This window comes from Pseudomonas baetica (assembly GCF_019733355.1).
Lineage (GTDB): Bacteria > Pseudomonadota > Gammaproteobacteria > Pseudomonadales > Pseudomonadaceae > Aquipseudomonas > Aquipseudomonas baetica_A.
In genome coordinates this window covers 57672-115342 of record NZ_JAIHLQ010000013.1, presented here as the reverse complement: position 1 = coordinate 115342, position 57671 = coordinate 57672, and the positions used below count along the sequence as shown (strand labels likewise).

Annotated in this window: 41 protein-coding genes and 3 pseudogenes; 10 read left to right on the top strand and 34 right to left on the bottom strand. The window is 60.4% G+C overall.

The window, feature by feature from the left end:
- Positions 1-5: 5 nt before the first annotated feature.
- From K5E40_RS14015 to K5E40_RS13925, 19 genes and pseudogenes are all read right to left on the bottom strand, one after another.
- Positions 6-1241, bottom strand: a pseudogene (locus K5E40_RS14015) (beta-ketoacyl-ACP synthase).
- Positions 1241-1969, bottom strand: a complete 729-nt coding sequence (gene fabG / locus K5E40_RS14010) for a 3-oxoacyl-ACP reductase FabG (protein WP_221731292.1) — start codon at positions 1967-1969, stop codon at positions 1241-1243. Before fabG ends, K5E40_RS14015 begins: the two are co-directional and overlap by 1 nt.
- The gene (locus K5E40_RS14005; RefSeq protein WP_221731291.1) at positions 1962-2426 is read right to left on the bottom strand and encodes a hotdog family protein; all 465 of its coding nucleotides are present in this window, start codon (positions 2424-2426) and stop codon (positions 1962-1964) included. Before K5E40_RS14005 ends, fabG begins: the two co-directional genes overlap by 8 nt.
- Positions 2423-3619, bottom strand: a complete 1197-nt coding sequence (locus tag K5E40_RS14000; protein WP_221731290.1) for a beta-ketoacyl-[acyl-carrier-protein] synthase family protein — start codon at positions 3617-3619, stop codon at positions 2423-2425. The genes K5E40_RS14005 and K5E40_RS14000 overlap by 4 nt, the downstream gene beginning before the upstream one ends.
- Positions 3616-4206, bottom strand: a complete 591-nt coding sequence (locus K5E40_RS13995) for a hypothetical protein (protein ID WP_221731289.1) — start codon at positions 4204-4206, stop codon at positions 3616-3618. The genes K5E40_RS14000 and K5E40_RS13995 overlap by 4 nt, the downstream gene beginning before the upstream one ends.
- Entirely contained in the window at positions 4206-4931 is a 726-nt protein-coding gene (locus tag K5E40_RS13990) for a class I SAM-dependent methyltransferase (protein WP_221731288.1), read from the bottom strand. Before K5E40_RS13990 ends, K5E40_RS13995 begins: the two co-directional genes overlap by 1 nt.
- On the bottom strand, positions 4928-6175 hold the full coding sequence (locus tag K5E40_RS13985; RefSeq protein WP_221731287.1) for an NAD(P)/FAD-dependent oxidoreductase: 1248 nt from the start codon (positions 6173-6175) through the stop codon (positions 4928-4930). Before K5E40_RS13985 ends, K5E40_RS13990 begins: the two co-directional genes overlap by 4 nt.
- Positions 6162-8525: an MMPL family transporter gene (locus tag K5E40_RS13980; RefSeq protein WP_221731286.1), complete on the bottom strand. Its 2364-nt coding sequence runs from the start codon at positions 8523-8525 to the stop codon at positions 6162-6164. Before K5E40_RS13980 ends, K5E40_RS13985 begins: the two co-directional genes overlap by 14 nt.
- Complete coding sequence (locus K5E40_RS13975) at positions 8509-9111, bottom strand: outer membrane lipoprotein carrier protein LolA (protein WP_221731285.1); 603 nt, start codon at positions 9109-9111, stop codon at positions 8509-8511. Before K5E40_RS13975 ends, K5E40_RS13980 begins: the two co-directional genes overlap by 17 nt.
- Positions 9108-9533, bottom strand: coding sequence for a thioesterase family protein (locus K5E40_RS13970; protein WP_221731284.1), 426 nt, complete (start codon positions 9531-9533; stop codon positions 9108-9110). The genes K5E40_RS13975 and K5E40_RS13970 overlap by 4 nt, the downstream gene beginning before the upstream one ends.
- On the bottom strand, positions 9526-11070 hold the full coding sequence (hutH, locus tag K5E40_RS13965) for a histidine ammonia-lyase (RefSeq protein WP_221731283.1): 1545 nt from the start codon (positions 11068-11070) through the stop codon (positions 9526-9528). The genes K5E40_RS13970 and hutH overlap by 8 nt, the downstream gene beginning before the upstream one ends.
- Positions 11051-11998, bottom strand: coding sequence for a glycosyl transferase (locus K5E40_RS13960; protein WP_221731282.1), 948 nt, complete (start codon positions 11996-11998; stop codon positions 11051-11053). Before K5E40_RS13960 ends, hutH begins: the two co-directional genes overlap by 20 nt.
- On the bottom strand, positions 11995-12729 hold the full coding sequence (locus tag K5E40_RS13955; RefSeq protein ID WP_221731281.1) for a glycosyltransferase family 2 protein: 735 nt from the start codon (positions 12727-12729) through the stop codon (positions 11995-11997). Before K5E40_RS13955 ends, K5E40_RS13960 begins: the two co-directional genes overlap by 4 nt.
- The gene (locus tag K5E40_RS13950) at positions 12722-14401 is read right to left on the bottom strand and encodes an acyl-CoA synthetase family protein (RefSeq protein WP_221731280.1); all 1680 of its coding nucleotides are present in this window, start codon (positions 14399-14401) and stop codon (positions 12722-12724) included. Before K5E40_RS13950 ends, K5E40_RS13955 begins: the two co-directional genes overlap by 8 nt.
- Positions 14398-14943, bottom strand: a complete 546-nt coding sequence (locus K5E40_RS13945) for a hypothetical protein (RefSeq protein ID WP_221731279.1) — start codon at positions 14941-14943, stop codon at positions 14398-14400. The genes K5E40_RS13950 and K5E40_RS13945 overlap by 4 nt, the downstream gene beginning before the upstream one ends.
- Positions 14940-15194: an acyl carrier protein gene (locus tag K5E40_RS13940; RefSeq protein ID WP_221731278.1), complete on the bottom strand. Its 255-nt coding sequence runs from the start codon at positions 15192-15194 to the stop codon at positions 14940-14942. Before K5E40_RS13940 ends, K5E40_RS13945 begins: the two co-directional genes overlap by 4 nt.
- Positions 15195-15203: 9 nt before the next feature.
- Complete coding sequence (locus K5E40_RS13935) at positions 15204-15464, bottom strand: phosphopantetheine-binding protein (protein ID WP_221731277.1); 261 nt, start codon at positions 15462-15464, stop codon at positions 15204-15206.
- Complete coding sequence (locus tag K5E40_RS13930) at positions 15439-16254, bottom strand: 1-acyl-sn-glycerol-3-phosphate acyltransferase (RefSeq protein WP_221731276.1); 816 nt, start codon at positions 16252-16254, stop codon at positions 15439-15441. The genes K5E40_RS13935 and K5E40_RS13930 overlap by 26 nt, the downstream gene beginning before the upstream one ends.
- Complete coding sequence (locus tag K5E40_RS13925; RefSeq protein ID WP_221731275.1) at positions 16230-16949, bottom strand: beta-ketoacyl synthase chain length factor; 720 nt, start codon at positions 16947-16949, stop codon at positions 16230-16232. Before K5E40_RS13925 ends, K5E40_RS13930 begins: the two co-directional genes overlap by 25 nt.
- Before the next feature lie 384 nt (positions 16950-17333).
- On the opposite strand from K5E40_RS13925, the gene K5E40_RS13920 reads away from it, so the two are divergent.
- Positions 17334-18104, top strand: a complete 771-nt coding sequence (locus tag K5E40_RS13920; protein ID WP_221731274.1) for a ParA family protein — start codon at positions 17334-17336, stop codon at positions 18102-18104.
- A 129-nt stretch (positions 18105-18233) separates the two neighbouring features.
- On the opposite strand, the gene trxC is transcribed toward K5E40_RS13920, so the two are convergent.
- The 6 genes and pseudogenes from trxC to K5E40_RS35615 all read right to left on the bottom strand — a co-directional run.
- Positions 18234-18668 carry a thioredoxin TrxC gene (trxC, locus tag K5E40_RS13915; RefSeq protein WP_221731273.1) on the bottom strand — a complete coding sequence of 145 codons (435 nt, stop codon included), beginning with the start codon at positions 18666-18668 and terminating at the stop codon, positions 18234-18236.
- Between the two features lie 80 nt (positions 18669-18748).
- Entirely contained in the window at positions 18749-20212 is a 1464-nt protein-coding gene (selO, locus tag K5E40_RS13910) for a protein adenylyltransferase SelO (protein ID WP_221731272.1), read from the bottom strand.
- A gap of 48 nt (positions 20213-20260) precedes the next feature.
- On the bottom strand, positions 20261-23614 hold the full coding sequence (gene mscK / locus K5E40_RS13905) for a mechanosensitive channel MscK (protein WP_221731271.1): 3354 nt from the start codon (positions 23612-23614) through the stop codon (positions 20261-20263).
- Positions 23615-23648: 34 nt separating this feature from the next.
- The gene (locus tag K5E40_RS13900) at positions 23649-25391 is read right to left on the bottom strand and encodes a potassium/proton antiporter (protein WP_221731270.1); all 1743 of its coding nucleotides are present in this window, start codon (positions 25389-25391) and stop codon (positions 23649-23651) included.
- 257 nt (positions 25392-25648) lie between these two features.
- Positions 25649-26248, bottom strand: a pseudogene (locus tag K5E40_RS35620) (methyl-accepting chemotaxis protein); the annotation flags it as partial.
- A 303-nt stretch (positions 26249-26551) separates the two neighbouring features.
- Positions 26552-27208: pseudogene (locus K5E40_RS35615) on the bottom strand (MCP four helix bundle domain-containing protein); the annotation flags it as partial.
- Positions 27209-27551: 343 nt separating this feature from the next.
- Here K5E40_RS35615 and K5E40_RS13890 point away from each other — a divergent pair.
- The 3 genes from K5E40_RS13890 (at position 27552) to K5E40_RS13880 (ending at position 30118) form a co-directional block, all read left to right on the top strand.
- The gene (locus K5E40_RS13890; RefSeq protein ID WP_221731268.1) at positions 27552-27782 is read left to right on the top strand and encodes a hypothetical protein; all 231 of its coding nucleotides are present in this window, start codon (positions 27552-27554) and stop codon (positions 27780-27782) included.
- Positions 27779-28081 carry a cell division protein ZapA gene (locus K5E40_RS13885; protein ID WP_221731267.1) on the top strand — a complete coding sequence of 101 codons (303 nt, stop codon included), beginning with the start codon at positions 27779-27781 and terminating at the stop codon, positions 28079-28081. The genes K5E40_RS13890 and K5E40_RS13885 overlap by 4 nt, the downstream gene beginning before the upstream one ends.
- Before the next feature lie 99 nt (positions 28082-28180).
- A complete protein-coding gene (locus K5E40_RS13880) occupies positions 28181-30118 on the top strand; it encodes a methyl-accepting chemotaxis protein (RefSeq protein WP_221731266.1) in 1938 nt (645 codons plus the stop codon).
- Between the two features lie 69 nt (positions 30119-30187).
- Here the strand turns inward: K5E40_RS13880 and K5E40_RS13875 are convergent, their stop codons facing one another.
- From K5E40_RS13875 to putA, 3 genes are all read right to left on the bottom strand, one after another.
- A complete protein-coding gene (locus tag K5E40_RS13875; RefSeq protein ID WP_221731265.1) occupies positions 30188-30901 on the bottom strand; it encodes a hypothetical protein in 714 nt (237 codons plus the stop codon).
- A gap of 176 nt (positions 30902-31077) precedes the next feature.
- Positions 31078-32880 (bottom strand): acyl-CoA dehydrogenase, encoded by a 1803-nt coding sequence (locus K5E40_RS13870; protein ID WP_221731264.1) that lies wholly within the window; start codon positions 32878-32880, stop codon positions 31078-31080.
- Between the two features lie 247 nt (positions 32881-33127).
- Positions 33128-37081: a trifunctional transcriptional regulator/proline dehydrogenase/L-glutamate gamma-semialdehyde dehydrogenase gene (gene putA, locus K5E40_RS13865; RefSeq protein ID WP_221731263.1), complete on the bottom strand. Its 3954-nt coding sequence runs from the start codon at positions 37079-37081 to the stop codon at positions 33128-33130.
- A 455-nt stretch (positions 37082-37536) separates the two neighbouring features.
- On the opposite strand from putA, the gene putP reads away from it, so the two are divergent.
- From putP to K5E40_RS13845, 4 genes are all read left to right on the top strand, one after another.
- On the top strand, positions 37537-39021 hold the full coding sequence (gene putP, locus K5E40_RS13860) for a sodium/proline symporter PutP (RefSeq protein ID WP_221731262.1): 1485 nt from the start codon (positions 37537-37539) through the stop codon (positions 39019-39021).
- Between the two features lie 286 nt (positions 39022-39307).
- Positions 39308-41320, top strand: coding sequence for a type VI secretion system tip protein VgrG (locus K5E40_RS13855; RefSeq protein WP_221731261.1), 2013 nt, complete (start codon positions 39308-39310; stop codon positions 41318-41320).
- Complete coding sequence (locus tag K5E40_RS13850; protein ID WP_221731260.1) at positions 41310-42014, top strand: DUF4123 domain-containing protein; 705 nt, start codon at positions 41310-41312, stop codon at positions 42012-42014. The genes K5E40_RS13855 and K5E40_RS13850 overlap by 11 nt, the downstream gene beginning before the upstream one ends.
- 331 nt (positions 42015-42345) lie before the next feature.
- Entirely contained in the window at positions 42346-42666 is a 321-nt protein-coding gene (locus tag K5E40_RS13845; protein WP_221731259.1) for a hypothetical protein, read from the top strand.
- 103 nt (positions 42667-42769) lie between these two features.
- Here the strand turns inward: K5E40_RS13845 and K5E40_RS13840 are convergent, their stop codons facing one another.
- Positions 42770-43183: a type VI secretion system amidase immunity protein Tai4 gene (locus tag K5E40_RS13840; RefSeq protein ID WP_221731258.1), complete on the bottom strand. Its 414-nt coding sequence runs from the start codon at positions 43181-43183 to the stop codon at positions 42770-42772.
- Positions 43184-43346: 163 nt separating this feature from the next.
- Here K5E40_RS13840 and K5E40_RS13835 point away from each other — a divergent pair, with 163 nt between their 5' ends.
- On the top strand, positions 43347-44186 hold the full coding sequence (locus tag K5E40_RS13835) for a 23S rRNA (adenine(2030)-N(6))-methyltransferase RlmJ (RefSeq protein ID WP_221731257.1): 840 nt from the start codon (positions 43347-43349) through the stop codon (positions 44184-44186).
- Between the two features lie 51 nt (positions 44187-44237).
- Here K5E40_RS13835 and msrA read toward each other — a convergent pair whose 3' ends face one another.
- The 5 genes from msrA to aceE all read right to left on the bottom strand — a co-directional run bounded on the left by msrA (position 44238) and on the right by aceE (position 54269).
- A complete protein-coding gene (gene msrA / locus K5E40_RS13830) occupies positions 44238-44903 on the bottom strand; it encodes a peptide-methionine (S)-S-oxide reductase MsrA (RefSeq protein ID WP_221731256.1) in 666 nt (221 codons plus the stop codon).
- Positions 44904-45012: 109 nt separating this feature from the next.
- A complete protein-coding gene (locus tag K5E40_RS13825) occupies positions 45013-47709 on the bottom strand; it encodes a bifunctional diguanylate cyclase/phosphodiesterase (RefSeq protein ID WP_221731255.1) in 2697 nt (898 codons plus the stop codon).
- Positions 47710-47962: 253 nt separating this feature from the next.
- Entirely contained in the window at positions 47963-49360 is a 1398-nt protein-coding gene (locus K5E40_RS13820) for an alkaline phosphatase D family protein (RefSeq protein WP_221731254.1), read from the bottom strand.
- A 281-nt stretch (positions 49361-49641) separates the two neighbouring features.
- Positions 49642-51612 (bottom strand): dihydrolipoyllysine-residue acetyltransferase, encoded by a 1971-nt coding sequence (gene aceF / locus K5E40_RS13815; protein ID WP_221731253.1) that lies wholly within the window; start codon positions 51610-51612, stop codon positions 49642-49644.
- Positions 51613-51623: 11 nt separating this feature from the next.
- Entirely contained in the window at positions 51624-54269 is a 2646-nt protein-coding gene (aceE, locus tag K5E40_RS13810; protein WP_221731252.1) for a pyruvate dehydrogenase (acetyl-transferring), homodimeric type, read from the bottom strand.
- A 384-nt stretch (positions 54270-54653) separates the two neighbouring features.
- Between aceE and glnE the strand changes: the two genes are divergently transcribed.
- Entirely contained in the window at positions 54654-57593 is a 2940-nt protein-coding gene (gene glnE / locus K5E40_RS13805; protein ID WP_221731251.1) for a bifunctional [glutamate--ammonia ligase]-adenylyl-L-tyrosine phosphorylase/[glutamate--ammonia-ligase] adenylyltransferase, read from the top strand.
- Positions 57594-57671: the final 78 nt, after the last annotated feature.

The window sequence follows — 57671 nt, the reverse complement described above, 5'->3', positions numbered from 1 at the left end:
CTGGATTAATTCGGTTGCGGCCAGCGGCGGAAAATCAACGAGGTGTTGACGCCACCAAAAGCGAAATTGTTGTTCATCACGTAGTCGTGATGCATCGGGCGGAATTCGCCGCGCAGGTAATCGAGTTTGCCGCAGTGCGGATCGACCTCGTCGAGATTGAACGTGTGCACGTACAGATCGCGATTCATCATCTCGATGCTGAACCACGACTCCAGCGCCCCGCAGGCTCCGAGCGTGTGGCCGAGGAAACTCTTCTGCGAGCTGATCGGCATGCGTTCGCCGAACAAGCTGCTGGTCGCCAGTGTTTCGGCAATGTCGCCCTGTTCTGTCGCCGTGCCGTGACCATTGACATAACCGATGGCCTGCGGCGTCAGCCCGGCGTCTTCCAGCGCCAGTTCCATTGCGCGGCGCATGGTGGTTTGTTCCGGGCGGGTGGTGTGCTGGCCGTCGGCGTTGCTGCCGAAACCGACGATTTCGGCATGGATATGCGCGCCGCGAGCGAGGGCGCGTTCCAGCTCTTCGAGCACCAGCATGCCGCCGCCCTCACCGATCACCAGACCGTCGCGGCCCTTGTCGTAGGGGCGAGGGCTGGTTTGTGGCGCATCGTTTTTCAGGCTGGTGGCGTAGAGCGCGTCGAAGACCATGGCTTCGGTCGGGCAGAGTTCTTCGGCACCGCCAGCGAGCATCAGCGGCAAGCGACCGAACTTGATCGCCTCATAGGCGTAGCCGATGCCCTGACTGCCGCTGGTGCAGGCGCTGGACGTCGGGATCAGGCGCCCGGTGAGGCCGAAGAAGATACTGATATTGGCGGCGGTGGTGTGCGGCATCATTCGCACGTAGGAGTTGGCGTTCAGGCCTTCTGCTACCGAGTTCAGCAACATGTTGCCGAACGCTTTGATCTCGTCGGTGCTGCCGGTGGACGAGCCGCAAGCCACGCCCATGCGCCCGTCCCTGATCGATTCGTCGCCGAGCAAACCGGCATCGGCGAGGGCTTTTTCCGCCGCGCCGACGGCGAGTCGCGACACCCGGCCCATGCTGCGCAGTTGTTTGCGCGTTCAATGTGCAGGGACGACAAAATCATCGATGGGCCCGGCCAGACGCGTATTGAGTTCGCTGAAGCGATCCCACTCGTCCATCCGCCGAATGCCGCTGCGGTTGGCCGCGAAGTTGCCCGAGATGGTTTCCCAGTCGCTGCCCAGCGAGGTGATGCCGGCCATGCCGGTGACGACAACGCGCTTCATCAGCACAAGCCTCCGTTGACCGCCAGGACCTGGCGGGTGATGTACGAGGCTTCCGCCGACATCAGGAAATTCACCGCACCGGCCACCTCTTCAGGGGTGCCCATGCGTTGCGCGGGGATCATTTTCATCAGTTCTTCCACCGGCACGTTTTCGTCGAGCATCGCCGTGTCGATCAGGCCCGGCGCGACGCAGTTAACGGTGATTTTGCGCTTGCCCAGTTCAATCGCCAACGCTTTCGCCGCACCGATCACGCCAGCCTTGGAGGCGCTGTAGTTGACCTGGCCACGGTTGCCGATCAAGCCCGACACTGACGTGATGCAAACAATGCGACCGGCGGCTCGGCGGCGGATCATCGGCATCATCACCGGGTGCAGGACGTTATAGAAACCGTCGAGGTTGGTGCGCAGTACCACGTCCCAATCGTCGTCGCTCAGCGCGGGGAAAGCGCCGTCGCGGGTCAGGCCGGCGTTGAGCACGACGCCGTAATAGGCACCGTGGGTTTCGACGTCGGCTTCGAGGATGCTTTTGCAGGCTTCGCGATCGGCTACATCGAATTGCAGGATGCGCGCGTGGCGGCCCAGCGCTTCGATTTCAGCCTGTACCGCTTGCGCCTCGGCAACGCCGCTGCGGCAATGCAGGACGATGTCGTGCCCGGCTTGCGCCAGGCGCAACGCAATGGCGCGGCCGATGCCACGGCTGGAGCCGGTGACCAGTACGGATTCAGTCATCGTTCGACGCCTTTTTCTGTTCAAGATAATCAGCCGCCGCAGGTGGGCGGAATACATTCAGCCGGGCGCTGGCGTGGATGCCGTCAGCGTTGATATGGCATTCGAATACGCCCATGCCGTTGTCGTCTTCCAGCGAGCGGATGCCGTGAACGGTCAACTCGCTGCCAGCCGCGAACGCGGCGACGTTGCACTCGAACTTGCGCGTGCCGAGCAGGAAGCCCAGCTCCACCGGATTGCCTTTCAATCGTGCATGGCAACCGGCGAAGGCAGCGACGCTTTGCGCCATCAGTTCGATGCCCACCCACGCGGGCAGGCTACCGTCGGGCAGGCTGAACAGGCCGTCAGGCTTGACCGTGAGCCGGGTGTAAATCTGCTCTTCATCGAAGCTGATGATCTTGTCGATCAGGATCATGTCGCCGGCGTGCGGCAGTAATTCGGCGAGCGGCCAGTCGGTCATGGGGCGTCTCCGATAATCAGGCTGACGTTGTTGCCCCCGAAGGCAAACGAGTTGCTCATCAGGTAGCGCGGTGCAATGGACGTCAGGCGTTCGCTCGCAGTCACCCACTTGAGCGGCGGCAGCGCGGGATCGGCCTGGCCATCCCAGACGTGCGGTGGTAGTGCGTGCTCGTGATTGTCGGCGCTCAGGCTCAGCCAACAGAAAGCAGCTTCCAGCGCACCGGCAGCACCAAGGGTGTGACCGGTCATCGGTTTGGTCGATGAGCACGCCACGCCGTCGGGAAACAGCGTGGCGACGGCTAGGCTTTCCATGGCGTCGTTGTGTTGGGTCGCGGTGCCGTGCAGGTTCAGATAGTTGATCTGCGCTGCCTGCAGGTGGGCGCGACTCAAGGCTTTGTGCATCGCTTGCAGTGCACCGCGGCCGCTCGGTTCCGGGGCGGAAATGTGATGCGCGTCAGAGCTGGCACCCGCCCCGAGCAAGGCAATGGCCGGGCCGTCGCCTCGTTGCTTGCTCATCACGAACAGCACCGCCGCTTCACCGATGTTGATGCCGTTGCGGTTGGCCGAGAACGGATTGCAGCGCTCGTCGGACACGGCTTCCAGCGACGAGAAACCGTTGAGGGTCAGCTTGCACAAACTGTCGACACCGCCGCACAGCACCGCGTCGCACAGGCCCAGATCAAGCAGGCGCTGTGCGCTCATCAAGGCGCGGGCGCTGGAGGTGCAGGCGGTAGAAATCACATAAGCCGGGCCGCTCAATTGCAGCCAGTCAGCGAGGAAGTTGGCCGGCGCGCCGAGTTCCTGTTGCCGATAGTCATACTCGACCGGGAACTGCTGCTCGCGAATGAAGTGCGCCAGGCCACGACTGGCCTCGTCGATGCCCGAGGTGCTGGTGCCGAGCACCACGCCGATGCGCTCGCGGCCGTAGGTCTGGATCGCCTGATCGATGTCTTCGCGGATCTGCAGCGCGGCTTCCAGTAACAGTTGATTGTTGCGGCTGCTCTGGTCCGCGAGCGCTGGTGGAATCGGCGCCAGTTCACCGTGCACCGCCGCCACCGGCAGTTCGCGATTTGCCACCCAGCCTGATTCGTGGCACATGCCCGAGCAATCGCCAGCAAACAGCTGGCGGGCCACTTCTTGTTTGTCGCGACCCAAGGCGCAGATCACGCCGAGGGCATTCAGGTAGGCAGTCATGGCGTCGGTTCACCGAGTGGGGACACGCGATAGTGCGGGCCTTGAGGCAGGTTCACATCGAAGCTCAACGGTTGTGAATAACGAATGTTCCAGCGCGGCGCCAAGGAACGTTGCCCGTCGTGCTGCTGCGCGGCGGGGTAATTGCGTAGCAGTTCGCCGGACGGGGTCAGGGCAAACAGCAGCGCGGCGAACAGTTCCCGGGCCTGCGGGTTGGGCGGCAGCAGACCGTCGGCCTGCCAATGACCGTCGATCAATTGCTGGCGCGCTTGAGGAATGCCGAGCGGGTCCATCATCGACCAGCGAATGCCGGGGCCTTCGCGCTGGATCACCAAGAGCCAGTCCTGACGCTGATCGGCCTGGAGTCGCTCGATGTGCAGTTGCAGCGGCAGCGGCAGTGTTGGATTGCCTGCTGGCAATGGCGCCTGACTGGCGCAACCACTCAACAGGGCCGTTACCAAAAATACCAGCCACACCACAACCCCTGTGGGAGCGGGCTTGCTCGCGAAGGCGTCGGCACATCCGGCATCAATGCAAGCTGATCCACCGCTTTCGCGAGCAAGCCCGCTCTCACAGGTTAGGAGTTGCATCAGCAAGCCCCTGCTAATGGTTTTCGGGCGACAACGTTCACCAACGTTTCCTCCCGCTGGCCAAACGGCTTGGGCTTGCGCAATCCAAACCGTTCCAGCAAGCCAAAATCTTTCGAGCGGCTCCACCACAAATACGGGTACGAGACATTGCGCTCGCCAAACTCGAAACCTTGTTCACGAATCATCTGCAGATACTGCGCCGCACTCTTCTGCACATGCATCGGATGACGGAACAGCCAACGAATCACCCACGTATCAATGTAGGCCTCGGTTGACTCGGCGAACAGCAGATAGCCACCCGGTTTGAGCACGCGATAGAACTCGGCCAGGGCTTTTTCCTGTTCGACCAAGTGATGGAACGTCTGGTGACAGAACAGCAGATCAACGCTGGCATCCGGCACGTTGAGGGTTGCGCAATCACTGCCGATCAACTCGACGTCCAAACCCTGCCGCGCCGCTTCTTCACCGCTCAATTGAAGGCTGTGCGGATCGGCATCGATACCGATCAACCGTTGCGGGGCGAAGGTCTGGCGCAGGTAGCGGAACGACTTGCCCTGGCCGCAGCCGGCGTCCAGCAGCACCGGGTTCGCGGGCAGCGTTTCGCTGAACAGGCTGCGTAAATCGTTGATCGCTACACGTAACACATGGTGCTGCCAGGTATGGCTGCGCAGGAACCAGAAACCGAAGCGGGTTTCCTCGACGTAGCTGTCGCTCAGGTAACTCATGGGGCGTCCTTTGCACAAAGTTCGGAAATCATCTTCAGCCGGCGGCGCGCTTCGCTGACGAACGGGTTGCGTTCGTCCCAGGCGTAACCGGCGAGGATCGAGCAGATCATCCGGCGAATCTCCGCCTGGCTGTCTTCATAAAAAATCACGTCTTGAAAAGTGCCGGCGTACCAGCCCTCGACGTAGCAGCGGAAGGTGTCGACGCCACGTTTGAGCGGCTCGGCAAATTCGCTTTGCCAATCGACGGTTTCGCCTTGCAACTGACGGTGCAGCACGGCCGCGGCCATGCTCGCCGAACGCATGGCGATGGTCACGCCCGAGGAGAACACCGGGTCGAGAAACTCAGCGGCATTACCGAGCAAAGCGAAGCCCGGCCCGTGCAGGGTTTTGACGTTGGCCGCGTAACCGCCGAGGGTGCGCGCCGGGGTGTCCCACACGGCGTTGTTCAGCACGCTGGCGAGGCTGGGAGTCTCGGCGATGAAACCGCGCAGGCAGGCATCGAGATCAGCATCGCGACCCGCGAAATGTTCTGCGGCGGCGACCACGCCCACCGAGCAGCGGCCGTTGCTGAACGGGATCGTCCAGAACCAGATATCGCGATGTTGCGGGTGTGTGGTGACGAGAATTTTTTCGCGGTCGAAGGCCGGGTGGTCGATGTGGTCTTCGACGTGGGTGAACACCGCTTGGCGCACTGGGAAATTCGACGGCGCTTCGAGATCGAGCAAACGTGACAGCACGCGCCCGTAACCACTGGCATCGAACACGAAATCCGCCTCGACGCGGTACTCACTGCCGTTTTCGCGGCGCACATCAAGGTGTGGTTTTGCCCGGTCGAAATCGACGCCGACGATGGCATCGCCATAGCGGATTTCAGCACCTTGCAGCGCCGCTTGGTCGGCCAGCAGTTTGTCGAAATCGGCGCGTTGCACCTGGAATGTCGTCGGTTTGCCGTCGGTGAAGGTGTCACTGAAATCGAACGCGCTGTAGCGCTCGCCCCAGGCAAACGCCGCGCCGGTCTTGCGCTGGAAGCCAGCGGCGTTGACGGCGTCGAGCATGCCAGCCTCTTCGACGAAATCCAGGCAATGACTGAGCAGGCTTTCACCGATGGAAAAGCGTGGGAAGTGCTGGCGCTCGATCACCAGCACATCGTGGCCCTTGCGCTTGAGCAGCGCGGCGGCGATGGCGCCGGAGGGGCCAGCGCCGATGATGACGACCTGGCGACGCTGCGTTTCAATGATGGGCATGTGAACTCTCGGGCGCGATGGCGGTGGTATTCAGGGGCGTGTGGACATGACGCCCGGCCCAAGGGGCAAGAATGAAGCTGAAGGCCAGTCCGAGGCTCACTGACAGACCGAAGTTGCTCACCGCCGGTGTGCTCGACACCGCCAGCAGGCCGAATGACAGCCACGTCGTCACGGCGGCCAGCAACGTGCCGAGCAGGCTGACCGCCGCGCCGCCAACCTGCTCACGCATGAGGATCGCGTAATCGACGCTGATGGCCGTGACCAGCAACAAGCCGAACAGACTGAACAGAGTCAGCGGCTGGCCGAGCCAGCCAAGACTGGCCAGGCTGCACAGCGCCGCGAGTAATGGCAGGGCCACGATGCGCAACGCGCCGACTAAACCGAACGGCACGATCAGCACCAGTACGATCAACACGCAGGAGGCGAGTTTCAGTTCGGCGGCGCTGACCTGGGTCGCGGCGAAAACATCATTGAGCTTGCCGAGACGATCCACCAGGACAACGCCCGGCAGGTCTTGCGTCTGCACCCGCAACAGCGCCGGGTTGTTCAGGCCTTGCAGGCTGGTCATCGCCGCAACGCCCTGCTCGGTCGGGCCCAGCCATAGCGTGCGATAGGGTTCGCCAAGTGGGCCGGCCAGCGCGGCGTCGATGTCCTTGGCGGGTAGATTTTGTAGCTGTTGCAGTTCGTTTTGCAGCGCGGCGAGGGGCACGCCGAGGTCGAGCAGCGGTTGCCAGTGCTGCGCCAGTTTGTTCAACGCATCGCGTACGTTCTGCTGCTGACCAGGCGGGCTGACCAGTTGATCGAGCGCCAGATACCCTTGCAGCTTGTCGAGGTTGACCAGTTGTTGCAGACGCCCGCTTAGCGCGGCCTGACGTTCGAGCAATTGCTGCTGATTGGTTGCGCGAATCAGGAAGAACTGGCTGGTCGGCTGATAGCCGGTGATGCGTGCGATGGTCTGCGCTTCATCGGTCAGGCGTTGTGGCGTGCCGACCCATTGGCGGATGTCGTTTTTGCTTTGCAGTTGTACCAGGCCGCCGATGCAGAAGGCGATCAGCAGCGCCAACAGCACCGGTGTGCGGATGTGTTCGAGCAGCCTTTCTCGCAAATTCACCAGACGCTCGGCCAGATGCAGTGGCCATTGTGCCGGGCGCAGTTCGACATTCCTCAACAGCGCCGGCAGCAGGCACACCGCCGACAGGTACGCACCGAGCAACCCGGCGGCGGAGAACACGGCAATTTGGGTCAGCGCCGGGAAGGGCGTCCACGCCAGTGCCAGATAACCGATGGCGCTGGTGATCAGGCTCAAGGTCAGCCCGGGCAGGGTCAGACGCAAGGCCGGCCAACTGCGCCAGGGCTTGAAACTCCAGCTCTTGGACAGGTAGTGCAGCGGGTAATCCACCGCCACGCCAATCAGGCTGGAGCCCAGTACCAGCGTCATCACATGCATGTGGCCGAACAGCGCCACACACGTCACCGCACCAAACAACATGCCGACCAGCACCGGCATAAACGCCAGCAACACCTGCCATCGGCGAAAGGCGAGCAATAGCAGCAACAAAACACCGACGGTGGCACCGCCGCCGACCCAGGTCATCTCGCGAGTGGCTTGCTGTTGACCATTGGCCGCGTACAGCAGACCGCTGGCGGCCAGCAGTTGCACGTCTGATTTAGCCGCTTGCTCGCGGCTGTTTTGCAGCAGGGCGGCGACTTGCAGCGGCAGGTTCATGTCGAAGGCGTTGCCAGTGGTGCGCGCGCGCAGCATGACCCAGCTCTTGCCGTCGGCATCAGCGACCAATGCACCGCTGCCGATGTCCAGTTGCACTGCGCCGTGCTTGGGCTGGCTGTTCTGGATGCGCCCGGTCAGACCCAGCCAGTCATCCTGACTGGGTACCAGACTGAAGCCGGTAAAGGGGTCGTACAGCGCCTGCACCCGTTGCTGGATGAAGGCGTCGGGATGTTCACTGAGCAACTGCCGATCATTCGCCGAGAGCATCGCCAGCCGGCCGTCCAGCAGTTGCGTGCGCAGGGCCGGCAGGTCCGCTTGCAGGTTCCACTGCACTGTTTCGAACAGTCCGCTGGCTTGCCATTGCTCGCCCAGGGTCTGGGCCATGGCCACCGCTTGCTGACGATCAGTGTGGCCGACCAGCACCAGCATTTCGCGGTTGAGCGGTTCCTGCATGCGTTGTTCGGCGCGCAATTGGAGGGCGTCAGGGTTTGTGCCCGGCACCAGTTCCATCAGGTTGGCCGACAACGGCGCACCGTTGCGCCACTGCCAACCGGCCAGTGCGATCACCGCCAGCAGCAGGATCAGAAACAGCCACGGCAGCCTGCGTTCACTCGGCAAAGTCATGTTGCTCCGCGTCGCTCAGCGGTTGGTCGGCGGTGCTGTCCTGCATGCGCAGTACGGTGCTGTCGCCCTGGGTTTCCAGCAGTTCGATGGTTTGCACCAGTGCGCCGCCGTTGATGTTGATCTGGTTGAACACTTGCTTGAGCAGCAACGAGCGCGGGGTCAGGGTCAGTGTCCACTTCTGCGCATCGCCGCTCAGGGCCAGTTCGAAATCCCGTTGCAGACCGCTGCTATCACCTTGCAGCACGGCGAGGAACAAACGGTTCTGTTCAGCCCCGGCGCTCTTGTTCGGCAGCCATTGCCAGCCACTGGCGTCACGCCGGGCAATGCCTTTGGCGCTGATGCGGTAGTCTTGCTGCAGCGGGGTTTTCAGCCGCCAGAGCAGGCCAAGATTTTTGGCGAGGACGAAACGGCCCTTGCTGACCAGCGGCTGAGGCAGGGCGCGCAGGTGTTTTTCCTGAATGAACTGGCCGTGGATCACGTCCGGTTTGGCCAGTTGCTCGCTGAGCTGTTGCAGGTCGAAGGCGTTGGCCAACGTCGACACGGCCAACAGCGCCAGCGCGCCGAGACTTCTAAGAAACAGGTTCATCGCAGCATCCTTTCCACGGCATCGGTGAAGACTTTCGGCGAGGCCAGTTGCATCTCGCGACGGCTGACCTCGACCGCGACCTGCACCGAGCTGGCGCGGGTCAGGCGTTCGCCGGTTTGTAGGTCGGTGATCAGGTAGTTGATCTTAAGACGGTTTTCCCACTCGACCAGACTGGCGCGCACGTTCAGCTTCTGGCCGAACACCGCGCCACGCACATAGCGCAGTTGCAGGTCGATGATCGGCCAGGCGTAACCGGACTCGACCATGTGTGTGTAGTTGTGGCCGATCTTGTCCAGCAGCGCGCAACGCGCCACTTCGAGGTATTTGACGTAATGGCCGTGCCAGACCACGTGCATGGTATCGACGTCAAAGAACGGTACGAGGATTTCCGTATCGGCGTGAAGCACTCCGGCACTACGCATGCAACCTCCAGTGTTGCGCGGCGATGCGTTGCAGGCACAGGCGCAGTTCGCCTTCCAGTGCACGGTCTTCGATGACCGGCGGGAAGTCATGGGCGAGTTCCTCGTGCATCGCGGCCAGTGCGGGTGGCAGTGGCCGAGCGTCTGCGGCCTGACCTCGCAGCCACACGCCTTGGTTCGCGGCCAGCAGCGTGGCGGCGGCAACCTGTTCGGTCAGTTCCAGCACGCGGATCGCGTCGCGGGCAGCGATGGTGCCCATGCTCACCTTGTCCTGGTTGTGGCACTCGGTGGAGCGCGAGAAAACGCTGGCCGGCATGGTGTTTTTCAACGCTTCGGCGGTCCAGGCGCTGGTGCCGATCTGCACAGCCTTGAAGCCGTGGTTAAGCATCGCCCGATCAGCCGTAGCGCCGGACAGATTGCTCGGCAAGCCGTGGTTGTAACGCTCGTCCACCAGCAACGCCAGTTGACGGTCGAGCAGATCGGCCACGTTGGCCACGAGGTTTTTCAGGCTGTCCATGGCGAACGCGATGTGCCCGCCGTAGAAGTGCCCACCGTGCAATACGCGCTCGGCTTCGGCGTCGATGATCGGGTTGTCGTTGGCGCTGTTGAGTTCGGTCTCGATAAACGAACGCAGCCAGTTCAGGCTGTCGGCCAGTACGCCGAGCACGTGCGGGGCGCAGCGCAGCGAATAGCGATCCTGCAAACGATGCAGCGGCGCAGTCGGCGCGTCGATGGCCAGATCCTTGCGCAGCCACGCGGCGACCTGCATTTGCCCCGGATGCGGCTTGGCGGCGAACAGGCGCTCGTCGAAGTGCTCCGGATTGCCTTGCAGCGCCACCACGTTGAGCGCGGTGATGCGCGTGGCCAGTTGCAGCAGGTAATCGGCGCGGGCGTAGGCGAGGCAGGCGAGGCCGGTCATCACAGCGGTGCCGTTCATCAGTGCCAGCGCTTCTTTGGGGCGCAACACCAGCGGCGTCCAACCGAGTTCGCGATGCACATCGGCAGCCTGACGGCGTTCGCCACGGAACATCACTTCACGTTCACCGGACAGCGTTGCCGCAACGTAGGACAGCGGCGTCAGGTCGCCGCTGGCGCCGACAGAACCCTCTTCGGGGATCAGCGGCAGGATGTCGTATTCGAGGAAGGCGTGCAGACGCTCGAGCAGTTCAATCCGCACCCCGGAAACACCGTGGCACAGCGACTGCAAGCGCGCCGCCAGCACGGCGCGGGTGGCTTGGGCGTCGAGCAGTTTGCCCAATCCGCAACCGTGGAAAGTGTAGAGATGACGCGGCAGCGCTTCGACGTGATGCAGCGGCACCGCGACCACGCAGGAATCGCCGTAACCGGTGGTCACGCCGTAGATCACGCCTTCCTTGTCCAGCAGCGAATCGAGGAACCGTGCGCCTTTGGCGATGCGTTCACGGTAAACCGCGTCGCTCTGCAACTGCACGGGCGCCTGACGGTTGGCCAGGGCCAGCACGTCTTCGATGCGCAAAGGGCGTTCGCCGAAGGTTACCGGCTCATGGGTTGGCGTCGTCATCGGTCTTCCAGAAAGGGTAAAAGTTGAACCATTGTTGCGGCGCTTCGAGGCAATAGTGACTCAGGCGCTGCGCATAGCGGGTCGCCCACTGATGAATGACCTGCTCGCGCTCGCTGCGCTTCCACACCACGGCGTCAGCGAACGGTTCGAGGGTCAGGCGGTAGTGGCCATCGGGTTGCTTGAGGCACATCAGCAGGTTGACCGGGCATTTGAGCAGACCGGCCAGCAGCCATGGCCCCTGTGGGAACGGTGCCGGGTGGCCAAGAAAATCGACGGTCACGCTGCGCCCACCGTGCAAAGGCACGCGGTCGCCGGCAATCGCCAGCCACTCGCCACGCTCCAGGCGTTCGTGCAGTTGCAGCATGATCACCGGGTCGAGTTCGCTGACCTGAATCAGGCGCAGATTGGTCGCCCCGGCCTCGCCGAGCAAACGGTTGAACTGCTCGGCGTGCTTGGTGTGTACCAGCACATTCATGGTGACCTTTTCGCCGATCTCGGCCAGTGCGCGGCACACTTCGAGATTGCCCAGGTGCGCGCCGACCAGCAGTTGCCCGCGACTGCCGCGCAACTGATTGCGCAGCAGCGCCGGATCGATGATTTCGATCTGCTCGATTTTGAGTTTGCCGTTCCACACGTCGAGCTTGTCGAGCATCGAATCGGCGAAGGCCATGAACTGGCCGAACACCCGCCAATGGTTCGGCTGCAAGTCTTCACGCAGGCTCCAGTCGGCCAGGCGTTGCTGGTATTGCCAGGTACTGCGCCGCGCGACTCGCCCAAACAGGAAAAAGTACAGGACGATGCCGTACAGCAATGGGCTCAGCAGCCGACGTCCAAGGACTTTGGCGGCGAGCGCGGTGAATTTCATCAACAGGAAACTGCCGCGTTCCTCGCGGTCGGCCCAGTGTTTTTTGTCGGTCTCGGTATTCATCGGCGCCACCGCCGCCAGAGGATCAGCGGAAAGCGCAGCAACATGCCGAAGAACAACCGGGTGTGCATGCTGGAAATCAGTGCGTTGTCGTGGAACAGACGGAAGTGCGAGACGCCATCCAACGGGTAATGCACGCTGGTTTGCAGCCAGCGCATCGGTTGATTGCGCCACGACAGGCGCACCAGAATGTCCGAGTCGAAATCCATGCGTTTGCCGACTTTCGCCGAGTTGATCAACGCCAGCGTCGAGGCCAGCGGATACACCCGAAAACCGCACATCGAATCGCGGATCTGCAGCGAGAGCGTGTTGATCCACACCATCACATGGGTCAGGTAGCGGGCGTACAAACGGCCCTTGGGCACGCTCTCATCGAACAGCGGATAACCGCAAATCATCGCTTGTGGATGCGCTCGGGATTCTTCGACGAAACGAGCGACGTCGTGCAAGTCATGCTGGCCGTCGGCATCGACCTGCAGTGCATGGCTGAAACCCAGTCTTGCGGCTTCGCGCAGGCCGGTCATCACCGCGCCGCCCTTGCCCTGATTGGCAGTCAGGCGCACCAGAAAAACGTTGTCGCGTTCGGCCAGACCCTCGAGCACGCGCGCGCAGGACGGCGTGCTCGCGTCGTCCACCAGAATGCATGGCAGGCCTTGGGCGAGCAGGGCCTCGATCACGGTGGTGATCGCGGTTTCATGGTTGTAGACCGGGATCACGGCGCAGGGGTTATGCATGAGCGGTCTCCAGCAAAATCCGGCCGCTGGAGCAGGTGGCGGTGTCGTTGCGATAGGCGAAATACAGCTTGCTGCGTTCGGGATCGAAGCGCAGGTGCAGCTGAATTTCATCGCCGGGGCGCACCAGTTGCTGAAACTTCAACACTTCCATGCCAACAAACGTGCCGGGCAGGTTCAGCAGTTGACGGCCGAGGTTCAGCGCCCATTCCACTTGCACCACGCCCGGCAACACCGGGGCTTTGGGAAAGTGGCCGCTGAAATAGGCCAGGTCCGGTGGAACACTGAGTTGCAGGCTCCATTCACCGTCGATTTCGAGCTGTTCCAGCACGTCGGGGGCTTTCGGCCGGGGCGCCAGCAGTAGCGCTTCGACATCGGCCTGCGGCAGCTTGCCTTGGCTGTTCAGCGGTAATTGACGCAGCAGACGCCAGCGACGCGGCAGCGCGAGGGCTTCGCAATGCTCACTGAGGTGCTTGCGCAGGGCTTCTGTGAGGCTGCGGCGGCCATGTTCACGCAGGGCAAACAGGCCAGACTCGCTGAGCACCAGCAAGGCGCCCAGCGATGCACGGTTTTCCTGCACCACACCCAGACGCGCTTCAGCGACCCAATCGTGGGCGACCAAGGCGTGCTCCAGCATTGGCAGCGAGATGCGTTTTTCTTCGAGTTTGACGATCCGGTCCAGTCGCCCGAGCAGTTCGAAACGACCATCGGCGCTGATGCGTGCAGCGTCGGCGGTGTGTTCGACATGCCCGGCGGGCAGATAGGGTGAGGCGATCAACAGTGCGCCGTCGTTGTCCTGAGTCAGTTCGACGTCGGCGAAGGGTTGCCACAGCGCTGCGCCCTGACGCCAAGCGATGCCACCGGTTTCCGAGCTGCCGAGGATTTCCGTCGGCCACTGTTGCAGGCGTTGATGCAGGCTCTGTGCGGCTTCTGCCGGCAGCGCGCCACCGGAGGAAAATACCCGGCGCACTGCGCTCAGGGCCGGCCAGTCGAGGTTGTCACCCATGCGCTTGAGCAGCGCCGGGCTGGCGACCCAGGCAAAGGTCGAGTGCTCGCGGCTGGCGCGTTGCAAATCTTCGCAGAAGGCCAGTTGCTTGCGCACGAACGTTCGACCCGCGCACAGCGGCCAGAGCACACGGAACAGCAAACCGTAGATGTGCTGAGTCGCGACACTGCCGATGATGCAGGCTTCACCGAGATCCGCACCCCAGAGCTGCTCCAGCGCGTGGACTTCATTGGCCAGTTGGCGCAGGGATTTGTCGATGCGTTTGGGCTCGCCGCTGGAGCCGGAAGTACACAGGCTCAAGCGGCACTCATCGAGATTCAGCTCCGCGCCGGGCAATGGCGGCTGAGCGAAGTCCCCTAAATGGCTGTCACCGCTTTGATCGGTCAGCCACAGGTCGACTTCATTCGACCAGCGCTGACGGGTCTGCGCTTGCAGATCCGAGGGCAGCAACACGCTGACCCCTGCGCGCCAGGCGCCTAGCAGGGCGATGGCCAGATCGGCGGCATCCTCCAGATGCACGGCCAAACGCCGCACACCCTGAGCTTGCAGGCTGGCGGCAACGCTTAGCGCCTGCTCACACAGTTGCGCGTGATCGAGTGCCGGTGCGTGGCTGATCGCTCGCGCCGGCAGGGCCTTGAGCAATAGCTGCTCAAGTTTTATCCAGTTCATGTACGGCCTCTCACCCGTTGTCGTATCAGCCATTCAATGGCAAACATCAGGCCGATCAATCCGTAGGAGATCAGGCCGGTGTACAACATCCACCAATTCAGCGGCGCCCACAGCGTTAGGAGGGCGGCGCACAAACCGTTGCAGAAGAAAAAGATGCTCCACGCTACGGTGACCTTGCGGGTGTAGCGAATCGCGTTGGCGGGCAACTGCGGCTCACGCAGCCGCGCCAGCCGTTCGACCATCGGTGGGCCGAATTTCAGGCTCAGGCTGAACAGCACCAGCATGAAACCGCTGATCAGCACGGGGTACCAGCGCAGCAGCAATGGGCTGTCGAACACCGCCAGCAGCAGGCAGAACACAATGGCCACGCCGGCCATCCACAGGCTGCCCGGCTTGCGCTCGCCGGTCAGTGCCCGCGCCAGCCACAGGCTGCCCAGCAGCAGTCCGAACTGCCACGGGGCGAAGTGCTCCATGCCGAAATACACCGCAAAGGGGTACAGCAGGCCGGCCAGCAACAGGCCGAGGCCGATCAATCGGCTCATGCGGTCGGTTGAACCAGACGGTAGACCGCCTCGACCACGTCACCAACGGTACGCACCGATTTGAACTCTTCGGCGGCGATTTTCTTGCCGGTCTGGCGTTTGATGTGATCAATCAGATCGACCGCATCGATGCTGTCGATTTCCAGATCCTGATACAGGTTGGAGTCCAGGCTCACACGGGCCGGGTCCAGTTCGAACAGCTCGACCAGGGCATCGCGCAGGGTGTTGAAAATGTCATCACGAGTTTGCATGGTCCGGTCTCAAGCTGCCTGTTTTGCCGTGACGAATGCCGCAAGGCTCGCCACGTTGGAGAAATGGTTACGGGTGTCTTTGGCATCAGCATCGATCTTGATGCCGTATTTTTTCTGGATCGCCAGACCCAGTTCCAGTGCGTCGACGGAGTCCAGGCCCAGGCCTTCGCCGAACAGTGTCTGATCGTCGCCAATGTCTTCAACGCTGATGTCTTCGAGGCCGAGGGCGTCGATGATCAGCTCTTTAATGTCCCGATGCAGATCGCTCATCTTGGGCGAGCTCCTTAATAAAGTAAGAGTGCAAATAATCGTTGAGCTTGCGCGAGGCCTGCGGTGCAGGCCCTTGCGCTGCGAATGTCTGTGGGTCTATATCGGCGCCGACACGAAAACTGAAGTGCACACGGCGACTGGGGATCCGATACCAGGGTTCGGCTTTGGTCAAAGTGGTCGGGCTGACCGTAATGATCACCGGCGTTAGGATCTTCGCACCCCGCAGGGCAATGGCTGCGGCGCCCCGATGAAAGGCGGGTGCCTGTCCCGGTTGAGTGCGCGTGCCTTCGGGGAAAATGATCAGGGTCTGGCCGTTTTGCAGAGACTCGGCGGCGGCATCGAGCATGTCCATGCTGCCGTCGTTGCTGATGTATTCGGTGCTGCGCAGCGGACCCCGGGTGAAGGGGTTTTCCCACAGGCTTTTCTTCACCACGCAATTGGCTTGACGCACGAGGCCGATGAGAAACACCACATCGATCAGCGACGGGTGGTTGGCGATGATCATTTGCCCCGGTCGGCCCAAACGTTCGGCACCTTGAATGTCGTAGGTCAGCACGCCGGTGCGGGCCATGAACCGTACGAAAAACCAGAACAGCCGACTGACGGTCTGCCTCGCACGCTGGCGGTGGGCCAGGGCATCGCCGGGCAGGCAGGCGAGCAGCGGAAACACCAGTACGCGAAGGCACAGTCCACCGAGCCCGAACAGCGCGAAACTGGCGGCGGTGGCGAGCAGGCGCCAGTAGTAGGCGTCACGTTTTTTCTCGGTCATGGGTTGCGTTGCCAGGTCCATACACGATTTTTCCAGGCATGTTGGCAAAGGGGTTGTTGGCCGAGCAGGGTGCGCAACAGACTCAGTGCGTGGGGCCATTGTGCTTTGGACAGTGCTTGCGAGGTGCTGTTCAGGCTCAGCCGCCAGTCGGTACCGGGGGTCAGCAACAGGCCGAGTGCGTACGGAAACGGCACATCGTCGATCCACTGCGAATAAGCTTCGGGCGGCTGTTCTTCGGTGATCACCAGCAACACCGCCGGAGCGCCTTCGTTGAGCAGGGCGGCGGCTTCAAGCATGCCGTGTTCGAGGCCGTCGCCCGCGGCAGCGAGGGCAGTCATTTCGCTGGTTTCGCCGCGCATGATCGACCACAGGCCGATGATCGCGTTGTGCACCGACAGGCTGAACTGAGTCGGTGACAACGGTTCGTCCTTGGCAAGATCACTGAGAATTTCGTAAGTGCGCGGGGTTTCGCCGTGGCGGGAGACGAACACCAGCGGCAGGTGTTCCCGTCCGTCGGCCAGCGGCCAGCCGACACTGAAGGCCATTCGGGCGAGGCGACTGAGTCGGCGCCGCTGCATGGCCGGCAAAAACGATACATCGGGCGCGGCATCACTGCTCTGGAGCACGACCGGTTGTCGGCTCCAGGCCTGCCAGGCGTCCACGCTGTCGAGCCCCGGGGCCCACGCGCGCCATTGGGCGATGTTGAAGTTGATCACGGACGTTCATCCCGCCCCTGCGGGCTTCTGTTGACGCATTTTGAGTCGCCAAAGCCGCGGCGCAGATGAGCCGACTGCGCTGGAGGTGACGTGGCGCTTGGCGCCGGGTGGCGCGCATTATCCCGGTGCAAGGAGTGTGTAGCAAATGCTGGTTACATTTTGCGCAATGAAATGTACCGAGTGGTTCGCGATAAAACTGTCACTTGGCCATTATCCACACTGAATGCGGTCTGTCTGTCGGACATGTCGGCGTTTGATGGCGGTTTTTACGCTGCCTGTCGCCGGATATTGATGTATGACCTTGTAGTCCGTGTCGGTGAAGGTAGCGAAGCACGGTCGCCCGCATCTACACTCGGTCATTCTTTGATACACGGAGGTTTTGTCATGCGGCGCGTGGTGTTCAATCAGAAAGGTGGTGTAGGCAAATCCAGCATTGCCTGCAATCTGGCGGCGGTCAGCGCCAGCGAGGGTTATCGCACGCTGTTGGTGGATCTCGATGCCCAGGCCAACTCCACTCAGTATCTGACGGGGCTCACTGGCAACGACATCCCGATGGGTATTGCCGATTTCTTCAAGCAGACCCTGTCTTCTGGACCCTTCTCGAAAAAGAATCAGGCGGATATCTACGAAACGCCGTTCGACAACCTGCACATCATCACCGCTACCGCCGAACTCGCGGACTTGCAACCCAAGCTCGAAGCCAAACATAAGATCAACAAACTGCGTAAGTTGCTCGATGAGCTGTCGGAAGATTACGACCGGATCTACCTCGATACGCCGCCGGCTCTGAATTTTTATGCGGTATCGGCGCTGATTGCCGCAGATCGCGTGCTGATCCCCTTCGATTGCGACAGCTTCTCGCGTCAGGCCCTGTACGGCTTACTGGCGGAAATCGAAGAGTTGAAGGAAGACCACAACGAAGGGCTGGAAGTTGAAGGCATCGTGGTCAACCAGTTCCAGGCCCGGGCCACTTTGCCGCAGCAGATGCTGGACGAATTGATTGCCGAAGGCTTGCCGGTACTGCCGGTGTATCTGACCAGTTCAGTGCGCATGCGCGAGTCGCACCAGGCCAGCACGCCGCTGATCCACCTCGATCCGCGACACAAACTGACCCAGCAGTTTGTCGAGTTGCACAACCTGCTCGAGGACGCCTGAGGTGCTGAGACACACTTAACCCTTGTGGGGAGCGGGCTTGCTCGCGAAAGGGCCGTCACATCAATACTTTAATTGACGGATCCGACGCCTTCGCGAGCAAGCCCGCTCCCACATGGGGTTTTGGGTGTGTCAGATGCCCTGGCTATGCAGCCAGCTCATCAACTGCGGCAACGCAAACGCGCCACTCTGACGCGCCACTTCCCGGCCGTTCTTGAACAGAATCAGACTCGGTATCGAACGAATCCCCAACTGCGCCGACAACTGCTGATTCGCCTCGCTATCGAGCTTGGCCAACCGACACTTGCCCGCCAACTGCGCCGCCGCCTGCTCGAACACCGGCGCAAACGACTTGCACGGCCCGCACCAGTCGGCCCACACGTCAACCAATAGCGGCAGATCGCCCTTGATCTGGCTGGCGTAGTCGCCTTGCTTGAGTTCGAACGGTTTGCTCAACAGCACCGCGGATTTGCAGCGGCCGCACTTCGGCTGGTCGGCGAGGCGCTCGGCGGGGATGCGGTTAAGGCCGTTGCAGGAGGGGCAGGGGATCAGGAGTGGGTTGGTCATGTTCGGCTCGGAGAAGGTTAACGATGCGTACGCCTTATCTGGAGACGCACGAATCGCTTATCAAGATGGAGTCCAGCCCTTTAAGAAGAACAACTGATCTCCAAATGCTTGCCCCACTCCGGCGGCCGCTCTGCATAAGTCTCCATCCCCGGCTGCTCCTCGAACGGCTTGCTCAGCACCGCATGCAAACGGCGCACCTGCGAGTAATCTCCTTGCTCAGCCGCATCAATGGCTTTCTGCGCCAGATAATTACGCAGGATGTACAGCGGATTCACCGCGTGCATCCGCGCCCGGCGCTGTTCCTGATCAAGCGTGCCTTCGCGGGCAACCCGCGCCACATAACGCTCGCCCCAGGCATCGAAACCTTTGATATCGACGAAGTCGTCACGCAAGCGTGCGACGGCCTGCTCCGGTGAGGTTTCACCCAAATGGCGGAAGAACAGCGTGTAATCAACGCCGCTGTTCTGCATCAGTTGCAGCAGGTTTTCCAGCAGCAATTGATCGTCATCTTCAGCGGTGGTGAAACCGAGTCGACGGCGCATCAGGTCCAGGTAATGCGCTTGAAACAGCGGCAAATACAGGCCCAGGGTTTCGCGCAGGGCTTCGACGCTGATGAACGGCGTCAGCGCCTGAGCCAGTGCGCTGAGGTTCCACTGGCCGACGGGCACTTGATTGCTGAACGAGTAGCGGCCCTGATCGTCGGAGTGGTTGCAGATGAAGTTGGCGTCGAAATCATCAAGGAAGGCGAACGGGCCGAAGTCGAAGGTGATGCCAAGGATCGACATGTTGTCGGTGTTCATCACGCCGTGGCAGAAGCCGTAGGCCTGCCATTTGGCGATCAGTTCGGCGTTGCGCTCGACGATTTCGCGGAACATCGCCAGATACGGTTCCGGTTGTTCCAGGCATTCGGGGAAATGCATCGCCAGTACGTGCTCGCCGAGTTGCTTCTGCTGCTCGGGGCGCTTGGTGTAGTAGAAGTATTCGAAGTGGCCAAAGCGGATGTGGCTCGGCGCCAGGCGCAGCACCATCGCCGCGCGCTCCTGCTTTTCGCGCCAGACCGGCGTGTCGGAACCGATCACGCAGGCTGCCCGCGACGAAGGAATGTTCAATGCGTACAGCGCTTCGGACGCGAGGAACTCACGGATCGACGAACGCAGTACCGCCCGGCCATCGCCCATGCGCGAAAACGGCGTCTGCCCGGCGCCCTTGAGGTGCAGGTCCCAGTGTTCGCCCGCCGCGTTGTAGACCTCGCCCAACAGCAAACCGCGCCCATCGCCCAGTTGCGGCGTATAGCCGCCGAACTGATGCCCGGAATAGATCATCGCCCGAGGTTCAGCGTCGGCCCACAGTTTGTGGCCGCCAAACAATTGGGCGAATTCCTCGGTTTCAGCCGTTGCCGGGTCGAGGTCCAGCAATGCCATGGCCGCGGCACTGGCGACGACCAGACGCGGATTGTCGATCGGCTCAGGCAGCACGTGGGCTGAGAACGCATCGCCCAGGCGGGCGAAGCGATTGTCGAAGGTCAGTTCGTCGAGGGCTTTCAAGGGCCTGCTCCAGCAGAATGTCCGAGCATTCTGCTGGGATTAGACCGGTTAGTCGAGTTTGGCCGGCGGTGGCTCTTGTGTCGGTTTCTGGCCGTCGACCACCGCTACGTCGGTTTTCGTCTTCGGCTCGACGGGGACCAGCTTGTATTCCTCGCCTTGAAGATTCTTCAGGTAAATCTCCATCTGGCGGAACGAGATGTTGATGTGATGCGTCTTGAACTCGCGGTTGATGAAGCGGTTGACCTCGTCGATCACCGGGTTGCGGTCACCGAGATCGCGCACATGCATGCGCAGTTCATGGTCGAGGGTGCTTTCACCGAAATTGAGGAAGTACACGTGCGGCTCGGGTTCTTTGAGCACTCGCGGGTTTTCCCGGGCGGCCTTGAGGAGCAGTTCCTTGACCAGATCCAGGTCCGAACCGTAATCCACACCCAGCTTGAGTGTGACCCGGGTAATGGTGTCGGTCAGCGACCAGTTGATCAGTTGCCCGGTGATGAACGTCTTGTTCGGGACAATGATGTCCTTGCGGTCGAAGTCGGTGATGGTCGTTGCGCGGATGCGGATTTTGCTCACCGTGCCCGACAGGTTGCCGATGGTGATGGTGTCGCCGATCCGCACCGGGCGTTCGAACAGGATCATGATGCCGGAGATGAAGTTGGCGAAGATCTCCTGCATGCCGAAACCGAGGCCGACCGACAGCGCCGCCACCAGCCATTGCAACTTGTCCCAGCTCACGCCGAGTGTCGACAGGGTCGAGACGAAGCCGACACCCGCGATCACATACGACAGCAGCGTCGTCGTCGCGTAGGCACTGCCCTGGGCCAGATTGAGTTTCGACAGCACGAACACTTCAAGCAGGCCCGGCAGGTTGCGTGCCAGCGCGAAAGTGATACCGATGATGATCAGCGCGCCGAGCATGTCGCCGATGCTGATCGGCACCATGCTCATGTTCGAGCCAGTGCCGCTGGTGTATTCGTAGAGGGTGATGTTGTCCAGGTAGGAGAACACCGAGATCAGATCCGACCAGACCCAGTACAGTGCGGCGATGAAACCGCCCAGCAGCGCCAGACGGATCAGGCGCAGCGACTGTTCGTTGACCTTTTCGATGTCCAGGGTCGGTTCTTCAATCACCGCTTCGCCTTCACCGGCTTCTTTTGCGGCCTGGCGTTTGGCCAAGGCGCGCTGGTAAGCCAGACGCCTTGCTGCAACCGCCAGGCCACGGACGAAGGTGGCTTCGATCACCAGCCAGAACATCAGCAGATAGAGGGTGTTGATCAAGCGATCGCTGAGCTTCAGTGCGGTGTAGTAGTAGCCGAAGCACACGGCGGTGAACAGGGCGATCGGCAGCAGGGTGAACATCACGCCGAGGGCTTTGCGAAACAGCGAGGTGTTTTCGTGGGCCGGGCTGCTGATCAGCAGGCGACTGAGCAGCCATGCCATCAGGGCGTAGCAAATCAACACCACCGGCATGCCAAGTACGTCGTCGGCCAGTGCTGCCGGTTGCAGTTCGGCCACGGCAACCACCGCCACCAGCGCCAGGACCACCAGCCCCAGCCGCCGCACCCAGCCTTGAAGGAATTCGACCTGCGGTTTTTCCCAGCGAAAGTGCAACTCCGCCACGCCGCCCGGCGCAAGAATCCGGTAAGCGGTGTAGAACACCAGCCACGCCTGACCCATTTGTATCAACGCCGCGCCCATGTTGGTGTTCTGTCCGCGTGCATCGATCTGCAAGGCCAGGCCGCACAGGCCCAGACCGAGCGCCACCGGCATCGCCAGCAGGATATTGATCAGAATCGCCTGCGGGGTATGCCACTGGCTGTCGCGTTTGAAGTGGCCGATGTCCTGGTGAACCTTGTTCAGGCGCGCATACAGGTTTTTGCGGCGCAACAGCAGTGCGCCGATCAGCAGCGCCAGCGGCAGGAACAGCAGCGGTCGCTGGGTCAGGCCGTCGGTCAGCTCGCTCAGGCTGGAAGCCCACGGCAGGGTGTCGACCTGACGCTTGAGGCGTTCCGGCACGCCGCGCATCCATTCCAGATCCAGCGGTTTGTTGCTCGGGATCCAGAACATCTGCTCATCGAGGGTCGCGCGCAGGCTTTGCGCAGTGCTCAGCAGTTGCTTCTGATTGAGTTGCAGGGTGATCGATTCGTTGAGCACCGCGCTCAGTTCGCGGTTCAGGCGCTCCAGCAAGTCGGCGCGGGTGTTGGCCAGATCCAGCAGGCTTTTGCGCAACGGCGGGGTGACTTGTTCCGGTGGCTGGGTGGACAGCAGGTTGTCGACGTAGGTTGACGGATTGCTCAGCAGCTCACGCTGTTGGCTGACTTCGAACTGATACAGGCGAATGTCGGCAATCTGGTCCGCCAGATCGCGGTCGACCTTCAAGCGCGGCAGGGCCTGTTTTTGCTTGTAGAGAATCTTCGACAGCAACAGGCTGCCCTTGAGCACGTTGATCTGCTCGTCCAGAGCCGAATCGCTTTGGGTCAGGGTGTCGAGTTGCTGCTTGGTTTGCAGATTCTGCTGGGTGACTTCGTTGAGGCGGTCGGTGCTTTTGAGCAAGTAGTCCGAGAGCTTCAGGTTGGCCGTGCTTTCGCTGGCGAGCAGGCTGCTGCCACCGGCCTTCTGCGCTTCGATCGACTGCTGGGTGACGGTTTCCTGCGACTGCGCCAGTCGTTTCTGGTTGATCAGGGTTTGCAGTTCCTGAATCTCGTGGTCGAGGCGGTCGGATTTCTCCGAGAGCAGGTCGTGCTGGGAATTGCCCAGATCCTGCAACTGGCTGTTGCCGGCCAGTTCCTGACGGCGCAGCGGGATCAGCGCGTTCAGCGCTGCCAGTTCAGCGTTCAGTAGGTCGCGTTGCTCGCCGCTGATGGTTTTTCCGCTGTCCTTGCCGGACTTGAGGATGTTGTTGATCTGCTGAATGCGCGTCTGGCTGGCGGAGATTTCTGCCTGAGCGCGCTCGGGACGAGTCTGCGCAGTGATGATCAGGCTGTTGGCGTCGGCCAGGGCTTTTTGCAGATCGCTCTGCTGGGTGGAGCGATCGGTGAGGATCTGTTCCAGTTGCTGAATCGACTCTTTGGGGAAACGCTGCGCCACCGGCACCACACTGCTGGCCTTGAGGCGCGTCAGTTCACGGGCGTTTTCGATGGTCTGTTTTGGCGCGGTCGCGAGTTGTTGCTTGAGGTCGATCAGTTTCTGTTCGTAATCACTTTTGTTGTTGAGCTGGTTGAGCGTGTTCTGCAGAACGGTTTGCAGGGTCTTTTTATCGGCATCTGGCAGTTTGCTGTCGGCGAGTTTCTCCAGGCTGGCCTGCACGGCTTCGCTGGACGGCGGTTCGGCGGCGTAAAGCGGGCCGACGGTAAGACTCAGGCCCAGCAGGGCCGCGATAAAAAAGGAGCGCAGGGTAGGCATAGAGACCGGTCAAGCAAGTGATAGTGGAGGCAGTTTAGAGGAAGAGTCCGGGGCCCGGGCGACTTCCTTCGGGGAATCTGACGCCCACTTTGCCAATCTTGTTCCCGTCCATGACCGCGACGGTCCAGTGGGTGTTGTTCCACTCCACCTGGTCGCCCACGATCGGTGCCCCGCCGACTTTCTGGGCAATGAAGGCGCCCAGGGTCATGGCGGGATCGATGCCCTCGGCCGGCAAGCCATAAAGGGCGGCAACCGCTTTAAGCTGGGCGTCTCCTTCGAGCACGAAGTCACCGAAGAAACGCAGGTCGAGCCCGCGTTGCGGTGCCTGACTGAAGAGTTTTCCGAGGGCTGGCAAGTTGTGTTCATGGCCGATAACACAGAGCAAATCATCGACCTCCAACACCGTACTACCCGACGGATGGAGCAGTTGCTGACCACGGAAAAGGGCGGCAATACGCGTGCCTTCGGGCATTTTCAGTTCTCGCAGGGGCGAACCGATGCACCATTTCTCCGCACCGAGCTTATAAACGAACAGCTCCCACTCACTGGTGATATGCACTTCCAGCGCGGACCGAGAGATCGGCGCGGGCTCGGGCGGCACCGTGACCTTGAGCCATTTGGCGACCCACGGCAGGCTCGTGCCCTGCACCAGCAGCGAGACCAGCACGATGAAAAACGCGAGGTTGAAGTACAGCTGCGCATGGGGCAGCCCGGCCATCAGCGGGAACACCGCCAGAATGATCGGCACCGCACCGCGCAGACCAACCCAGGAAATGAACGCTTTTTCGCGGCCATGGAACGCCTTGAACGGCAGCAGGCCAACGATCACTGACAGCGGCCGCGCGAACAGAATCATCCACAGCGCCAGGCCCAAAGCGGGCAGGGCAATCGGCAGCAAATCGTGCGGCGTCACCAGCAAGCCCAGCACAAGGAACATGCCGATCTGTGCCAGCCACGCCATGCCGTCGAGCATGTGCAGGATGCCGTGGCGACTGCGCACCGGGCGGTTGCCGATCACCAGGCCACACAGGTAAACCGCGAGAAAACCACTGCCGTGCAGCGCGTTGGTCAGTGCGAACACCGCCAGACCTCCAGCAATCACCAGAATCGGATACAAGCCGGCGGCGAGGTTGATCCGGTTGACCAGTTGCAGCATCAGCCAACCACCGCCCAGACCGATCACGCCACCGATACCGAATTCGCGGATCAGGTGGGTCAGCAGGCTCCAGTGCAAGCCGGTCTGGCCGCTGGCGAGCATGTCGATCAAGGTCACGGTGAGAAACACCGCCATCGGGTCGTTGCTGCCGGATTCGATTTCCAGGCTGGCCGACACCCGTTCATTCAGGCCTTTGCCGCCGAGTAGCGAGAACACGGCGGCGGCGTCGGTTGAGCCGACGATGGCGCCGATCAGCAAGCCCTGGATCAGGTTCAGATCGAACAGCCATGCAGCCGCCATGCCGGTCAGCCCGGTGGTGATCAGCACCCCGACCGTGGCCAGTGACAGCGCCGGCCATAACGCCACGCGGAAACTTGAAACCCGTGTGCGCAAGCCGCCGTCGAGCAGGATCACCGCCAGTGCGAGGTTGCCGACCAGATAGGCCGTCGGGTAGTTATCGAAAATGATCCCGGCGCCATCGACCCCGGCAGTCATGCCGACCGCGAGAATAATGACCAGAATCGGGATGCCGAGACGCGAAGACAGTGAGCTGACAAGAATGCTCGCACCTACCAGCAACGCGCCGATCAAGAACAGGCTGTTGATGGTCGTCGCATTCAAAGGCAGTACTCCAGAAGCGTGAAGACGGGCACAAACTGACCATGCAGTCTGCGTGCCAGCGATTCTAACCTGTTGAAATGTGATGCTGTCAAAAAGGTTTTTACACTGAGGATGCCAGATCGTTCCCACGCTCCGCGTGGGGATGCCTCAATGGCCGCTCTGCGTGCGCGTTGGGGCGCGGAGCGTCCCGGGCTGCGTTCCCGCGCAGAGCGTGGGAACGATCAGTGCAGTAACTGCCATGGGCTCCGATCTTGCTGTTAAAGGCTGAACCGCCCAACCATGTTGTTCAGGTCCAGCGCCAATCGCGACAGCTCGTTGCTCGCCGCACTGGTCTGATTCGCCCCGGTGGCCGATTGCACCGACAGATCGCGGATGTTCACCAGGTTGCGATCCACTTCTCGCGCCACTTGTGCCTGTTCTTCGGCGGCGCTGGCGATCACCAGGTTGCGCTCGTTGATCTCGACGATGGCGGTGTTGATGGTGTCCAGCGACATCCCGGCACCACGGGCAATATTCAGCGTCGATTCGGCGCGCTCGGTGCTGTTGCGCATCGAGTCCACGGCGTGTTCGGTACCGCTTTGAATGCTGCCGATCATGCGCTCGATTTCGCTGGTCGACTGCTGAGTACGATGGGCCAGGGCGCGAACTTCATCAGCCACTACCGCAAAACCACGCCCCGCCTCACCGGCACGCGCCGCTTCAATCGCCGCGTTCAGAGCCAGCAGGTTGGTCTGGTCAGCCAGACCACGGATCACGTCGAGCACCTTGCCGATGTCACGGGATTCGTTGGCCAGGTCGCCGATCAACGTCGCGGTGCTCTGCACGTCGGCGCTCATGCGTTCGATGGCGCTGACGGTTTCCTGCACCAGGTCACGACCGTCGCCGGCCGAGGTAGTGGCGTTCTTCGAGGCTTCCGAGGTGCTGACTGCGTTGCGGGCAACTTCTTCAACCGCGCTGGTCATCTCGTTGACCGCAGTGGCGGCCTGTTCGATTTCATTGTTCTGCTGAGTCAGGCCGCGAGCGCTTTCGTCGGTGACACTGTTCAGCTCTTCAGCGGCGGAGGCCAACTGCGTGGCCGAACCGGAGATCCGTTGCAGGGTGTCGCGCAACTTGGACTGCATCTTGGCCATGGCCGCCAGCAGACGCCCGGCTTCATCGGTGCCGTCAACGTGGATCGGCTGGGTCAGGTTGCCTTCGGCGATGGTTTGCGCCGCTTCCAGAACCTTGGCAATGGGCTTGGTGATGCTGGTGGTCAGCAACCAAGCGAACAGCAGGGTCAGACCGGTAGCGATTACCAGCAGGGCGACAACCAAGTCGAAAGCCGTAGCGTACTGCTCGGCCGCCTGTTCGTTGGTGTCGCGCACCTGTTTGTCGTTGATCTGCATCAACGTGTTAAGGGCGGTGTTCATCGCTTCGGAGTTGTTCAGCAACTCGGTGTTGAGCAAGTTGCGCAGTTCATCCACCTGATTGTTGCGCGACAGGTTTTTCATGCGCTCTTCGATCTGGCGGTATTGCCCCTGCAACTGCACGTATTGATCATAGGTCGCACGCTCCTGAGCGCTACCGATCAACGGCTCGTAAGCTGTTTGGGCCTTGCGGATCTGCGCGTTGCGCGTGTCCAGCAACTCCATGGTTTTCTGCTGAACGTCCGGTTCGCGGTTCACCAGCAAACGGTACGAGAGCACGCGCAGACGCAGCGTCAGTTGCGTGAACTCATCGAGGTTCTTGATGCTTGGCACGCTGTTGGAGGTGATGTCCTCGGCGGCGCCGCGGATTTTGCTCATCTGGTTCAGGGCGAACACGCCCAGGATCAGCATCAGGCCGCCGATCAGGGCAAAACCGGTGAAGGCCCGAGGGGCGATATTCATATTGCGAAGGGACATGTGCGGATACCGAAAAGGGCCGCATCCATGCGGGCTGAAACTGCTGTATGGATGACTTATCGGTCATGCGACTAAAGTCTTGAACCGGTGTGCGTATTTGTCGCACAGCCCCTCTGGCGACGAAGTGCAGGAACCAGATCGGCAGATCACAGTCTTTTAAACTCGCAGGAACGGTCGCCCACCAGGAAAATCAAGGCTTTGCGCCGGTTTAACCCTGGCATCTGTGGTGACTTTTCTTTATCGTACGCGCCCTTTGAAAAACGCTTGGAAGATCAAAATGTTGGAAGCATCCCTCAGCCAATTGGAACAGCTCGTCAGCGACCTGGTGCAACAGAACCAGACCCTTGCGCAAACCAACCAGACCCTGGCTACGGAACTGGCCCAGGCCAAGGATGAAAACGAGAGCCTGCAACTGAACCTGATGGAGCAGGAAGAGAAGCACGGCGCCACCGCAGCGCGCATCCAGGCACTGGTTGATCGCGTCAACGCAGGTCCCGTCAGCGCATGAACCACCAGACAGCAGGGGTAAAAGTCATCTCCATTCTTGGGGAGGACTATTCGATCAAGGCACCGGCCGGGGAAGAACAGACCCTGCTGGACGCGGCCGTGATGCTCAAGGCCACGCTGGAAGACACCAAACGCAAATACCCGACCCTGATCGGTGATCGTTTGTTGGTGCTGGCGGCGATGAATCTGTGCTCTCAGCAGATTGAAATGAAGAAGCAGCACCAGGAAGAACTCGACCGTTACCAAGAGCAAGTCAGCGCCACGGTCGACACCATCGCCAAGACCATCAATCAAGGCTGATGGCGTTGCGCACAACCAAAGAATAGATTGTCGGTTTAGTTGTATACAATCGGCACGGCTGTTGCATTGTTTCGGCCACTTATTCTTTGGGGGTGCTCCATGCAGTTGTGGCGACGCAGTATTCAATGGCAGCTGATTCTCAGCATGGGCACCGCCCTGCTGGTCAGCATTCTGATCGTGGTTGGCATTTATACCCTGGTGGTCAACCGCCTCGCCCAGAGCTATCTGGTCGAACAAGCGTTGCCGTCGAGCATCGAAGCGACGCGCAACGACATCGAACGTATCCTCGTTCAACCCCTCACCGCCGCTAAAGACATCGCCAGCAATTCCATGGTCCGCGACTGGCTGGCCAATGGCGAAGACAGCAGCAAAACAGCGGCCTTCGCGCAGTATCTGGAAGGCATCCGCGCCGAACACAAGGCATTTACCGCTTTGATCATCGGCACTGACTCCAATCATTACATCACCGAAAAAGGCCTGGATCGCACCCTCAGTCGCGCCAAACCGGCCGATGCCTGGTTCTATTCCTTCCTCGACAGCACTCAGCCGCGCACCCTGAATATTGACAACGATGGCGCCACCGGCGAATTGGCGCTGTTCATCGATTTGAAGGTCGAGCAGGCTGGCAAAGTGGTCGGCGTCGCCGGACTTGGACTGAGCATGAAAGAGCTGTCGGAGCTGATCCACAACTTCAGCTTCGGCGAGCACGGCAAGGTCTATCTCGTGCGTTCCGACGGTTTGATCCAGGTCCATCCCGAGGCGCAGTTCAGTGGCAAACGCACCCTCGCGGAGCAGATCGGTGCGGCGGCGGCGCAATCAGTCCTCGGTCAAAAAAATGCGGTCAGCAGCAGCTTCCAGCGTGATGGCGAGGACTTCCTTGCGTTCAGCCTGCCTTTGCGCGATCTGGGCTGGACGTTGGTGGCCGAAGTGCCGCAGTCGCAGATCTACGCTGAAGCCCGGCGGGCGATGTGGCTCAGTGGCGGCATCGGGCTGGCGGTAGCGCTGGTGTGCCTGGCGCTGGTGGTGTGGTTGGCCCAAGGCTTGGTGCGACCGATTCGTCAGGTAACAGCCGCGCTGGTAGCCATCGGTAGCGGTGGTGGAGATTTGACCCACCGGTTAGATTCCAGTCGCGCTGATGAGCTGGGCGATCTCGCTCGCGGCTTCAACCGCTTCCTCGATAGCCAGCGCGGGATGATTGGCGAAGTGCTGACCACCAGTGAGCGTTTGCGCACCGCCGTCGGCCAAGTGGCCAAGGTTGTGGATAACACCGCCGAGCGCTCTGGTCGTCAGCAGGAGATGACCGACATGGTCGCCACCGCCGTCCATGAAATGGGCCTGACCGTACAGGAAATCGCGCAAAACGCTGGCAACGCAGCGCTCGCCTCGCAAACGGCGCGCGATGAAGCCATGCAAGCGCGAGAAGTGGTCGGCGGCTCCATCCGGCATATAGAAAGCATGTCTGACGAAATCGGCGTGGCAGCGGGCGCGGTGGGAGAACTGGCGCATCAAGTGGCGTCGATCGACTCGGTGCTGGCGGTGATTCGCGGGGTCTCCGAACAGACCAACCTGCTGGCGCTCAACGCCGCCATTGAAGCGGCGCGCGCCGGGGACATGGGGCGTGGTTTTGCGGTGGTGGCGGACGAAGTGCGTACCTTGGCACGCCGCACGCAGGCATCCACCGACGAGATCCAGCAGATGATCGGCAACCTCAAGCAAGGCGCGGAAAACGCCGTGTCCTCGATGCGCACCGGTCAGGCAGCGACCGGCACCGGGGTTGAGTCGAGCCAGCGTACCGGGGCCTCGCTGACCGCGATTACCGGGCAGGTCGAGCGCATCAGCGACATGAACCATCAGGTGGCGACAGCGACGGAAGAGCAATCGGCGGTGACCGAAGAGATCAATCGAAACGTACAGGGCATTTCCGATCTGGCCCGGGCCACGGCGGGCGAGGTTCGGGCGTGTCGTGAGGATTGTCAGATGCTGCAGAAGCTGGCAGATGATCTGGCGCGACAGATGGGTGGGTTCAAGTTGAGTTGAGTTCAGCCTTTTTTCAAAAGAACCGGCGCGCCTGATGTGGCGCGTCGGCGTGACCTTGGATCAGTTGTTTCACGCCAGAAGAATTTCCCGTCCGTAAAAGTCGATGCCACCAATAGTCTCCAGGTAGAAAACGCGTTTCTCTTTGACTGTCCGCATGTCTTGATTGACGACATAGCTATCACCCACCGCCAGGGTCCGGAACATGTCGTCCTTGCTGAAATCCGTCACGCTGACATAGCTGTTGTTCGGAGCGATGACGGTGACTTGATAACGCTCGCCTCTGAGGGTGTAACGTTTCCCGGTGATTCGCACTGCCTTGGGATCTTTCACAACATCATTGATTCTGGCGGAAAGTAGAAACTGGTCTTCAGTGAGATTCACATAAGGATCGATTTCGGTGACGGCTGTTTCATCGTTCAACCCCGCGCCGCCATAGACCACCGACCGCCATTGGTTGGCGCTGAGCCGGGTGTAGTCTTTGTAAGAAACCCGGTTGGTGGTTTCGTACCGGTCTTCAGCACAAATGATCTCAAACATTCCTGCCGCCGTCGTTTCAACGCTCGGCGCGTCATTGTCGGGCGAGGTAGTGAGGCTGATCTGCGACTTTTCATCCGAGAGGCGGTGGTGGTTTTTGCTGGTGACAATGGACTCGCTAGAGTCCTTGTTCGTCCATACCGTACCGCTGCGGGCAGGCGCTTGGGAGATAGCGGCAAGGACGCAATAGTCCAGTGTCACAAGACCTGAGAGTTTGACGGATTGGTCTTCGAGAACATGTTCGCTCATGGTGTTTACTCGGATGAGGTAAGGGAAGCGGACGTTGGTGTCCGTACCTGCCGGGCAACTGCAAACTACATGTCAGGCGAAAACAGCCTATCTCCAGTTCCCGATCTCCACACCTGTAAAACCTGACAGGTGTGAAGACCGTTGAAGTGTGTTCGGGACATCGCATGGGCGATGATTCAGAACCAGGCATCCTGCATGCTCAGACACGTTTCATCCCGCGCCTCGAGCAACGCCAGCTCATGGTGGCAACCCGGCACTTCCCACGTCAGGAAATACCGCGCCGCCTGCAACTTGCCCTTATAGAAATCAGCATCCGCCGCATTACCTTTGGCCAGGCCTTCCTCCGCGCGAATCGCCTGCTCCAGCCAGCGCCAGCCAATCACCGTATGCCCGAACACTTTCAGATACAGCGCCGAATTCGCCAGGCTGCTGTTGACCTTGCCTTGCGCCAGATCGGTCAGCAAACCAATGGTCACCACTTGCAGGCGCGCGACCAGTTTCTCCAGCGGCTCACGCAATGCGGTTAGCGATTCGTACGCGGTGGCACGTTCGGCGGTGTCGGCGATCAACCGGATCAATTGCTTGAGCCCCGCGCCACCGTTCTGCGCCAGTTTGCGCCCGAGCAAGTCAAGCGACTGAATGCCGTGGGTGCCTTCGTGGATCGGGTTCAAACGGTTGTCACGGTAATACTGCTCCACTGGATATTCGCGGGTGTAACCGTGACCGCCGAGGATCTGGATCGCCAGTTCATTGGCCTTCAGGCAGAACTCCGACGGCCAGGATTTGACGATCGGCGTCAGCAAATCCAGTAGCTCATGCGCCTGTTTGCGCTCGATTTCGGTTTCCAGTGTTGTGGTGTCATCGAACAACCGCGCGGCGTAGAGGCAGAGGTCAAAAGCCCCTTCAACGTAGGATTTTTGCGTCAACAGCATGCGTCTGACATCGGCGTGCTGAATGATCGCCACCGGCGCCGTGGTCGGGTCTTTGCTGTCCGGGACGCGACCTTGCGGGCGTTCGCGGGCGTACTCCAGCGAGTAGAGATAGCCGGCGTAACCGAGCATTACCGCGCCCATGCCGACGCCGATCCGCGCTTCGTTCATCATCTGGAACATGTAGCTCAAACCTTGATGCGGCTTGCCCACCAGATAGCCGACACACTCACCGTTATCGCCGAAGTTCAGTGCGGTGGACGTCGTGCCGCGCCAGCCCATCTTGTGAAACAGCCCGGCCAACAGTACGTCGTTGCGTTTACCCAGGCTGCCGTCATCGTTGACCAGAAACTTGGGCACGATAAACAGCGAGATGCCTTTAACGCCAGCGGGGGCGTCCGGCAGTTTGGCTAGCACCATGTGCACGATGTTTTCCGACAGCGGGTGATCCCCCCCGGAAATGAAGATCTTGTTGCCCTTGAGGCGGTAAGTGCCGTCGGACGAAGGTTCGGCGCGGGTACGAATATCCGACAGCGATGAGCCCGCATGCGGCTCGGTGAGGGCCATGGTGCCGAAGAAACGGCCGTCGATCATCGGTTGCAGGAAGCGCTGCTTCTGTTCTTCGGTGCCAAAGCTCTCGATCAGATTCGCCGCGCCCATGGTCAGGAACGGGTACGAAGTCGAAGCCGCGTTGGCCGACTGGAAGTGCGCAAAGCACGCTTGGGAAAGCAGAGTAGGCAGTTGCATGCCACCAGCGTCGAAACTGCGCGCAGCGTTGAGGAAGCCAGCCTCAAGGAAGGCATCCACCGCCGGTTTCACCTCGGGAATCAGAATCGCCTGGCCGTCCTCGTAGCGCGGCTCGTTCTCGTCGCCCTTACGGTTGTGCGGCGCGAAGTATTTCTCGGCGATGTTGCGCGCCGTACCGATGGCGGCGTCGAAGGTTTCGCGATTGTGTTCGGCAAAGCGCTCGCGCCGGGTCAGGCCCTCGGCATCAAGGACTTCATACAGCTCGAAAGCCAGATTGCGGGAACTGAGCAGCGTCTCGGACATGGCGGCCTACCTGAAATTTTGGGTTGGGCCGAGTCTAGGCTGGGGAATAAAGGCTGAACAGGATGATTGATGGCGGTGATGCAGGAATGAGGGCAACACTAATCAAATGTGGGCGCGGGCTTGCTCGCGAATGCGGTGGGTCAGGCAACATTGATGTCGACTGATTCTCCGCATTCGCGAGCAAGCCCGCTCCCACAGGGGAATGACATTCCAGGCAAGCATTGCGGTTGCCTGGAATTACAGCGTGTTAACCGATAGTCATCAGGCTGGCGTTACCACCCGCCGCTGCCGTGTTGACGCTCAACGCCCGCTCAATCACCAGACGTTCCAGCGCAATGTTGGTCTCGCCCTCGGACAGGCCCTGAACGCCAACAATTGCGCCGGCGCGCTTGGCGATTTGCTGGCAAACGCTGCGCAACTGGTCGGAATGGCCATGATGCAGAACCGCATCAAACACCACCTCGTCCTTGTTCCAGTCAGCAACCCGGTTGATTCGTGCCTGAATCTCCTTCGGCAGACGAGCGAACAACGCCTTACTGATGTCGGATTCCGGCCACACCGCTGAACCGCCTACAGCCAATACCGCCGCCAGTTGCGTCAGCAGATCACCTTCGACGTCCGCCAGGCACAGCACGTGCTCGCGCGGCAGGATCGCGTAGCTGTTCTTCTCGCCGGTCGGGCCCGCGAGAACGCGGGTGATGCCGCTCTGCGATTGTGCGGCGTACTGCGCGCACAGCGTGCTCAGTTGCGCGTACTTGTTGCTTTCAGCCCAGGCTTTCAGGGCTGTCAGCGGCTTGCTCATGGCGTCGCGCAAACGAACGTCCGGGGCGACGACAGCATCACCGCGAGCGAAGGATTGTTCGATGGCGTCGGTAGGACGCGTCGACAGCAAGCGGTACAGATACAGCGGGCCACCAGCCTTCGGACCCGTACCCGACAAGCCTTCGCCGCCGAACGGCTGCACGCCGACCACGGCACCGACAATGTTGCGGTTGACGTAGACGTTACCGGCGTTGACGTTGTCGATCACCTTGGCGATGGTCTCGTCGATGCGGGTGTGCACGCCGAGGGTCAGGCCGTAACCGGATGCATTGATCTGGCCGATCAACTGGTCGATCTCTTTACGCTTGTAGCGAACCACGTGCAGCACCGGACCGAAGATCTCGCGTTGCAGTTCGTCGAAGCTTTCCAATTCGATCAAGGTCGGCATGACGAAGGTGCCGCGTTTGACTTCTTCGGTGTCGGCGATCGCCACCTGGTAAACGTTACGACCTTTATCGCGCATGCCCTGGATGTGCTTGTCGATGCCAGCCTTGGCTTCGGCGTCGATCACCGGGCCGATGTCCACGGACAGGCGCTCAGGGTTGCCGAGTCGAGCCTCGGCCATCGCGCCTTTGAGCATTTCGATGACACGATCGGCGGAATCTTCCTGCAAGCACAGCACACGCAGGGCCGAGCAACGCTGACCGGCGCTATCGAAGGCCGAGGACACCACATCAATGACGACTTGTTCGGTGAGTGCCGAGGAGTCGACGATCATCGCGTTCTGGCCGCCGGTTTCAGCGATCAGCGGAATCGGGCGGCCCTGGCTGTCGAGACGGCCAGCGATGTTGCGTTGCAGCAGACGCGCCACTTCGGTGGAGCCAGTGAACATCACGCCTTTGACGCGCTCGTCACCGACCAGACCGGCACCGACGGTTTCACCACGACCCGGCAGCAGTTGCAGCACGCCTTCCGGAATACCGGCTTCGAGCAGCAAACGCACGGCTTGCGCGGCGACCAGCGGGGTTTGCTCTGCAGGTTTGGCCAAGACCGGGTTACCCGCAGCCAGTGCCGCAGCGACCTGACCGCTGAAGATCGCCAGCGGGAAGTTCCAAGGGCTGATGCACACCACCGGGCCCAGTGGGCGGTGGGCGTCGTTGCTGAAATCGTTGCGCGCCTGCACCGCGTAATAACGCAGGAAGTCGACCGCTTCACGGACTTCGGCAATGGCGTTGGCGAAGGTCTTGCCGGCTTCACGCGCCAGCAGGCCCATCAGCGGCTGGATCTCGCCTTCCATCAGGTCAGCGGCACGCTCCAGAATCGCGGCGCGTTCGGCGGGCGGGGTAGCCTGCCAGATCGGCGCAGCATTGAGGGCGCATTGAATCGCGTTGTCGACGTCTTCGACGGTGGCTTCTTGCACATGACCGACCACATCGCGGTGATCCGACGGGTTCAGCACCGCTGCCGGCGTTTCGTTGCTGGAAGCGCAGCCGAGCATCGGCGCTGCTTTCCAGTCGTTGTGCGCGGTCGCGAGCAGGGCGCAGGACAGCGACGCCAGACGATGTTCGTTGGCCATGTCGATGCCGCTGGAGTTGGCGCGCTCGGCGCCATACAAGTCACGCGGCAGCGGGATGCGTGGGTGCGGCAGGCCGAAGCCACCTTCCACGGTTGCCATTTGCTCGATCTGAGCAACCGGATCGGCCACCAGTTCCTGAATTGAAATCGACTGGTCGGCAATGCGGTTGACGAACGAAGTGTTCGCGCCGTTTTCCAGCAGACGACGGACCAGATACGCCAGCAGGGTTTCGTGGGTACCGACCGGCGCGTACACGCGGCACGGACGGTTCAGCTTGCCTTCGGAAACTTTGCCTACAACCTGCTCGTAGAGCGGTTCGCCCATGCCGTGCAGGCACTGGAATTCGTACTGGCCCGGGTAATAGTTCTGACCGGCAATGTGGTAAATCGCCGACAGGGTGTGGGCGTTGTGCGTGGCGAACTGCGGGTAGATGACTTCCGGCACCGACAGCAGTTTGCGTGCGCAGGCAATGTAGGAAACGTCGGTGTACACCTTGCGGGTGTAGACCGGATAGCCCTCCAGGCCTTCGACCTGAGCGCGCTTGATTTCGCTGTCCCAGTACGCGCCTTTCACCAGACGGATCATCAGGCGATGACGGCTGCGGCGCGCCAGATCGATCACGTAATCAATCACATACGGGCAACGCTTCTGATAAGCCTGGATCACGAAACCAATGCCGTTCCAGCCCGTCAGTTGCGGTTCGAAGCACAGGCGCTCGAGCAGATCCAGCGACAGTTCCAGACGGTCGGCTTCTTCGGCGTCGATGTTCAGGCCGATGTCGTATTGCTTGGCCAGCAGGGTCAGCGACAGCAGGCGTGGGTACAGCTCTTCCATCACGCGCTCGTACTGCGCACGGCTGTAACGCGGGTGCAGTGCCGACAGCTTGATGGAAATGCCCGGGCCTTCATAAATCCCACGACCGTGGGAGGCTTTGCCGATCGAGTGAATGGCTTGTTCGTACGACGCGAGGTACTTCTGCGCGTCGTGTTCGGTGAGTGCGGCTTCACCGAGCATGTCGTAGGAATAACGGAAGCCCTTGGCTTCGAACTTGCTCGCATTGGCCAACGCTTCGGCGATGGTTTCGCCGGTCACGAACTGCTCGCCCATCAGGCGCATGGCCATGTCGACGCCCTTGCGGATCATCGGCTCGCCGCTCTTGCCGATGATGCGGCTCAGCGACGACGTCAGGCCGGCTTCGTTGTGCGTGGACACAAGCTTGCCGGTCAGCAGCAGGCCCCAAGTGGCCGCGTTGACGAACAGCGAAGGGCTGTTGCCCAGGTGCGGATGCCAGTTGCCGGTGCTGATCTTGTCGCGGATCAACGCGTCGCGAGTGCCTTTGTCCGGGATGCGCAGCAGCGCTTCGGCCAGGCACATCAGCGCCACGCCTTCCTGGGACGACAGGGAGAATTCCTGCAGCAGGCCCTGAACAATGCCTGCACGACCGCCGGCACTCTTCTGGTTACGCAGTTTTTCCGCGATGGTCGCGGCGAGCTTATTGGTGGCTTCGGCCATCGTTGCCGGCAGTCGCGCCTGCTCGATCAGCATCGGCACCACTTCCGGCTCGGGGCGACGGTAAGCGGCGGTGATCGAAGCACGCAGTACCGATTGCGGCAGGATGCTTTCAGCGAATTCGAGGAAGCACTGGTGGGCGTGATCGGTGTGGACTTCGCCCGCGTCATCGGCGTCCTTGGCGGTCAGGCCGTTCAGCTCGGTCAGGGTTGCACCACCCTCGAGTTTTTCCAGGTAATTGAAAATTGCCTGCTTGATCAGCCAGTGCGGCGTGCGATCAATCGAGGTTGCGGCCGCCTTCAGGCGCTCGCGGGTTGGGTCATCGAGTTTGACCCCAAGGGTGGTGGTAGCCATATTTTTATCCTCATGGTTGCCACAGTTGCGTGGCATCAGCTGGCGGCAAGATTAGCCGCGCGTTGAAAGAGGTGCAACCGGGTGCAACCCTTTTTTGTCGGAAAAACAGGCAGTTCGTCAGGAATTAATTTCTGGCACGAAAGTGCTGCCCCTGCTTGGTGCTTTTGCTTCTAGCCAAGAGCCATGACTGCCACAAAAGGGAGCAAAAACGGGGCGATTGTCGATAAATCCGACTAGGTGCAACTTATTCGGTCGAAACTGGTTGCACCTTATTTGATTTGTTGCATAGCATTCGCGCCCAAGGTGCAACCGGGATACCCGGTGTACCGGCTGGTGGCTTTCCTGGGGAAACATCAGTCCTAAATGCGCGGGATACGGAATCGTCTGCCAAACTTAGTCGTTTGTGCACGATTCACCACCGTTGCTACATAAAAACAAAGCCAGGGCGTAACTCAATGAGCGTAAGCAATCCAACCCTGATCACGTTCGTGATCTACATCGCAGCAATGGTGCTGATCGGCTTGATGGCCTATCGCTCCACCAACAACCTTTCTGACTATATTCTTGGCGGCCGCAGCTTGGGCAGTGTCGTAACGGCCCTGTCTGCCGGTGCTTCCGACATGAGTGGCTGGTTGCTGATGGGCCTGCCGGGCGCCATCTACATGTCCGGTCTGTCTGAAGGCTGGATCGCCATCGGTCTGGTGATCGGCGCCTACCTGAACTGGCTGTTCGTCGCCGGCCGTCTGCGTGTGCAGACCGAGCACAACGGTGATGCCTTGACCCTGCCGGACTACTTCGCCAGCCGCTTCGAAGACAAAAGCGGCTTGCTGCGGATCATCTCGGCGATCGTGATTCTGGTGTTCTTCACCATCTACTGTGCTTCCGGCATCGTGGCCGGCGCCCGTCTGTTCGAAAGCACCTTCGGCATGTCCTACGAGACGGCGCTGTGGGCCGGTGCTGCGGCGACGATTGCCTACACCTTTATTGGCGGTTTCCTCGCGGTGAGCTGGACTGACACCGTGCAAGCCACGCTGATGATCTTCGCTCTGATCCTCACGCCGATCATCGTGCTGCTGGCGACCGGTGGCGTCGACACCACGTTCCTGGCCATCGAAGCCAAGGACCCAAGCAACTTCGACATGCTCAAGGGCACCACTTTCATCGGCATCATCTCGTTGATGGGCTGGGGTCTGGGCTACTTCGGTCAGCCTCACATCCTCGCGCGTTTCATGGCCGCTGATTCGGTGAAATCGATTGCCAAGGCTCGCCGCATCTCCATGACCTGGATGATCCTGTGCCTGGCTGGCACCGTGGCTGTTGGTTTCTTCGGTATCGCTTACTTCTCGGCGCACCCGGAAATGGCAGGCGCAGTCACTGAAAACCCTGAGCGTGTGTTCATCGAACTGACCAAGATCCTGTTCAACCCATGGGTTGCCGGTGTCCTGCTGTCGGCGATCCTGGCGGCAGTGATGAGTACCCTGAGCTGCCAGTTGCTGGTGTGCTCCAGTTCTCTGACGGAAGACTTCTACAAAACCTTCGTGCGCAAATCCGCTTCGCAAACCGAACTGGTCTGGGTCGGTCGCACCATGGTGCTGTTGGTCGCACTGATCGCTATCGGTCTGGCGTCCAATCCGGATAACCGTGTACTGGGTCTGGTGTCCTACGCCTGGGCCGGTTTCGGTGCCGCGTTTGGTCCGGTTGTACTGATCTCGGTGATCTGGAAAGGCATGACCCGCGACGGCGCACTGGCCGGTATCCTGGTCGGCGCGATCACCGTGGTGGTCTGGAAGCATTTCGAGCTGATGGGTCTGTACGAAATCATCCCGGGCTTCATCTTCGCCAGCCTGGCTATCTTCATCGTCAGCAAACTGGGCGAGCCAACCAAAGGCATGGTGCAGCGCTTCGAAGCGGCGGAAAAAGATTTCCACCTGAACAAGTGATTGCACTGAGCTGAGGCTCACAGAAAACGGCCCGTCTCCAACAAGAGGCGGGCCGTTTTTTTGTGCCTGCACTATCTCTGATTCACCACCATCCCCTACAGGAGCGAGCAGGCTCACTCCTATAGGGGGTGGTGGTTTTGAGGGCTGTGTCTGTAGTCGGATGCGTCGATTTTCGGAGGATTATTCGACAGTACAAGTAGGGGGAATCTGATTTTCCCGTCACCCGCTCAGCACCCCTTGCCCCTCATGCAGAATCGCCCGCCCTCATTCTGCAGAGAGACATCGGATGTTCGCGCCTGCCAATCAACCGCGTTTCACGTTGACCCTCGAAGGCGCCCAGCATGACCTCAAGGTTCTTGAGTTCACGGGCAAGGAAGCCATCAGCCAACCCTTTCGTTTTGAACTGGAACTGGTCAGCGAGCGGCCGGATCTGGACCTGGAAAGCCTGCTGCACTGTCAGGCGTTTCTGAGTTTTGATGCAGACGGTTCCGGCGTCCATGGTCAGATTTATCAGGTTGGGCAGGGCGACTCCGGGAAACGTCTGACGCGCTATCACGTAAGCCTTGTCCCGCGTCTGACATACCTTGGGCAGCGGATCAATCAGCGGATATTCCAGCATCAGACCGTGCCGCAGATCGTGGCGCAGATCCTTAAGGATCACGCGATTCTGCGCGATGCCTTTGAGTTTCACCTCGGCAGCGACTACCCGCAGCGTGAATATTGCGTGCAGTACGCCGAGAGCGATCTGGCGTTCATCCAGCGCCTGTGTGCGGAAGTCGGTATTCATTACCACTTTCAGCACAGTCCCGAAGGCCACTTGCTGGTGTTCGGCGATGATCAAACCGTGTTCCCGCGATTGGCGCAACCGAAGCTGTATTTGCCGGGAAGTGGCATGGCGGGCGGAGGGCCAGCGATCAAGCGTTTCAACGTTCGCGTGGAAACCCGTACCAGCGTAGTCACCCGGCGCGACTACAACTTTGAAAAGCCGCGCCTGCAACTGGAAAGCCGCATCGACGGCGAGCAGCGCCCGGTGCTGGAGGATTATCACTTTCCCGGACAATTCGATGATCGGGAAACCGGCAAACACCTGGCTCAACGTGCACTTGAGCGGCATGCCGCCGATTACCGTCAGGCCGAAGGCATCAGCGATGAGTCGGCACTGGTTAGCGGACATTTCCTGCAACTTACCGAGCATCCGCGTCAGGACTGGAACGATCTCTGGTTGCTGACGGCCATTGAACACCGTGGCCGACAGCCGCAAGTGCTGGAGGAATCGGTGACCAGTGATGGGGAAGAGTTCCAGGGTTACCGTAATACCTTTCTCGCCACACCGTGGGACGTGTTCTTTCGCCCAGCCTTGGGGGCGAAGCCGCAGGTGCGCGGGTATCAACCCGCCGTCGTCACCGGGCCTCAGGACAGCGAAATACATTGCGACGAATACGGTCGGGTCAAGGTGCAACTGGCCTGGGACCGTGACGGCGAGTTCAACGAACATTCCAGTTGCTGGCTGCGGGTCGCCACGGGTTGGGCGCACGACGGCTACGGTAGTGTGCTGATCCCAAGAGTCGGCATGGAAGTGCTGGTCGGGTTCATCGATGCCGATGCCGATAAACCGTTGGTAATGGGTTGCCTGCCAAACGCCGCCACCCCGGTACCGCTGGACCTGCCGGCCGAGAAAACCCGCAGCCTCTTCCGTAGCCAGAGCAGCCCCGGTGGCGGGGGCTACAACGAACTGCGCATCGAGGATAAAAAAGGCGCCGAGGAAATCTACCTGCGCGCCCAGCGCAACTGGACGCAGCATGTGCTGCACGATCAGCAGGTGCAGGTCGACAACCAGCGCAGCATCGTCGTCACCGGCACCGCCAAACATGAGCTTAAGGCCGATGAACAACGCATCACCCACGGCCAGCGCCAGACCGAGGTGAAGCAGGATGATCATCTGACGGTGGTGGGTGATCGGCATATCCGCGTGAGCAGTCAGGCGACCAGCGCCAGTGCGCAATTCCACGTCAGCGCCGGCCAGCAAGTGGTGATCGACGGCGGCGCGAGCGCGACGATTCAGGCGGGCGGGCAGTGGATCAACATCGGCCCCGGCGGGATTTTCAGCAGCGTACCGATTGTTGTGGGTGGCGCGCCGATGGCGGCGATGAGTGCGGCGCCGAGTGTGCCGGGGTTGCCGGATACATTGGCGGCGGCGCCGGCGGCAATGCTGACGGCCGCGCAAATTATGAGTTTTAAAGGCGATGCGCCGTTCTGCGAAGAGTGCGAGCGCTGCAAGGACGGTGTCTGTGCAGCCTGACTTGCTTGAGCCGCGCGCATGGTTGGCGCGTGAACCGCTGAAACCGGCAGAGCAGTTGTTCGCGATCTTCAGCAATGCCAGTGATGCCAAGCCGCCGCCGGTGACATCGAGCCCGATCTGGGCGGACACGATTTACGCCGAGTGGGACGCGGTGATGCCCTATGTGGGAATTGTCGCGGCGGACAGTGAGTTTCTGGATTGGGTGGCGACTACCGAGTCCCGTGACTGGGGCTGGTTGGCGGTGTCTTCGGCGAGCCTGGAAGTGGTGGTCGAGCATTTTCGCAGCCTGAGTCAGGTGCTGATGCCGAGCGGTAAAACGGTGTTTTTTCGGTTTTGGGATGGGCGGTTTTTGTTGCCGATCTTGCAGTCCGATGCAGTGGATGCGGCGCAGCTTTTGCCGATGATTTCACGCGGACTGATCAATGGTCAGGCCTTGGACATCGGGGGGCGGGCGCAGGTTTCGGGGCGTGTGTTTCCTTGGTGGACGGTGCCTGACTCGGTGTTGGCTTCGGCGGGGAATGACGTCCGGGTGGGCAACGCCGTGCAGTGGCTGAGCGAGGAGCATCCCGCATTGTTCGAGGCATTTCCCGAGGCGGTTTTGCGCTGCAAGGTCGGGCAGTTTTTTGAGCGTTCAACGTCGGAAGAATCGTCGCAATCGGCGTTGTTGGCGTATTTGCTGGCAGAGTCGGAGTGACATTTCCGGGCGAAGGCTTCGGACGTTTCCTTCGAGTTGCGGCGGTTTTCATGAACTGGTGGGCGGTGATTTTCGGGGATAGTCTTGAACTGTCACCGCAGATGCGGCGACAGGGTGTAGGAGCCTTGATACTAGAAGAGTGCATAAACGTCGTTGCCCGATTTGCGGCAGTCTACGTGCGTCCGTAAGATCATTTGCGGCGGCTATGCGCGGGCACGCTTCGGCGTGGCCGAGTTCTCTGGTCTCGGTACTCCTACCCCGCGCATGGCTGCCACCCAAACCTGTAGGAGGGCGATGGTGGAAGCTCATTTCACTACCAGAGGTTCAAAAGATGACAGCGCTAAAACCGGATCCACCCTACGAAAAAATCATCCCCCATCCCGACAATCGCTTCATGGCCCTCACCGGCAATTGCAGCGACATGCCCACCCTGTTCATCGACACCCACGTCCCCTCCGACATCCTGATGGACGCTGCCAACCATCGCATCCGCACGGTCGTCCAGGTGCTGGAAAACCTGTGCATGCGCGGCTCGATCGAGTGCGACTCGATGATCCTCAGCGACTTCGCCCGGCTCTGCGTGATTCCGTTACGTGATGGGTGTGATGTCCTCGATGTCATCGGCAAGCGGTTGCGCGCGATGCCTTCCTGAATTTTCAGGAGCAAGATCAAAAGATCGCAGCCTTCGGCAGCTCATAGAATTCCCTGTAGGCGCTGCCGAAGGCTGCGATCTTTTGACGTTGAGGGTACGGCAGTCAGTCTGCGATGTAGCGATCCTGAGTCTTGATAAAACTGTCGAAAGCCTCTGAGTTGTAGACCTCCAGGCACCCATAAAAAACGACATTGCTGTTCGAGTGTTTGCTGATCGACGGTGTCTGCTCGTAGGCCGCATACACATAGTTTCTGGTTTCTTTATATGGATCGTGCAGCGCTTGCAGCGTGTCTTCATTTTGCAGGACGGAGTGCATGCCTTTGCCCATGAACGAGTAAGCACCAGCGGACAGACCGATGTCCTTTTCCAATGCTGAATTTTCTTTGAATGGCTTCAGGATGCAGTGACTCAAACCGTAGTTCTTGAGCATTTGGCGGGCCTGCGCAATGTGGTTTTCGCCCGAAACAGCGTGCATTGAGCCGATCAGGCACAGAGAGAAAAAGATCGGGTGACGCATGGGGTGGACTTCCTGTCGGCGAGTACCTGCCAGTTAAGCGAGATAAATGACCTGTGGCGAGGGGGGTGGGTCAGATTCTTAACATGTAAGAGGCCGCTCAGCCGCCACCCCCTGACTTGCCGCCCGGTAAAAGGTAAACTTTGCGCCCTTCGCAGGAGCAGCCATGAATTATCGTCACGCCTTCCATGCCGGCAATCACGCCGATGTGTTCAAACACCTGACCTTGACCCGCCTCATCGCCCTGATGTCGCGCAAGGAGCAGCCGTTTGCCTATCTCGACAGCCACGCCGGCATCGGTCTGTATGACTTGCAGGGCGATCAGGCCAATCGCACCGGTGAGTACCTGGAAGGCATCGCGCGGTTGTGGGATCAGCCCGACTTGCCGGCGCTGACCGCCGACTACATGAAGGTGCTGCACGCGATGAACCCGGATGGCCAGTTGCGCTATTACCCGGGCTCGCCGGAGCTGGCGCGACGTCTGACCCGCCCGCAGGATCGGCTGATGCTCAACGAGAAGCACCCGCAAGACGGCGTGCTGCTCAAGGACAACATGGCCGGCGATCGTCGGGTGAAAGTTCATCTGGGCGAGGGCTGGCATGTGGCGCGGGCGATGTTGCCTGTGCAGGAGAAGCGTGCGGTGATGTTGATTGACCCGCCGTTCGAACAGCTCGATGAAATGCAGCGGTGTGCGGCATCGATGAAAGAGGCGATTGGCCGGATGCGCCAAACCGTGGCGGCGATCTGGTATCCGGTGAAGGATCAGCGCGCGTTGCGCCGTTTCTATCAGGACTTGGCTGGCACCGGTGCGCCGAAGTTGCTGCGCGTGGAGTTGCTGGTGCATCCGCTGGACACGCCGAACAGCCTGAACGGCTCCGGGATGGCGATTGCCAATCCGCCGTGGGGGCTGGAGGAAGAGTTGCGTGAGTTGCTGCCGTGGCTGTCCAAGAAATTGGGCCAGACCCAGGGTGGGTGGCAGATGGATTGGTTGATTGCCGAGAGCTGATCACTGAGTGATCGTTCCCACGCGTAGCGTGGGAACGATCAGCAAAGGGGTTTAATTACCCGCCAGGCTCGGTGGCATGCACACGCCGGTGCCGCCAATCCCGCAGTAACCTTCCGGATTTTTCGCCAGATACTGCTGGTGATACGCCTCGGCGAAGTACACGGTCGGCGCCTGTTCGATCTCGGTGCTGATTTCACCCAGGCCCGCCTTCGACAACTCAGCCTGATAGGTCGCCTTGCTCTTCAGCGCCGCTTCCAGATGTGCAGGGCTGGTCGCGTAGATCACCGAGCGGTACTGGGTGCCGATGTCGTTGCCCTGACGCATGCCCTGCGTCGGGTTGTGCAGTTCCCAGAACATCGCCAGCAGCTCTTCGTAGCTGACCTTGGCCTTGTCATACACCACCAGCACCACTTCAGCGTGGCCGGTCAGGCCTGAGCAGACTTCTTCGTAAGTCGGGTTCGGCGTGAAACCGCCGGCGTAACCGACCACGGTGCTGACCACGCCTTCACGTTGCCAGAAGCGACGTTCGGCGCCCCAGAAGCAACCCAGACCGAAAATCGCAAAATCGACGTCCTGGAAAAACGGGCCAAGCAGCGGGGTTTCTTCGAAGACGAAGTGCTTTTCCGGCAGGGTCATCGCGGTTTCGCGGCCGGGCAGAGCTTGATCTTTAGTCGGGAGCACGTTTTTGTTCACCAGAATTTCCGAGCGCAGAACCATGATCGTTCCTCTCAGTCAGGATGGGATGTAAAAAGTCAGACCGCCAGTGTGCCCAATGATGCCCAGTTAATCACTAGTCAAAATGTGCGGCTTTCTCACGGGGGAGGGGTTACAGGCAGAGCGGGCCGCGTGGGTAGCGTTTGAGGGCCTGGATCAGCTCGGCGCCCGGGATCGGCCGGTCGAACAGGTAGCCTTGGCCGACATCGCAGCGATGACGACGCAGGAACGCCAGTTGTTCGGCTGTCTCGATACCTTCGGCCACGACTTTGAGTTTCAGGTTGTGGGCCATGGCGATCACCGCGGAGGTGATTTCCATGTCGTCCTGGTTGTCGGGGATTTCGTGGATGAAGCTGCGATCGATCTTGATGACATCGATCGGGAATTTTTTCAGGTAGCTGAGCGACGAGTAACCGGTGCCGAAGTCGTCCATGGCCAGGGTCAGGCCTAGGCGCTTGAGCTGATCGAGTTGCAAGTGCGTGTCTTCGGTGGCTTCGAGCAGCAGGCCTTCGGTCAGTTCCAGTTCGAGCAGATTGGCCGGCAGCGCTTCTTCCTTGAGGATGTTGGCGATGGAGGAGACCAGGTCAGGGTCGGAGAACTGCTTGGGCGACAGATTGATCGCCACTTGCAGATTGCCCATGCCGGCGGCTGTCAGGGCTTTGCTCATGCGACAGGCCTGACGGGCGATCCATTTGCCGATCGGAATGATCAGGCCGGTTTCTTCGGCGACGCTGATGAACTGGTCCGGGCGAATCATTCCGCGTTCCGGGTGATTCCAGCGCAGCAGCGCTTCCATGCCCAGCAGGCGACCACTGCGCAAGCACAGTTTTGGCTGGTAGAACACGTCCAGTTCATTCTGGGTCAGGGCGCGGCGCAGGTTGTTCTCAACGAACAGTTTGTAACTGGCCTCGGCATTCAGCGCCTCGGTGAAGACTTGCACCTGATGTTTGCCGTTGGCCTTGGCTTTGTGCAGGGCCAAACCGGCGTTACGCATCAGGGTTTGTGGATCACGGCCGTGCAGCGGCGCGCAGGCCAGGCCTACGGAGCCGGTGACGCTGATCAATTGGTTGTCGACGAACATCGGTTTGTCGAGGGTCATCAGCAACTGGCTGGCGATCTGTTGGCCGGCTTCAAGGTCGGTGTTGTCGAGCAACACAGCGAATTCGTTACTGGCGAAACGGGCGAGGCTGCCGCTCGGGCTCAGGCTATTGCGCAGACGGCGGGCGAGGCTGATCAGCAGTTTGTCGCCGGTCTGATGGCCGAGGCTGTCGTTGATCCGTTTGAAATTGTCGATGTCCACCAGCAGCAGGCTGATCGGGGTGTCGCTATCCCGGGCGAAGCGCTCGTCCAGATTGCGAATAAATGCAGGCCGGTTGCCGAGGTTGGTCAGGTTGTCGGTGTACGCCAAACGCTCGATGCGTTGCTGCGCCAATTTGGTCTGGGTGATGTCTTCGTAGATGCCGATGTAATGCGTCAGCTCACGGTTGTCGCCGTACACCTTGGAGATCGACAACTGGCCCCAGTACGGTTCGAGGTTTTTGCGGCGGCTCTTGAATTCGCCCTGCCAACTGTTGCTCTTGGCCAGCGCCGAGGGCGCGTCGAACAGCAGCTCGCTGAGGTTTTCCAGGGCCGGCAGTTCCGACAGACGCTGGCCGTGGACTTCCTCGGTGGTGTACTGGGTGATGGCGGTGAAGCTGGGGTTGACGTACTCGACCACGCCGTCGCAGTTGACCAGCAAAAAAGCGTTGGCACTTTGCTCGACCGCACGCTGGAACAGGTGCAGGGCGCTGGTGGCGGTGCGGCGATTGTGGTTGTTGATCACTTGTGCGAACTGGTCGGCCAACTCACCGGCGAAGGCAATCTCGTCGGACTGCCAGGCGCGGGTGACACCGGTCTGTTCCAGACACAACACGCCGACTACTTGGCCGTCGACGCGGATGCTGGCGTCGAGCATGGCATTGACGTCACGCGGGCGCAGGGCCTCGGCCATTTCGCGGGTGCGCGGGTCGCGCATCGCGTTGTGGGCGTCAATGGCGCGGCTACTGTGCAGCGCCTCCATATAGTCGGGGAAGCTGCTGACGTCGATCACGTCGGGCAGGATGTACTCCTGCGTCGCGCGGTGGTAAGCCGAGATCGGCACCAGTTGCTGGCCGTCGAGGTTCCACAGGCTGGCGCAGTCGATTTCGTAGATATCGCAGGCACAGCGGGTGATCAGTTCGGCGGCTTCCTGCAGCGAGTTTTGCGAGCTGTAGCGTTGGCGGGTGAGCAGCAGAATCAAATCTTGCTGGGCACGTACGCGTTCGAGATGTTGCAGTTGTTCCTGCTGGGCGCGCTGGTTCAGTTCAAGAGCGATTTGCAGACGGGAATTCTGGGTTTCGAGGTCAACGGAGGGCAGTGGCGGCGCATCGTCAAAGACGTTATCAACCGCCAGCAGATAGCCGCGCAGCAGATGACGGTTGTGCTGTTTATACGCCTCGCCGAGTTCGAGGATGCTCAACACGCCTGCCATGGTGTGCAACGTGTAGCGCACCAGATAGTGCGGCCCCGTGCTGAGTTGCTGCTGGATCGCGTCATGCAGTTGATAACGCGCTTCGGGCTCCATCAGGCTGGCGTAAGGCGAGCCAACCAGTGCGCAGAGTTCGACGGCCGGTTGACCGAACTGGCGTTCGCAGTTGGGATCAAGAAACAGCATCGCCCAACTGGCTTCATTCAAGCGCTCGAAACGCAGCATGCCGAGCCGGGAGGGCACAGGCAACTGTGTCACTACCTCGGCCACCATACGGCTGGCGGCATCGGGTTGGCTCTTCATGAAGGAAACTCGCTTGGAAATATGCTGAACGCGCCGGGCTCTCGCCCTCTTTACTGTTGCCTGCGGCAAGGTTGCATCATTGCGGCACTGACTGACAAGAGTGATGAAGGCCAAGTGCTATAAGAATGTGTCGGCTGCTCGGAGCATTTCTGCAGTGGGTGCGATAAAAGAGCCAAAGATCGCAGCTTGCGGCAGTGCCTACAGGGGGTTGAAACTTATGCAGGCGCTGCCGAAGACTGCGTTTTTTTGCGTTTCAGCGCAGTTTCAGGCTGATGGTTTGCAGCTTTTTGCCGTCGCGATCGTGGTAATTGACCAAAATTTGATCAGTCTCGACCACCAGGTGGGCGAAGTTGTCCTTGCTGACCACCTCGCTGGTCAATTCATGCATATAGTCGCCCGCCGCCGTGCGCACCAACGGCTGATCAAGGATGAAGGTGGACGCCTTGGCGTACGGCAAGAGTTTGCTGTTGCACAGCGGCGAGGAAACGATGGTGTGGACTTCAAAGTCCGGGTCTTGGCTGTGTGTCAGGCGCGACGTCAGTGAGCCGTGTACGTCGCCAGAAACGAACACGACATTCTTGATCTGTCGGGTGCGGATGGTTTCGAGCAGGCGCAGACGCTGTTCCGGAAAGGCTTTCCAGGCGTCATCGCCGTGAAGCTTGCGATCCGGGTAGAACATGACGCTGGTGACCACGAACTTGACCCGTGCCGGGCTGTTGATCAGCCATTTAAGCAATGCTTGCTCTTGCGCCTCATCGAGAATGCGGCGGTCACTGGCTGACAAGTTGCGGCGAGTGCGACTGTCGGTCACAAACCACTCGATATCGCCGTCGCTGAATTGATACCAATAATGCTTAAGCGTTGAACGATCAACTTGACCACTCGTTGTGAGTGAGTGTGCCGGGCTGTGACTGACTTGATACAACTCATAAGCGGCCATGGCATTGCGATACAACTCGTGATCGGATTTACCGGCGTTTGCCGGCCAGTTGTCTTCGATCTCATGATCATCAAGAATCATGTAGGTCGAAGTAGTTGACATCAGTCGTTGTATGTTGGGTTGTGAAAACGCTGCGCGGTACTTTGCAAGAATATCTTTATATTCCCGATCCGGTGCAATCAGGTTCAGGTCATCGACATAGATTTGGTCTCCCGTCATGAGCGTTGCACTGATCGGCGGCTGTGCGCCTTCGATCAACTGGTTTATAGATGCAAAGATCCGGTCGCCTAAATGGGGCAGCGATGCGATACCTGCTGTCATGCGCAGGTAGCGGCATGAGCCGACGATGTAAGCACGAGGTTGCAAGGCCTTGCTGGAGCGGGTGCGAAACCGGTAAATCTCCCTCGGCCACTGCAGCGGCAACTCCGCCACACTGTGGACGGTATGCACGGGATTCATCGGGCTGAACCATACCGCCTGGTACTCATACTCGGTATCAGTACTCAAGTTGTTGAGTGTCAGTACTTCCGTCATGTCGCGTAGCGCGCTTAACTTGGCGAATGTGCCTTTTGACCAGTGTTGTGATCCGGAACTGCGGTAACGGATTGCAGCAAATACTGCTGCATTGCTTTGATAGTCACCGCGAATAAGGATTCGCGCATGGTTAGTTGTGATGTGGCCGATGAGTGGGCCAATAGTCGGTTTGAACATGTTCGAATCCATTCGAATTAACGTTTGATTTGGAATAACTAAGGCAAGAATTTTTAATTAACTTTGCTGTATCAAGACTAGTTATGTAGGGAACAAAAATATCGTCGCGAAGTGGACGGTGGTCGTAGCTGATGTCAGTACAACCTGTGGGAAAAAACCGCAGCATGGTTTTCGCGAGACAAAAAAAAGCCCCGTCAAACTGACGGGGTTGAGGTGCGAGCGTGTGGCGCTCGAAAACGTGAAGCACAAGCGGCCCTCCGTTACCGGAGGGCCGCTTGGGATTACAGCAGGATGGTGCGGATGTCCGCCAGCAGGCTGCCCAGACGCTGGGTGAAGCGTGCAGCGGCGGCGCCGTTGATCACACGGTGATCGTAGGACAGCGACAGTGGCAGCATCAGTTTCGGCTGGAAGGCTTTGCCGTCCCAGACTGGCTGGATGGTTGCCTTGGAAACACCGAGGATCGCCACTTCCGGCGCGTTGACGATCGGCGTGAAGCCGGTGCCGCCAATGTGGCCGAGGCTGGAAATGGTGAAGCAGGCGCCTTGCATGTCGTCAGCGGTGAGCTTCTTGTCGCGGGCTTTGGCGGCCAGCGCAGCGGCTTCGGCGGCCAGTTGCAACAGGCTCTTCTGGTCGACGTTCTTGATGACCGGTACCAGCAGGCCATCCGGGGTGTCGACGGCGAAACCGATGTTCACGTATTTCTTGCGGATGATCGCTTTGCCGCTTGGCGCCAGCGAACTGTTGAAGTCCGGCAGTTCCTTGAGCATGTGCGCGCATGACTTGAGCAGCAGTGGCAGGATGGTCAGCTTGACACCAGCCTTCTCTGCAACGGCTTTCTGGGCAACGCGGAACGCTTCCAGCTCGGTGATATCAGCCGAGTCGAACTGAGTCACGTGCGGGATGTTCAGCCAGCTGCGGTGCAGGCTCGACGCGCCGATCTGCATCAGGCGAGTCATCGGCACTTCTTCGATTTCGCCGAAACGGCTGAAGTCGACGACCGGAATCGGCGGGATGCCTGCGCCACCGGTTGCGCCAGCAGCAGCGGCCGGTGCTTCCTTGGCCTTCTGCATCATCGCTTTGACGTAAACCTGCACGTCTTCTTTGAGGATGCGACCGTGTGGACCGCTGGCGCCGACAGCGTTCAGTTCAACACCGAACTCACGGGCCAGTTGACGCACGGCAGGGCCAGCGTGCACTTTGGCGCCCGGCTTGGCCGGCGCCGCAACCGGCGCGGCAGCAGCAGGTGCAGCGGCTGCCGGAGCAGCAGCGGCAGGCGCAGGAGCACTTGGCGCAGCAGCGGCTGGAGCCGGGGCAGCAGCAGGGGCCGCGCCTTTGACTTTCAGCTTGAGGATCAGGTCGCCGGTGCCGACTTCGTCGTCCAGCTTGATGGAAACGCTTTCCACCACGCCAGCAGCAGGCGATGGAATTTCCATGCTCGCCTTGTCGGATTCCAGAGTGATCAGCGATTGATCAGCCTCGACGGTGTCGCCAGCCTTGACCAACACTTCGATGATCTTGGCCTTGCCGGCCGAGCCGATGTCCGGAACGTGGATGTCCTGAACGCTGTCGGCTACAGGTGCCGCTGGAGCGGCAGCAGGAGCCGGCGCAGCAGCAGCGGCTGGCGCAGCGGCCTGAGCTGGAGCGGCTGCAGCCGGTGCCGCAGCACCTGCCACTTCCAGATCCAGAATCAGGTCGCCCGTGCCGACTTCGTCGTTGAGCTTGACGCTGATGGCCTTGACCACGCCCGCAGCAGGCGACGGGATTTCCATGCTGGCCTTGTCGGATTCCAGGGTGATCAACGATTGATCAGCCTCGACGGTGTCGCCGACCTTGACCTGAATCTCGATGATCTGGGCCTTGCCCGACGAACCGATGTCCGGCACGTGCACTTGCTGAACCGAAGCGGCAGCAGGGGCAGCAGGGGCAGCGGCTGGCGCGGCAGCAGCAGGTGCGGCGGCCGGTTTTTCTTCGGCTTTGGCAGCAGGCGCGGCGGCAGGCGCAGGGGCCGCTTGCGCGGCGCCCTCGACTTCCAGCTCAAGCAGTTCGTCGCCTTCTTTCAGGCGGTCGCCCAGCTTCACTTTCAGGCTTTTGATGACGCCAGCCTTCGGGGCCGGCACTTCCATGCTGGCCTTGTCCGATTCCAGAGTCAGGATGCTCTGGTCGGCTTCGATGCGGTCGCCGACCTTCACAAACAGTTCAATTACTTCACCTTCACCGCTGCCGATGTCAGGTACGCGAATGAGTTCGCTCACAGAGTTTCTCCTCAGCAGTCCAGTGGGTTGCGTTTTTCCGGGTCGATGCCGAACTTGGTGATGGCTTCAGCCACGACCTTAGGTTCGATATCGCCACGGTCAGCCAGTGCTTCCAGGGCTGCCAGCACCACGAAATGACGGTCGACTTCGAAGAAATGACGCAGTTTCTTGCGGCTGTCGCTGCGGCCGAAACCGTCGGTGCCCAGGACTTTGAATTCCTTGGACGGTACCCACTGACGGATCTGCTCGGCGAACAGCTTCATGTAGTCGGTAGAGGCGATAACCGGACCTTTACGGCCGCTCAGGCACTCTTCAACGTAGCTCTGCTTAGGCTTCTGGCCAGGCTTCAGGCGGTTGCTGCGCTCTACGGCCAGGCCGTCGCGACGCAGTTCGTTGAAGCTGGTGACGCTCCACACGTCGGCGCCGACGTTGAACTCTTCACGCAGAATCTTCGCCGCTTCACGCACTTCACGCAGGATGGTGCCGGAGCCCATCAGCTGTACGTGGTGTGCCGCTTCGCGGGTGTCTTCTTCGAGCAGGTACATGCCTTTCTTGATGCCTTCTTCGGCACCGGCCGGCATGGCTGGCTGCTGGTACGACTCGTTCATCACGGTGATGTAGTAGAAGATGTCCTGTTGCTCTTCGGTCATCTTCTTCATGCCGTCCTGAATGATCACCGCCAGCTCGTAGCCGTAGGTCGGATCGTAGGTGCGGCAGTTCGGGATGGTGGCAGCCAGCAGGTGGCTGTGACCGTCTTCGTGCTGCAGGCCTTCACCGTTCAGGGTGGTACGGCCGGCGGTGCCGCCGATCAGGAAGCCACGGGTACGGCTGTCGCCAGCGGCCCAGGCCAAGTCGCCAATACGCTGGAAGCCGAACATCGAGTAGAAGATGTAGAACGGGAGCATCGGCTGGTTGTGGCTGGAGTACGAAGTACCGGCGGCGATGAAGGAGCTCATGGCGCCCGCTTCGTTGATGCCTTCCTCAAGGATCTGACCTTTCTGGTCTTCCTTGTAGAACATCACCTGGTCTTTATCGACTGGCTCGTAGAGCTGGCCAACGGACGAGTAGATGCCCAGTTGACGGAACATGCCTTCCATACCGAAGGTACGGGCTTCGTCCGGGATGATCGGTACGATGCGCGGGCCGATTTCCTTGTCCTTGACCAGTTGCGCGAGGATCCGCACGAACGCCATGGTGGTGGAAATTTCGCGGTCGCCGGAACCGTCGAGGATAGCCTTGAGGGTGTCCAGGTCCGGCGTCGGTACGCTGAAGCTCTTTGCGCGGCGCTGAGGCACGAAACCGCCCAGTGCAGTGCGACGCTCGCTCAGGTAACGGGCTTCGGCGCTGTTTGGCTCTGGCTTGAAGAACGGCAGGTTCTCCAGCTCTTCGTCCTTGACCGGAATGTCGAAGCGGTCGCGGAACAGCTTCAGGCTTTCAACATCAACTTTCTTGGTGTTGTGCGCGGTGTTTTTCGCTTCGCCGGCACCGGTGCCATAACCCTTGATGGTCTTGGCCAGGATGACGGTCGGTTGTTCTTTGTGGTTGACCGCTTCGTGGTACGCCGCGTAGACCTTGTACGGGTCGTGGCCGCCACGGTTGAGTTTCCAGATCTCGTCGTCGGACAGGTCTGCAACCATCGCCTTGAGTTCTGGCGTGTTGAAGAAGTGTTCACGGACGAACGCGCCGTCTTTGGCTTTGTAGTTCTGGTACTCGCCGTCGATGACTTCGTCCATGCGACGTTGCAGGATGCCGTCGACGTCTTTGGCCAGCAGTGGGTCCCAGAAACGGCCCCAGATGACTTTGGTCACGTTCCACTGAGCACCACGGAACACGCCTTCGAGTTCCTGGATGATCTTGCCGTTGCCGCGAACCGGGCCGTCTAGGCGCTGCAGGTTGCAGTTGATGACGAAGATCAGGTTGTCCAGTTTCTCGCGGCCGGCCAGGGAGATCGCGCCCAGGGATTCCGGCTCGTCGCACTCGCCGTCGCCCAGGAAGCACCAGACTTTCTGTTTGCCCGGCTGGATGAAACCGCGATGTTCCAGGTACTTCATGAAGCGTGCCTGGTAGATCGCCTGGATCGGGCCCAGACCCATGGATACGGTCGGGAACTGCCAGAAGTCAGGCATCAGCCAAGGGTGCGGGTAGGACGACAGGCCCTGACCGTCGACTTCCTGGCGGAAGTTGTTCATCTGGTCTTCGGTGATGCGGCCTTCCATGAACGCACGGGCGTATACGCCTGGCGAGGTGTGGCCCTGGAAGTAGATCAGGTCGCCGCCGTGTTCGTCGGTCGGGGCCTGGAAGAAATAGTTGAAGCCGATGTCATACAGGGTCGCGCTGGAAGCGAAGCTGGAGATGTGACCACCCAGGTCAGAATCTTTCAGGTTCGTACGCATTACCATGGCCATCGCGTTCCAGCGTACCAACGAGCGAATGCGGCGTTCCATGAACAGGTCGCCAGGCATGCGTGCTTCGTGAGTCACCGGGATGGTGTTGCGGTAAGGCGTGGTGATGGCGTAAGGGAGCTGCGAGCCGCTGCGGGTCGCGAGTTCGCCCATACGGGTCATCAGATAGTGAGCACGGTCTTCGCCTTCTTTGTCGAGAACCGATTCCAGGGCGTCCAGCCATTCCTGGGTTTCGACGGGATCGAGGTCTTGCATGGCTTGCTCCAGGGCGGAAAGGCTTCCAGAATCGGTTGCCTGAGTTTGCGACTGGCCTTGTGGGCAGACGATTTAAAATTCTTGGATTGCCGACAGGTTGTTCCGGCGGCGTGTAGTTTTACTACAAATCTTCCGGCATTTCAGCCTTTCGGATGTATAGACGAGTAGTAAAACTACAGATGAAAGGCTTGTGGCCTCTGACTGTGTTGTGAGAATAATCGTTAAGGTTGGTCGATTACCATCCAGAAAAGGTGAAAGTTTGATGTTGGCTGCCAAAGAAAAAGAAATATCAGCTATTTCTAACTTTTGTTCGACAGTCCTTCGCGTAGCGGGTTTTCATTATTCACTACAAACGGCCATTTCCACGCCGATCAAGGATAGACCATGACCCTGCCCGTGCTTGCCGAACTGCCCGCCATTCTCCTGCCGTTGGTCAGCCGATCCGAGCAGTCGTTGCGTACGGCCGTCGCTTCGCTGGAAGACGATCGCGGCTTCTCGACCTGGACGCCTGAGCGCTGGGCGCAATTCGCTCGCGTCACCGCGGCCAGCGAGTTTGTCATTGAACAGAGCGTTCGTGACCCTTTGATGTTGCTGTCGCTGGTGCAATCCGGCGAACTCGACCGCTCCTATGCGCCGGGTGAACTGTGCACGCAGATTGCTACTGCCGTAAATGCTGCGCAGACCGAAGATGAGCTCGGACGCGTGTTGCGTCGTCAACGTGCGCGCCATCAAGTGCGGATCATCTGGCGTGACCTGACCCGTCAGGCCAACCTGGTGCAGACCTGTCGCGACCTTTCGGACATGGCCGACGCCAGCATCGACCAAGCTTATCAATGGCTGTACAGCCGCCATTGCCAGCAATTTGGCACGCCGACCGGGCGTCGCAGCGGCGAGCCGCAGCAAATGGTCATCCTCGGCATGGGCAAGCTCGGCGCGGTCGAGCTTAACCTGTCCTCGGACATCGACCTGATCTTCGCCTACCCCGAGGGCGGCGAAACCGTCGGCGTGAAGCGCGCGCTGGATAACCAGGAATTTTTCATCCGCCTCGGTCAGCGTCTGATCAAGGCCCTCGATCCGATGACCGTCGATGGCTTCGTGTTCCGCGTCGACATGCGCCTGCGCCCTTACGGTTCGTCCGGCGCGCTGGTGCTGAGCTTCAACGCACTGGAGCAGTATTACCAGGATCAGGGCCGCGACTGGGAGCGCTACGCGATGATCAAGGCGCGGGTGGTGGCCGGTGATCAAGTGGCCGGTGAGCAGTTGCTCGACATGCTGCGGCCGTTCGTTTACCGGCGTTATCTGGATTTCTCGGCGATCGAAGCACTGCGCACCATGAAGCAGTTGATCCAGCAGGAAGTGAGGCGCAAAGGCATGGCCGACAACATCAAGCTGGGCTCGGGTGGCATCCGCGAGGTGGAGTTCATCGCCCAGGCCTTTCAACTGATTCACGGTGGCCGCGATCTGAGTCTGCAACAGCGTCCTCTATTAAAGGTGCTGAGCACGCTGGAAGGGCAGGGGTACTTGCCGCCAGCGGTGATCAGCGAGTTGCGCGAAGGTTACGAATTCTTGCGTTACACCGAACACGCGATTCAGGCGATTGCGGACCGCCAGACCCAGATGCTGCCGGACGGCGCTCAGGATCAGGCGCGAATTGCTTTCATGCTCGGGTTTGCTGACTGGGCGTCTTTCCACGAAAAACTGATGTTCTGGCGCGGCCGCGTGGCCTGGCACTTTGCGCAGGTGATCGCCGATCCCGATGAGGAAGAGGGCGCCGAAAGCGAAGTGGTGGTGGGCGGTGAATGGCTGCCGTTGTGGGAAGAGGCGCAGGACGAAGAGGCGGCGTGCCGTCAGTTGGAAGAGGGCGGGTTTCGCGATGCGAGCAAAGCGCTGAAGGCACTGGCGAGTCTGCGCGGCAGTCCGCAATTGCGCGCGATGCAGCGATTGGGGCGTGAGCGTCTCGATGCGTTTATTCCGCGTTTGCTCGCCCAAGCGGTCGAGCATGACAACCCGGATCTGGTGCTTGAACGTGTGCTGCCACTGGTGGAGGCCGTTGCCCGGCGTTCGGCTTATTTAGTGTTGCTGACCGAAAACCCCGGCGCGCTGCGCCGTTTGCTGACGCTGTGTGCGGCGAGCCCGTGGATTGCCGAGCAGATCACCCGTTTCCCGCTGCTGCTTGACGAATTGCTCAACGAAGGTCGGCTGTTCAAGCCGCCGCTGGCGCCGGAATTGGCCGCTGAGTTGCGCGAGCGTCTGACGCGAATTCCCGAAGACGACCTTGAGCAACAAATGGAAGCCCTGCGCCACTTCAAACTGGCGCACCGCTTGCGCGTCGCGGCTTCGGAAATCGCCGGCAGTTTACCGCTGATGAAAGTCAGTGATTACCTGACCTGGTTGGCCGAGGCCATTCTCGAACAAGTGCTGGCCCTGGCCTGGCGTCAAACGATCGCCAAATACGGCACGCCGCTGCGCACCGACGGCACCTTGTGCGATCCCGGCTTCATCATTGTCGGTTATGGCAAAGTCGGCGGTCTGGAGTTGGGGCATGGTTCCGATCTGGATCTGGTGTTCATCCATGACGGCGACCCGCAGGCCGAAACCGATGGTCCGAAACCGATTGATGGGGCGCAGTTCTTCACCCGACTCGGCCAGCGGATCATTCACTTGCTGACGGCGCAGACCAACTCCGGCCAGCTCTATGAAGTGGACATGCGTCTGCGTCCGTCCGGTGCGTCCGGGCTGTTGGTGAGTTCGCTCGGCGCGTTTGCCCGCTATCAGGAAAATGAAGCATGGACGTGGGAACATCAGGCTTTGGTGCGCGCTCGGGTGTTGGTCGGCAGCCAGGATGTCGGTCAGGCCTTCGAGAAAGTCCGCGCTCAAGTGTTGGGTAAAGCGCGGGATCTGGCGAAGCTGCAACAGGAAGTCAGCGAAATGCGTGCGAAGATGCGCGACAACCTCGGCAGCAAGAGCACCGCGGCCGGTACGGCGGCAAATGCCTTCGAGGCCACGGCGCCGTTCGACCTCAAGCAGGACGCCGGAGGTATCGTCGATATTGAATTTATGGTGCAATACGCGGCCCTGGCGTGGTCGCAAAGCCATCCGCCACTGCTGCGCTGGACCGATAACATCCGCATTCTGGAAGAGCTGGAACACGAAGGGCTGATGCCTGCCAAAGATGCCAGCCTGTTGCGTGAGGCGTATAAAGCCTACCGCTCCGCCGCCCACCGACAGGCATTGCAGAAGGATGCCGGGGTGATCCCGGGTGACCAGTTTGCCGATGAACGTCGGCAGGTAGTGCGGATCTGGCGCGAGTTGGGGCTAAGCTGAAGTGCGCCAATAATGAGATTCAAAAGTGGGAGCGAGCCTGCTCCCACAGTGATCTGCGGTGAGCCGCAGATATGTGAA

Bases quoted from the DNA above. Each gene is read 5' to 3' on its own strand.
- K5E40_RS13870 (WP_221731264.1), bottom strand. From the start codon at position 32,880: ATGTCCGAGACGCTGCTCAGTTCCCGCAATCTGGCTTTCGAGCTGTAT.
- K5E40_RS13845 (WP_221731259.1), top strand. From the start codon at position 42,346: ATGACAGCGCTAAAACCGGATCCACCCTACGAAAAAATCATCCCCCAT.
- K5E40_RS13825 (WP_221731255.1), bottom strand. From the start codon at position 47,709: ATGAAGAGCCAACCCGATGCCGCCAGCCGTATGGTGGCCGAGGTAGTG.
- K5E40_RS13970 (WP_221731284.1), bottom strand. From the start codon at position 9,533: ATGCGTAGTGCCGGAGTGCTTCACGCCGATACGGAAATCCTCGTACCG.
- K5E40_RS13975 (WP_221731285.1), bottom strand. From the start codon at position 9,111: ATGAACCTGTTTCTTAGAAGTCTCGGCGCGCTGGCGCTGTTGGCCGTG.
- K5E40_RS14000 (WP_221731290.1), bottom strand. From the start codon at position 3,619: ATGACTGCCTACCTGAATGCCCTCGGCGTGATCTGCGCCTTGGGTCGC.
- glnE (WP_221731251.1), top strand. From the start codon at position 54,654: ATGACCCTGCCCGTGCTTGCCGAACTGCCCGCCATTCTCCTGCCGTTG.
- K5E40_RS13820 (WP_221731254.1), bottom strand. From the start codon at position 49,360: ATGTTCAAACCGACTATTGGCCCACTCATCGGCCACATCACAACTAAC.
- K5E40_RS13945 (WP_221731279.1), bottom strand. From the start codon at position 14,943: ATGAGCCGATTGATCGGCCTCGGCCTGTTGCTGGCCGGCCTGCTGTAC.
- K5E40_RS13880 (WP_221731266.1), top strand. From the start codon at position 28,181: ATGCAGTTGTGGCGACGCAGTATTCAATGGCAGCTGATTCTCAGCATG.
- K5E40_RS13955 (WP_221731281.1), bottom strand. From the start codon at position 12,729: ATGCATAACCCCTGCGCCGTGATCCCGGTCTACAACCATGAAACCGCG.
- K5E40_RS13885 (WP_221731267.1), top strand. From the start codon at position 27,779: ATGAACCACCAGACAGCAGGGGTAAAAGTCATCTCCATTCTTGGGGAG.
- K5E40_RS13950 (WP_221731280.1), bottom strand. From the start codon at position 14,401: ATGAACTGGATAAAACTTGAGCAGCTATTGCTCAAGGCCCTGCCGGCG.
- mscK (WP_221731271.1), bottom strand. From the start codon at position 23,614: ATGCCTACCCTGCGCTCCTTTTTTATCGCGGCCCTGCTGGGCCTGAGT.
- K5E40_RS13980 (WP_221731286.1), bottom strand. From the start codon at position 8,525: ATGACTTTGCCGAGTGAACGCAGGCTGCCGTGGCTGTTTCTGATCCTG.
- fabG (WP_221731292.1), bottom strand. From the start codon at position 1,969: ATGACTGAATCCGTACTGGTCACCGGCTCCAGCCGTGGCATCGGCCGC.
- K5E40_RS13985 (WP_221731287.1), bottom strand. From the start codon at position 6,175: ATGCCCATCATTGAAACGCAGCGTCGCCAGGTCGTCATCATCGGCGCT.
- K5E40_RS13935 (WP_221731277.1), bottom strand. From the start codon at position 15,464: ATGAGCGATCTGCATCGGGACATTAAAGAGCTGATCATCGACGCCCTC.
- putA (WP_221731263.1), bottom strand. From the start codon at position 37,081: ATGGCTACCACCACCCTTGGGGTCAAACTCGATGACCCAACCCGCGAG.
- aceE (WP_221731252.1), bottom strand. From the start codon at position 54,269: ATGCAAGACCTCGATCCCGTCGAAACCCAGGAATGGCTGGACGCCCTG.
- K5E40_RS13960 (WP_221731282.1), bottom strand. From the start codon at position 11,998: ATGAATACCGAGACCGACAAAAAACACTGGGCCGACCGCGAGGAACGC.
- K5E40_RS14005 (WP_221731291.1), bottom strand. From the start codon at position 2,426: ATGACCGACTGGCCGCTCGCCGAATTACTGCCGCACGCCGGCGACATG.
- K5E40_RS13940 (WP_221731278.1), bottom strand. From the start codon at position 15,194: ATGCAAACTCGTGATGACATTTTCAACACCCTGCGCGATGCCCTGGTC.
- K5E40_RS13995 (WP_221731289.1), bottom strand. From the start codon at position 4,206: ATGCAACTCCTAACCTGTGAGAGCGGGCTTGCTCGCGAAAGCGGTGGA.
- msrA (WP_221731256.1), bottom strand. From the start codon at position 44,903: ATGGTTCTGCGCTCGGAAATTCTGGTGAACAAAAACGTGCTCCCGACT.
- K5E40_RS13835 (WP_221731257.1), top strand. From the start codon at position 43,347: ATGAATTATCGTCACGCCTTCCATGCCGGCAATCACGCCGATGTGTTC.
- hutH (WP_221731283.1), bottom strand. From the start codon at position 11,070: ATGACGACGCCAACCCATGAGCCGGTAACCTTCGGCGAACGCCCTTTG.
- K5E40_RS13930 (WP_221731276.1), bottom strand. From the start codon at position 16,254: ATGGACCTGGCAACGCAACCCATGACCGAGAAAAAACGTGACGCCTAC.
- K5E40_RS13890 (WP_221731268.1), top strand. From the start codon at position 27,552: ATGTTGGAAGCATCCCTCAGCCAATTGGAACAGCTCGTCAGCGACCTG.
- putP (WP_221731262.1), top strand. From the start codon at position 37,537: ATGAGCGTAAGCAATCCAACCCTGATCACGTTCGTGATCTACATCGCA.
- K5E40_RS13840 (WP_221731258.1), bottom strand. From the start codon at position 43,183: ATGCGTCACCCGATCTTTTTCTCTCTGTGCCTGATCGGCTCAATGCAC.
- trxC (WP_221731273.1), bottom strand. From the start codon at position 18,668: ATGACCAACCCACTCCTGATCCCCTGCCCCTCCTGCAACGGCCTTAAC.
- K5E40_RS13875 (WP_221731265.1), bottom strand. From the start codon at position 30,901: ATGAGCGAACATGTTCTCGAAGACCAATCCGTCAAACTCTCAGGTCTT.
- K5E40_RS13990 (WP_221731288.1), bottom strand. From the start codon at position 4,931: ATGAGTTACCTGAGCGACAGCTACGTCGAGGAAACCCGCTTCGGTTTC.
- K5E40_RS13855 (WP_221731261.1), top strand. From the start codon at position 39,308: ATGTTCGCGCCTGCCAATCAACCGCGTTTCACGTTGACCCTCGAAGGC.
- K5E40_RS13920 (WP_221731274.1), top strand. From the start codon at position 17,334: ATGCGGCGCGTGGTGTTCAATCAGAAAGGTGGTGTAGGCAAATCCAGC.